The sequence below is a fragment of the Agrobacterium sp. LY4 genome, assembly GCF_001526585.1.
Lineage (GTDB): Bacteria > Pseudomonadota > Alphaproteobacteria > Rhizobiales > Rhizobiaceae > Agrobacterium > Agrobacterium leguminum.
Genome location: NZ_ASYA01000023.1, coordinates 169,256 through 226,506, shown reverse-complemented (window position 1 = coordinate 226,506; position 57,251 = coordinate 169,256). Strand labels below are relative to the sequence as shown.

50 protein-coding genes, 1 tRNA gene and 1 pseudogene (2 of these 52 running past the window's edge) are annotated in these 57,251 nt (G+C 59.4%); 23 read left to right on the top strand and 29 right to left on the bottom strand.

Going from position 1 to position 57,251, the window contains the following annotated elements; genetic code table 11:
• The 4 genes from L904_RS18745 to L904_RS18730 all read right to left on the bottom strand — a co-directional run.
• Window positions 1-844, bottom strand: the 5' portion of a protein-coding gene (locus tag L904_RS18745; protein ID WP_020811281.1) for an ATP-binding protein. It extends 536 nt beyond the left edge of the window; the window shows 844 of its 1,380 coding nt (coding positions 1-844); its start codon is at window positions 842-844; its stop codon lies off the left edge, out of view.
• A gap of 31 nt (window positions 845-875) precedes the next feature.
• Window positions 876-1,589, bottom strand: a complete 714-nt coding sequence (locus tag L904_RS18740; protein ID WP_003522866.1) for a response regulator — start codon at window positions 1,587-1,589, stop codon at window positions 876-878.
• Window positions 1,590-1,591: 2 nt separating this feature from the next.
• Window positions 1,592-2,098 (bottom strand): MarR family winged helix-turn-helix transcriptional regulator, encoded by a 507-nt coding sequence (locus L904_RS18735; RefSeq protein WP_031234081.1) that lies wholly within the window; start codon window positions 2,096-2,098, stop codon window positions 1,592-1,594.
• Between the two features lie 241 nt (window positions 2,099-2,339).
• Window positions 2,340-2,939 carry a DUF1236 domain-containing protein gene (locus tag L904_RS18730; protein WP_020811279.1) on the bottom strand — a complete coding sequence of 200 codons (600 nt, stop codon included), beginning with the start codon at window positions 2,937-2,939 and terminating at the stop codon, window positions 2,340-2,342.
• A 231-nt stretch (window positions 2,940-3,170) separates the two neighbouring features.
• Here L904_RS18730 and L904_RS18725 point away from each other — a divergent pair, with 231 nt between their 5' ends.
• Window positions 3,171-3,815, top strand: coding sequence for an MBL fold metallo-hydrolase (locus L904_RS18725; protein ID WP_020811278.1), 645 nt, complete (start codon window positions 3,171-3,173; stop codon window positions 3,813-3,815).
• A gap of 118 nt (window positions 3,816-3,933) precedes the next feature.
• Here L904_RS18725 and L904_RS18720 read toward each other — a convergent pair whose 3' ends face one another.
• The 4 genes from L904_RS18720 to L904_RS18705 form a co-directional block, all read right to left on the bottom strand.
• Window positions 3,934-4,149 (bottom strand): cold-shock protein, encoded by a 216-nt coding sequence (locus L904_RS18720; protein WP_003494703.1) that lies wholly within the window; start codon window positions 4,147-4,149, stop codon window positions 3,934-3,936.
• Between the two features lie 444 nt (window positions 4,150-4,593).
• The gene (locus L904_RS18715; protein WP_035263654.1) at window positions 4,594-5,496 is read right to left on the bottom strand and encodes a DMT family transporter; all 903 of its coding nucleotides are present in this window, start codon (window positions 5,494-5,496) and stop codon (window positions 4,594-4,596) included.
• A 150-nt stretch (window positions 5,497-5,646) separates the two neighbouring features.
• A complete protein-coding gene (locus L904_RS18710; protein WP_080629628.1) occupies window positions 5,647-5,958 on the bottom strand; it encodes a hypothetical protein in 312 nt (103 codons plus the stop codon).
• 146 nt (window positions 5,959-6,104) lie between these two features.
• Complete coding sequence (locus tag L904_RS18705; RefSeq protein WP_035263656.1) at window positions 6,105-7,031, bottom strand: EAL domain-containing protein; 927 nt, start codon at window positions 7,029-7,031, stop codon at window positions 6,105-6,107.
• 211 nt (window positions 7,032-7,242) lie between these two features.
• Between L904_RS18705 and L904_RS18700 the strand changes: the two genes are divergently transcribed.
• The gene (locus L904_RS18700; RefSeq protein WP_035263659.1) at window positions 7,243-8,445 is read left to right on the top strand and encodes a pyridoxal phosphate-dependent aminotransferase; all 1,203 of its coding nucleotides are present in this window, start codon (window positions 7,243-7,245) and stop codon (window positions 8,443-8,445) included.
• A 58-nt stretch (window positions 8,446-8,503) separates the two neighbouring features.
• Here the strand turns inward: L904_RS18700 and L904_RS18695 are convergent, their stop codons facing one another.
• Window positions 8,504-9,610 (bottom strand): calcium:proton antiporter, encoded by a 1,107-nt coding sequence (locus L904_RS18695; RefSeq protein ID WP_020811437.1) that lies wholly within the window; start codon window positions 9,608-9,610, stop codon window positions 8,504-8,506.
• A gap of 194 nt (window positions 9,611-9,804) precedes the next feature.
• Between L904_RS18695 and L904_RS18690 the strand changes: the two genes are divergently transcribed.
• Complete coding sequence (locus L904_RS18690; RefSeq protein WP_003522857.1) at window positions 9,805-10,071, top strand: DUF2188 domain-containing protein; 267 nt, start codon at window positions 9,805-9,807, stop codon at window positions 10,069-10,071.
• A gap of 109 nt (window positions 10,072-10,180) precedes the next feature.
• On the opposite strand, the gene L904_RS18685 is transcribed toward L904_RS18690, so the two are convergent.
• A complete protein-coding gene (locus L904_RS18685) occupies window positions 10,181-11,125 on the bottom strand; it encodes a LysR family transcriptional regulator (RefSeq protein ID WP_031234110.1) in 945 nt (314 codons plus the stop codon).
• An 89-nt stretch (window positions 11,126-11,214) separates the two neighbouring features.
• Here L904_RS18685 and L904_RS18680 point away from each other — a divergent pair, with 89 nt between their 5' ends.
• Both L904_RS18680 and L904_RS18675 read left to right on the top strand, forming a co-directional pair.
• Window positions 11,215-12,252, top strand: a complete 1,038-nt coding sequence (locus L904_RS18680; RefSeq protein WP_020811436.1) for an NAD-dependent epimerase/dehydratase family protein — start codon at window positions 11,215-11,217, stop codon at window positions 12,250-12,252.
• Complete coding sequence (locus tag L904_RS18675; RefSeq protein WP_020811435.1) at window positions 12,252-12,641, top strand: DUF6220 domain-containing protein; 390 nt, start codon at window positions 12,252-12,254, stop codon at window positions 12,639-12,641. Before L904_RS18680 ends, L904_RS18675 begins: the two co-directional genes overlap by 1 nt.
• A 53-nt stretch (window positions 12,642-12,694) precedes the next feature.
• Here L904_RS18675 and L904_RS18670 read toward each other — a convergent pair whose 3' ends face one another.
• From L904_RS18670 to trxB, 4 genes are all read right to left on the bottom strand, one after another.
• Complete coding sequence (locus L904_RS18670) at window positions 12,695-13,807, bottom strand: alkene reductase (protein WP_003522853.1); 1,113 nt, start codon at window positions 13,805-13,807, stop codon at window positions 12,695-12,697.
• Window positions 13,808-13,934: 127 nt separating this feature from the next.
• Window positions 13,935-14,225, bottom strand: a complete 291-nt coding sequence (locus L904_RS18665) for a helix-turn-helix transcriptional regulator (protein WP_003522852.1) — start codon at window positions 14,223-14,225, stop codon at window positions 13,935-13,937.
• Window positions 14,226-14,824: 599 nt separating this feature from the next.
• On the bottom strand, window positions 14,825-15,721 hold the full coding sequence (locus L904_RS18660) for a LysR family transcriptional regulator VtlR (protein ID WP_020011327.1): 897 nt from the start codon (window positions 15,719-15,721) through the stop codon (window positions 14,825-14,827).
• A gap of 24 nt (window positions 15,722-15,745) precedes the next feature.
• The gene (trxB, locus tag L904_RS18655) at window positions 15,746-16,720 is read right to left on the bottom strand and encodes a thioredoxin-disulfide reductase (protein ID WP_020811380.1); all 975 of its coding nucleotides are present in this window, start codon (window positions 16,718-16,720) and stop codon (window positions 15,746-15,748) included.
• A gap of 266 nt (window positions 16,721-16,986) precedes the next feature.
• On the opposite strand from trxB, the gene L904_RS18650 reads away from it, so the two are divergent.
• A complete protein-coding gene (locus tag L904_RS18650; protein ID WP_020811379.1) occupies window positions 16,987-17,454 on the top strand; it encodes an Lrp/AsnC family transcriptional regulator in 468 nt (155 codons plus the stop codon).
• A 186-nt stretch (window positions 17,455-17,640) separates the two neighbouring features.
• On the opposite strand, the gene L904_RS18645 is transcribed toward L904_RS18650, so the two are convergent.
• Together L904_RS18645 and greA are read right to left on the bottom strand one after the other, a co-directional pair.
• Window positions 17,641-18,696: a glycosyltransferase family 4 protein gene (locus L904_RS18645; RefSeq protein ID WP_020811378.1), complete on the bottom strand. Its 1,056-nt coding sequence runs from the start codon at window positions 18,694-18,696 to the stop codon at window positions 17,641-17,643.
• A gap of 90 nt (window positions 18,697-18,786) precedes the next feature.
• Window positions 18,787-19,263, bottom strand: a complete 477-nt coding sequence (gene greA / locus L904_RS18640; RefSeq protein ID WP_003522847.1) for a transcription elongation factor GreA — start codon at window positions 19,261-19,263, stop codon at window positions 18,787-18,789.
• A 221-nt stretch (window positions 19,264-19,484) separates the two neighbouring features.
• Between greA and L904_RS18635 the strand changes: the two genes are divergently transcribed.
• The 3 genes from L904_RS18635 to L904_RS18625 all read left to right on the top strand — a co-directional run bounded on the left by L904_RS18635 (window position 19,485) and on the right by L904_RS18625 (window position 23,459).
• On the top strand, window positions 19,485-20,717 hold the full coding sequence (locus L904_RS18635; protein WP_020809207.1) for a putative DNA modification/repair radical SAM protein: 1,233 nt from the start codon (window positions 19,485-19,487) through the stop codon (window positions 20,715-20,717).
• On the top strand, window positions 20,717-22,168 hold the full coding sequence (locus L904_RS18630; RefSeq protein WP_020809206.1) for a UdgX family uracil-DNA binding protein: 1,452 nt from the start codon (window positions 20,717-20,719) through the stop codon (window positions 22,166-22,168). The genes L904_RS18635 and L904_RS18630 overlap by 1 nt, the downstream gene beginning before the upstream one ends.
• Window positions 22,169-22,319: 151 nt before the next feature.
• Window positions 22,320-23,459: a GGDEF domain-containing protein gene (locus L904_RS18625; RefSeq protein WP_020809205.1), complete on the top strand. Its 1,140-nt coding sequence runs from the start codon at window positions 22,320-22,322 to the stop codon at window positions 23,457-23,459.
• 78 nt (window positions 23,460-23,537) lie between these two features.
• Here the strand turns inward: L904_RS18625 and L904_RS18620 are convergent, their stop codons facing one another.
• From L904_RS18620 to L904_RS18610, 3 genes are all read right to left on the bottom strand, one after another.
• The gene (locus L904_RS18620; RefSeq protein ID WP_031233516.1) at window positions 23,538-23,726 is read right to left on the bottom strand and encodes a hypothetical protein; all 189 of its coding nucleotides are present in this window, start codon (window positions 23,724-23,726) and stop codon (window positions 23,538-23,540) included.
• 300 nt (window positions 23,727-24,026) lie between these two features.
• On the bottom strand, window positions 24,027-27,515 hold the full coding sequence (carB, locus tag L904_RS18615; RefSeq protein WP_003522842.1) for a carbamoyl-phosphate synthase large subunit: 3,489 nt from the start codon (window positions 27,513-27,515) through the stop codon (window positions 24,027-24,029).
• Between the two features lie 157 nt (window positions 27,516-27,672).
• Window positions 27,673-28,494, bottom strand: a complete 822-nt coding sequence (locus tag L904_RS18610) for a LytTR family DNA-binding domain-containing protein (RefSeq protein ID WP_020809204.1) — start codon at window positions 28,492-28,494, stop codon at window positions 27,673-27,675.
• 92 nt (window positions 28,495-28,586) lie between these two features.
• On the opposite strand from L904_RS18610, the gene L904_RS18605 reads away from it, so the two are divergent.
• The gene (locus L904_RS18605; protein WP_020809203.1) at window positions 28,587-29,075 is read left to right on the top strand and encodes a DUF2306 domain-containing protein; all 489 of its coding nucleotides are present in this window, start codon (window positions 28,587-28,589) and stop codon (window positions 29,073-29,075) included.
• A 98-nt stretch (window positions 29,076-29,173) separates the two neighbouring features.
• Window positions 29,174-30,105, top strand: a pseudogene (locus L904_RS18600) (neutral zinc metallopeptidase).
• 40 nt (window positions 30,106-30,145) lie between these two features.
• Here the strand turns inward: L904_RS18600 and L904_RS18595 are convergent.
• Together L904_RS18595 and L904_RS18590 are read right to left on the bottom strand one after the other, a co-directional pair.
• A complete protein-coding gene (locus L904_RS18595; RefSeq protein WP_020809201.1) occupies window positions 30,146-30,625 on the bottom strand; it encodes a DUF2938 domain-containing protein in 480 nt (159 codons plus the stop codon).
• Window positions 30,626-30,748: 123 nt separating this feature from the next.
• Window positions 30,749-32,839 carry a methyl-accepting chemotaxis protein gene (locus L904_RS18590; RefSeq protein ID WP_020809199.1) on the bottom strand — a complete coding sequence of 697 codons (2,091 nt, stop codon included), beginning with the start codon at window positions 32,837-32,839 and terminating at the stop codon, window positions 30,749-30,751.
• A 329-nt stretch (window positions 32,840-33,168) separates the two neighbouring features.
• Here L904_RS18590 and L904_RS18585 point away from each other — a divergent pair, with 329 nt between their 5' ends.
• Complete coding sequence (locus L904_RS18585; RefSeq protein ID WP_020809198.1) at window positions 33,169-34,566, top strand: MATE family efflux transporter; 1,398 nt, start codon at window positions 33,169-33,171, stop codon at window positions 34,564-34,566.
• Between the two features lie 38 nt (window positions 34,567-34,604).
• Here the strand turns inward: L904_RS18585 and carA are convergent, their stop codons facing one another.
• Entirely contained in the window at window positions 34,605-35,810 is a 1,206-nt protein-coding gene (gene carA, locus L904_RS18580) for a glutamine-hydrolyzing carbamoyl-phosphate synthase small subunit (RefSeq protein WP_003522834.1), read from the bottom strand.
• 335 nt (window positions 35,811-36,145) lie between these two features.
• Between carA and L904_RS18575 the strand changes: the two genes are divergently transcribed.
• A complete protein-coding gene (locus L904_RS18575; protein WP_003522833.1) occupies window positions 36,146-36,598 on the top strand; it encodes a GatB/YqeY domain-containing protein in 453 nt (150 codons plus the stop codon).
• A 282-nt stretch (window positions 36,599-36,880) separates the two neighbouring features.
• Here L904_RS18575 and L904_RS18570 read toward each other — a convergent pair whose 3' ends face one another.
• Together L904_RS18570 and L904_RS27190 are read right to left on the bottom strand one after the other, a co-directional pair.
• A complete protein-coding gene (locus tag L904_RS18570) occupies window positions 36,881-37,210 on the bottom strand; it encodes a BrnA antitoxin family protein (protein ID WP_035260970.1) in 330 nt (109 codons plus the stop codon).
• On the bottom strand, window positions 37,173-37,466 hold the full coding sequence (locus tag L904_RS27190; protein ID WP_080707245.1) for a BrnT family toxin: 294 nt from the start codon (window positions 37,464-37,466) through the stop codon (window positions 37,173-37,175). Before L904_RS27190 ends, L904_RS18570 begins: the two co-directional genes overlap by 38 nt.
• 174 nt (window positions 37,467-37,640) lie before the next feature.
• Between L904_RS27190 and dnaG the strand changes: the two genes are divergently transcribed.
• The 3 genes from dnaG (at window position 37,641) to L904_RS18555 (ending at window position 43,188) form a co-directional block, all read left to right on the top strand.
• On the top strand, window positions 37,641-39,626 hold the full coding sequence (gene dnaG, locus L904_RS18565) for a DNA primase (protein WP_035260972.1): 1,986 nt from the start codon (window positions 37,641-37,643) through the stop codon (window positions 39,624-39,626).
• A gap of 393 nt (window positions 39,627-40,019) precedes the next feature.
• On the top strand, window positions 40,020-42,074 hold the full coding sequence (gene rpoD / locus L904_RS18560; RefSeq protein ID WP_035260974.1) for an RNA polymerase sigma factor RpoD: 2,055 nt from the start codon (window positions 40,020-40,022) through the stop codon (window positions 42,072-42,074).
• A gap of 196 nt (window positions 42,075-42,270) precedes the next feature.
• Entirely contained in the window at window positions 42,271-43,188 is a 918-nt protein-coding gene (locus L904_RS18555; protein WP_035260976.1) for a DUF930 domain-containing protein, read from the top strand.
• 43 nt (window positions 43,189-43,231) lie between these two features.
• Here the strand turns inward: L904_RS18555 and L904_RS18550 are convergent, their stop codons facing one another.
• The gene (locus L904_RS18550; protein ID WP_035260978.1) at window positions 43,232-45,784 is read right to left on the bottom strand and encodes an HWE histidine kinase domain-containing protein; all 2,553 of its coding nucleotides are present in this window, start codon (window positions 45,782-45,784) and stop codon (window positions 43,232-43,234) included.
• Window positions 45,785-46,037: 253 nt separating this feature from the next.
• Here L904_RS18550 and L904_RS18545 point away from each other — a divergent pair, with 253 nt between their 5' ends.
• Together L904_RS18545 and L904_RS18540 are read left to right on the top strand one after the other, a co-directional pair.
• Window positions 46,038-46,460: a secondary thiamine-phosphate synthase enzyme YjbQ gene (locus L904_RS18545; protein ID WP_035260980.1), complete on the top strand. Its 423-nt coding sequence runs from the start codon at window positions 46,038-46,040 to the stop codon at window positions 46,458-46,460.
• A 151-nt stretch (window positions 46,461-46,611) separates the two neighbouring features.
• Window positions 46,612-46,947, top strand: coding sequence for a hypothetical protein (locus tag L904_RS18540; protein ID WP_035260982.1), 336 nt, complete (start codon window positions 46,612-46,614; stop codon window positions 46,945-46,947).
• Between the two features lie 184 nt (window positions 46,948-47,131).
• Here the strand turns inward: L904_RS18540 and L904_RS18535 are convergent, their stop codons facing one another.
• Entirely contained in the window at window positions 47,132-47,875 is a 744-nt protein-coding gene (locus L904_RS18535; RefSeq protein ID WP_035261009.1) for an SIMPL domain-containing protein, read from the bottom strand.
• A gap of 180 nt (window positions 47,876-48,055) precedes the next feature.
• Here L904_RS18535 and L904_RS18530 point away from each other — a divergent pair.
• Together L904_RS18530 and L904_RS18525 are read left to right on the top strand one after the other, a co-directional pair.
• A tRNA-Ile gene (locus tag L904_RS18530) sits at window positions 48,056-48,131 on the top strand.
• Window positions 48,132-48,516: 385 nt separating this feature from the next.
• The gene (locus L904_RS18525) at window positions 48,517-49,302 is read left to right on the top strand and encodes a hypothetical protein (RefSeq protein ID WP_035261010.1); all 786 of its coding nucleotides are present in this window, start codon (window positions 48,517-48,519) and stop codon (window positions 49,300-49,302) included.
• Window positions 49,303-49,585: 283 nt separating this feature from the next.
• On the opposite strand, the gene L904_RS18520 is transcribed toward L904_RS18525, so the two are convergent.
• Complete coding sequence (locus L904_RS18520) at window positions 49,586-49,957, bottom strand: hypothetical protein (RefSeq protein WP_035261012.1); 372 nt, start codon at window positions 49,955-49,957, stop codon at window positions 49,586-49,588.
• Between the two features lie 212 nt (window positions 49,958-50,169).
• Entirely contained in the window at window positions 50,170-50,802 is a 633-nt protein-coding gene (locus L904_RS18515) for an outer membrane protein (RefSeq protein ID WP_035261014.1), read from the bottom strand.
• 441 nt (window positions 50,803-51,243) lie between these two features.
• Between L904_RS18515 and L904_RS18510 the strand changes: the two genes are divergently transcribed.
• Window positions 51,244-51,696, top strand: coding sequence for a hypothetical protein (locus L904_RS18510; RefSeq protein WP_035261016.1), 453 nt, complete (start codon window positions 51,244-51,246; stop codon window positions 51,694-51,696).
• 211 nt (window positions 51,697-51,907) lie between these two features.
• Window positions 51,908-52,468, top strand: a complete 561-nt coding sequence (locus tag L904_RS18505; RefSeq protein WP_035261022.1) for a dual specificity protein phosphatase family protein — start codon at window positions 51,908-51,910, stop codon at window positions 52,466-52,468.
• Between the two features lie 133 nt (window positions 52,469-52,601).
• Here L904_RS18505 and L904_RS18500 read toward each other — a convergent pair whose 3' ends face one another.
• Window positions 52,602-53,849 (bottom strand): AGE family epimerase/isomerase, encoded by a 1,248-nt coding sequence (locus L904_RS18500; RefSeq protein ID WP_035261018.1) that lies wholly within the window; start codon window positions 53,847-53,849, stop codon window positions 52,602-52,604.
• Window positions 53,850-54,041: 192 nt separating this feature from the next.
• Between L904_RS18500 and metH the strand changes: the two genes are divergently transcribed.
• Window positions 54,042-57,251 carry the 5' portion of a methionine synthase gene (gene metH, locus L904_RS18495; RefSeq protein ID WP_059762621.1) on the top strand. Its footprint extends 564 nt past the window's final position, so the window shows 3,210 of its 3,774 coding nt (coding positions 1-3,210); it begins with the start codon at window positions 54,042-54,044; its stop codon lies beyond the right edge, outside the window.

Below are 57,251 nucleotides of genomic sequence, written 5' to 3'. Positions count from 1 at the left end.
CGAGTGCCAGTTGCAGCTTGAAGCGGGTGAGGATGGTGCGCAGGTCGTGGCTGACGCCGTTCAGCATGGCGGTGCGCTGCTCCATCTGCCGCTCGATACGCTCGCGCATCAGGATGAAGGCGAGGCCGGCGCGCCGCACCTCGTCTGCGCCGCGGGGGGAATAGCCGCTGATCTTCTGGCCCTTGCCGAAGTTTTCCGCCGCCTTGGCGAGCGCTTCGATGGGTTTGATCTGCCCGCGCAGGAAGAGGATGGAGATGGCGATCAACACCAGCGATGCCCCGACCATCCAGACAAGGAAGATATGGGTGTTGGAGGCATAGGCCGAACTGCGGCGGGTGAAGACGCGCAGGGTCTTGTCTTCGAGCTGGATGCGGATTTCCACCAGCGAGCCGTTGCCATAGGTATCGATCCAGAACGGCCTGCCGATCTGCTGCGTCAGCTGATCCGCGAGGATCCTGTCGAGGATCGAAAACAGCGGCTCCGGTCTCGGGGCCGGCAGGTCGGTCTTCGGTTCGATATAGACGCTGAGATCCAGCTTGTCGCGGGCGATGCGGATGACGCGCTGATAGTCGTCTTCCTCCGGGTCCGTCTGCAGCAGCTCGATGATCGCGGCGATATCGCGCGTTACGGCGGCGGAGAGGCGTTCCGTCACGAGCTGCCAGTGGCGTTCCATGAAGACGGCCGCGACCACGCCCTGAAGCAGGATCATCGGCAGGATGATGATGAGCAGTGAACGGGTGTAGAGGCCGGTTGGCAGCCAGTGGCGCAGCCATCTGCCCGACGTGCGCCATGCTTTGGCCGCGCCGCTGTTTCTGACCGTGCTGAGAAAATCGAGGCTCGCCATGGCCGTGCGTTCGCCCTTCGTTGGGTGCTCGTCAGTCCACGCTCAGGCGGTAACCGATGCCGCGCACCGTTTGCAGATAGACAGGATTGGCAGGGTCGTCCTCGATCTTGCGGCGAAGACGGTTGATCTGCACGTCGATGGTTCTTTCGCCCACTTCCGATTCCGCTTCCACCAGCTCGTGGCGGGGAATGGTATCGCCGGCGCGCAGCGCAAAAAGCAGCATGATCTCCTGCTCGCGATCCGTCAGGCGGATCGTTTCGGGGCCGCGCCGCAATTCCTTTTTGGGGATGGAGAAGCTGTAGGGGCCGAACATGATCTGTTCGATCTTGGGCGTATCGGGCGAGGTATTGCGTCGCAGGATATTGTTGATGCGCAGGACGAGCTCGCGCGGGTCGAAGGGTTTGGCGAGATAATCGTCCGCACCGGCTTCCAGCCCGGCGATGCGCGAATCCGCTTCCGAGCGGGCGGTCAGAAGGATGACCGGCACGGATTTGTCCTCGTTCAGCGAGCGGGTCAGCGAAAGCCCGTTTTCGCCCGGCATCATCACGTCGAGGATGAGCAGGTCGAAACGGATGCCCACCATTTTACGCCGGGCTTCGGCGGCATCGGCCGCCACGGAGATGCGATAGCCCTTGTCGCCCAGAAAGCGCTGCAGGAGATCGCGGATGCGGGCATCGTCGTCGACGATCAGTAGGTGGGCTGCATCGTCATCCGCCGGTGGACGTTTTGTCGGTGCTGTCGCCATTGTCACTCGTCCTCCACGGTGGTGGTCGTCGTCGGGCTGCGCATCTGCGCCAGGAACTTGCGCACGCAGGCGCGGGCGTCCGGCCCGAGACCTTCCAGCGCGCGGTCGATGCGGCGCGATTGCGGCTCGCTCAGCGCCAGCGCCAGTTCACGGCCCGTCAGCGTGGGGTAAAGCCTGCGCTGGCGGCGATCTTCCGGGCCCGCCATCTGGCGGATGTAACCGTCGTCGATCAATTGCTTCAGCACACGGGCAAGGCTCTGCTTGGTAATCTGCAGCGTATCGAGCAGATCCGCTACCGTCATACCCGGCTGCCGGCTGACGAAATAGACCACTCGGTGATGCGCTCGTCCGTATTCCAGTTTCGACAGAATGACATCGGGATCGGAGACGAAATCGCGATAGGCGAAAAACAGCGCCTCGATCGTGTCGAAGTCGATCTTGCCGTCGTCAACCTTTGGGAGTGCCGGTGTCTGCCTGGCGGCTGCGGTTTTGAGCGATTGCGGTGGCACTGCGGTTCCTTCATATTCTGCGGCTGTCTGATCATAGGCTGACAGGCGTCGATGCGCCAATATTCTGTAAACATAGCCGAAAATGCGTCCGCTCGGGAGAATGCCGCGATCATTTTCTGTTGCGGTGGATAATATGGCGCGGGTGCGGGTGCAACTGGAATCCTGAGTGACCTTTACCGGAAATAGAAAAGAGCGCGGAAACTCCGCGCTCTTCATCCGTCTCTTGATGTCCGCCGTGCGTTTACTGATAGACGTAAACGATCCGTCGCGTCGAAGGTTCGACCAGAACCGGCACGTCGTTCACCTGGACATAACGATATTGATAGTCCGGAATTTTAACGAGACGCGTATCCGACGGCAGCACAGTACCGACGGCTATGTCGCCGTCATAGGTGACGGTGTCTGCGGGATGTTCGTCAATATAGGTCATCACCGATTGCGGCGGATCGACTTCGCCGACGCGGCCGAGGTTCGGATCGCCGGGATTGGGTTCTGCCTGCACGCTTGAGGTCGTTTCATAGGTCACGACCGGCACGCTGAGTTCCGAGCGGCGCTGTTCGAGAATGACCGGCGAGCCCTCATACATGACATTCAGATAATCGGCATGGGCCCAGCCGCGCAGGCCGTTGACTTCGATCCGGCACCAGCTGCTGCCTTCCATGCAGCCATCCAGAACCGCATTGCTGCCGCGGGTGGCCAGTCCCACTTCGGGATAGTCTTCACCGGGGCCTGAGCGAACGGAAATATCCGATGCGGTGGTGGCGACCATGGCGGCGTTCGCGAAACCGGCCATCAAGGCGAAGGCGCCGCCAGCCATGAGCATTTTAAGCGTCTTGTCCATGTGTCTCACTCCTTTCAAGACTGGAGCTAGAACGTCGCAACCATCGGGGCGTTCCACATTTTTTGCCGGCAATTCCCGCCATCCGCCGAAGATTTATTGCTATCTAACTGTTTCTAATTCGATTTTTAGACTGCTTCAGTCGCCGGAAGTCGGGGTCTTTTCCGCCGCCATTGTGCCGCCACCGGTCGCGGGCTATAGGAGGCAGGAGCTTTCAGACAGGAGACACAGGATATGGGAAAATTGCAGGCGGGCATTATTCCGGTCACGCCATTCGAGCAGAATTGCACCATCCTGTTCGATCAGGATACCAAGGAGGGCGTCGTCGTCGATCCCGGTGGGGATGTGGACGTCATTCTCCAGGTCGTGTCTGAAAACGGCATCGCGCTGAAGGAAATCTGGCTGACGCATGGGCATCTCGATCATGCCGGCGGTGCCGATGAACTGCGTGAAAAACTGTCGCTGCCGGTCATCGGGCCGCATGAGGACGACCGTCCTCTGCTCGAAAGAGTTGAGGCGCAGGCCGAAAAATACGGCATTAGCGGTCTTCGGAACGTCGCACCTGACAAATGGCTCAAGGACGGCGACAGGGTATCCTTCGGGGATCACGTCTTCGAAGTCTATCATTGCCCGGGCCATGCGCCCGGCCACGTCATATATTACAACCGCGACCAGAACTTCGCCCATGTCGGCGACGTGCTGTTCTCGGGATCGGTGGGGCGCACGGACCTGCCGGGCGGAAACCACGAGCAATTGATGGCGTCCATTCGCGACAAGCTTTTGCCGCTGGGTGACGATGTCGGTTTCATCTGCGGCCATGGCCCGGGTGGACGGCTGGGCGAGGAACGGCTCACCAACCCCTATCTCAAGGGGCTCTGAGTACCGGCCCATTAGAGTTTTTCCGCTTTTCCTGGAAATGCTCTAAGGCCTGCGGGACCGCACAAAAAAACCCGGCATTCCTGCCGGGCTTCAACTAGAAAAGAAAGCCGTTTTAGGGTCAGCCAGCAATCTGCAGATTGACTGCCTTCGGCCCCTTGCCGCGACGATCCGGTTCCGTGTCGAAGCTCACTTTCTGATTTTCTGAAAGTCCGGACAGGCCAGAAGCCTGTACGGCAGAGATGTGAACAAAGATATCAGCGCCACCATTGTCTGGCTTGATGAAGCCGAAGCCTTTGTCTGTATTGAAGAATTTTACGGTGCCAGTTTCGGCCATGCATCAGGTCCTTTTCGCTCTGCCCGCGTTCAGCTACAGGCAGCATTACAGTTTTGCCCCGCGTGGGCGTTGGCAGGCAGTTTTTGACTATTGAGAAAATGGACCTTCGCAGCGGGAAGTAATGGCGTTCTCATCCAACGTTTTTCGTCCCACCGCCCGAGGTTTATAGCGTCCCCAGTGCGCAAAATTATAGGCCTTCCCATGCTCGCAAATTGCCCGAACCGCGGTAGAGTGATGCGTTTATCGAAAATTGGCAAGCAAAAGTTTTCACGGGCTTTTTGTCAGATAAAAAACCTGCGGTAGAATAACATCGCGCAATCGCATATTTTTTCCGCAGAAACGACAATTGATGAAATAATTGCCGTTTGCCGCAGGATTTCACGGCAAAATTTGAATGCCCTATCTGAATTTATGGCGGAAAGAGAAAAATAAGTTCTTTTTGCGTCAGGCCGCTCCGGCCATGGATTTCTGCCGTTTGCGCGTCAATTCCGGCACCAGTTCCACGATCAGGATCGCGACGAATATGATCAGGCAGCCGATATAGCCGGCGCTTGAAATGGTTTCCTTCAGGAACACCGAAGCCAGCAAAGCGCCGAAAAGCGCTTCCGAGGACAGGAATATTGCGGCCTGCGGGGCGGTGGTGTAACGCTGGCCGATGACCTGCAGCACGAAGGCGAGGCCGGAGGAGACGAGGCCGACATAAAGGATTTCCGCCAGCGACGCCTCGATGGAGGCCATGCTGATCGGTTCGAACACGACACCGATCATGCAACTAAGAAGGGAGCAAACGGCGAACTGGGTGCAGGAAAGCGCCAGCGGCCTTCCGCTTTCGGAGACGAAGCGTCCGGCCAGCGTGATCTGGATCGCCCAGAAGAAGGCGCAGATGATGCTGAGAATATCGCCGGTGGTCAGCGCCTCGAAGGCGCCGCCGGAGAGCAGGAATATGCCGCCCAGCATCATCAGCGCGCATGGCCAGACGATCCAGTGGGGGTGACGGCGGTAAAGCACGACGGCGATCACGGGTACGAAGATGACGTAAAGCCCGGTCAGGAAGCTGGAATTGGTGACGGTCGTGGTCAGGAGCCCGACCTGCTGGGTGGTAGCGCCGCCGAACAGGGCCAGACCCACGAGGATGAAGCTGCCGATTTCGCGCCGGCGCGGCGGCGATTTCAGCGACCGTGTTTCCATGAGCGCGAAGGGCAGCACGGCGATGGCGGCGATGGCGAAACGCAGGCCGACGAACCAGAACGGGCCGATAGAGGCCATGGCGGAGGATTGCGCGACGAAGCCGCCTCCCCAGATTGCTGCGGCGAGCAGAAGCAGCATATTGGCCTGAATACGTGTCATTGTTGGCACCAGCACGGCAGGGCCGGAAGATCATTCAGTCGCGGCCGTGGCAAACAGGGGATTTTTGAAATATCGATCCGCGATGCGGATGACTGTTTCCGGGTGCTTTAGCAGCAAGCTGCCGATGCCGCAAGTCGAGGGGAGGGCCGCTTATTTGTAGCGGCGGGCCTCGTCCTTAAGGCTGCGCCGGGTGAGCGTCAGGCCGCCAATGCCGAGGCCGATGAAGGCCGCGGCCGAAAGGACGATGAGCAGGATGTGGGGACCCGCTTTCGTCGTCGCCGCCACCTGCGGAATGGCGGATGTATGCAGCGTATCGACCGCCTGGGCAGCCGCATTGGCTGAGGTTGCGATGCCGGCGGCCATGGTGACGATGACAAGAAAAGCCGCAACGGCCATCCAGAGGGAAAACAGCGTTCTCTGCGCCCTTAACCTTTCAACGGAAGTCCGATCGTTGGTAAACATGGCTGTCGCCTCTTGTCCCTGTTCTTAAAGGATAAAAGAGGCTTCGAAATGGACGGCTTGGAGACCGAATTCTGGCGTTCCGCGGCATTTATTGCGGCAATATTGTGGCAAAGCCGGTCAGGAGAGCCGTTTGGCCGGATTTGGCGTCAGAGGCCGCGTTTTCCGAAGGTCCGGGTCTGGCGCAGCGGGTGCGGATCGGCGGGGCGTTCTTCCCGGAAAAATGCCGGTGGCGCAGGGCCTCTCTCCGCCCTTGAGGGGGCGAAATATTCGCTGCCGAGTTCCGGGAAACGTGTGTCGAAACTGGTCAGGGCAAGTTCGGGCTTTGCCAGCACGTAACCCTGCATCAACAGGACGCCGAGTTCCTCGCACAGATCGACCTGCCATCCGGCTTCCAGCCCTTCGAAGACCGGCTCTATGCCATCGGCGCGAAACTGGCTGACGATGACGCGCAAAAGGGCAGCACCCGCCGAATTCTGCATGAAATCGCGCACCCAGCCGGCCTCGAATTTCACATAGTCCGGCTTGATGAGCTTCACCCGGTCGATGTCGGAATCGCCGGCGCCATAGTCATCGAGCGCCACGCGAAAGCCGATATCGTGCATGTGGTAGGCGAAGTCGGCGACCATCTGCGTGTCGGAGGCTTTTTTCTCGGAGATTTCGCAGACGATGCGATCCGCCGTCATGCCGGCTTCGTGGGCGGCAAGACGCATGCGCTCCACTTCCTGGCGCATCTTGGCCGGGGTCTGGAACAGGCCCGGATGGAAGTTGACGAAGATGCGGGCGCGGGACCGGTTGAGCCTGCCGGTGTTGAGAATGTGGATCGTGCGCAGGATGCTGTCGATATTTTCGATGTCTTCCGGCGCGACCAGCGAGAAGAATTCGCCCGGCGTTACCGGCTCGCCATTGCGATGGGGACGCACCAGACCCTCGAAGGAATCGATGTCGAGAATACCGCTCGCCGTGCGGCGGAAAATGGGCTGCAGGGCCGATTTCAGGTTGAAGGTGCTATAGGCCGTGGACCATGTGCCATCGACCTCGCGGACAAGACTGGAAAAGATGCTTTTGAGCGCCATTTTTCAACCAGCTATAGAGACACGACCTCTAGGCTCGCGAATGTAGCGTATCAAGCGTTACTTCCGGGTTAAGGAAGGTTTAAATTCTGCGATGCAGCACATAAGCCGGCTTTTGACCTTGAAAGAAGGCCTGTATTTCGACATAGAAAATGCCGCAGATGACAAGTTTTCCAACCTCTGCTGATGTCAACCCCAATAGGACCGATTAAAAATGGCCTTCCTTGCCGACATTCTCTCCCGCGTAAAGCCATCCGCCACCATCGCCGTTACCCAGAAAGCCCGTGAGCTGAAAGCGAAGGGCCGCGATGTGATCAGCCTTGGCGCCGGCGAGCCGGATTTCGATACGCCCGAAAATATCAAGGAAGCGGCCATCGACGCCATCAAGCGCGGCGAAACGAAATACACGCCGGTTTCGGGTATTCCGGAACTGCGCAAGGCGATTGCCGACAAGTTCAAGCGTGAAAACGGCCTGGACTACAAGCCGGAGCAGACGATTGTCGGCACGGGCGGCAAGCAGATCCTCTTCAACGCCTTCATGGCCACCCTGAACCCGGGCGATGAAGTCGTCATTCCGGCACCTTACTGGGTCAGCTATCCGGAAATGGTGGCGATCTGCGGCGGTACGCCGGTTTTCGTCGACGCGACGCTGGAAGACAATTTCAAGCTGAAGCCGGAAGCGCTGGAAAAGGCGATCACGCCGAAGACCAAGTGGTTCGTGTTCAACTCGCCGTCCAACCCGTCGGGCGCCGCCTATTCGCATGACGAGCTGAAGGCGCTGACCGACGTGCTCGTCAAGCATCCGCATGTCTGGGTGCTGACGGACGACATGTATGAGCACCTGACCTATGGCGATTTCAAATTCGTCACGCCGGTCGAAGTCGAGCCTTCGCTCTATGACCGCACGCTGACGATGAACGGCGTCTCCAAGGCCTATGCCATGACCGGCTGGCGTATCGGTTACGCTGCCGGCCCGCTGCCGCTGATCAAGGCCATGGACATGATCCAGGGCCAGCAGACCTCGGGCGCAAGCTCGATTGCGCAATGGGCCGCCGTCGAAGCCTTGAACGGCACGCAGGATTTCATTCCGGCGAACAAGAAAATCTTCGAAGGCCGTCGCGATCTCGTCGTTTCCATGCTCAACCAGGCGAAGGGCATCAGCTGCCCGGCTCCGGAAGGCGCATTCTACGTTTATCCTTCCTGCGCTGGCCTGATCGGCAAGACCGCGCCGTCGGGCAAGGTCATCGAGACGGATACGGATTTCGTTTCCGAGCTTCTGGAAGCCGAAGGCGTCGCCGTCGTGCAGGGATCGGCTTTCGGCCTCGGCCCGAACTTCCGCATTTCCTACGCCACGTCGGAAGCGCTGCTGGAAGAGGCCTGCAAGCGCATCCAGCGCTTCTGCGCCGATTGCCGCTGATCGGTTGCGATCTCAAATGAAGAAGCCCGGCAGCGATGCCGGGCTTTTTTCGTTTTGGTCAAAGCCCCAGAAACAGCAGCATGATGAAGGTGGCGAAGAGAATGAAATGCGTCATTCCTTCAATCGCGTTGGTCTCGCCGTCATTGAGATTGATGGCGGCGGCGATGAGGGTGATGAAGACCATGACGGTCTGAACCGGCGTCATCGCCATGATGAAAGGCTGGCCGGTATAAAGCGCGATACCCTCCATCACGGGCACGGTCAGGATAACCGTCGACAGCGATGCACCCATGGCGATATTGACCACGGCCTGCATGCGGTTTCGCAAGGCGGAGCGGAGCGCGGTGAGGATTTCAGGCGATGCCGAGATCGTCGCCACCACCACCGCCATCAGCGCCGGCGGCGCGCTGGTGCCCTCGAGGCTTTCGCTTAAGAAGGCCGACATGAATTCCGCCAGCACACCGATCAGCACCACGCCGGCGATGATGAGGCCGATGGAGAGCGATACGCTGCCTTCGTCCTCCTCTTCCGCATGGCCGTCCGATGCCTGCCCGGCCGGATGCGCCTTGCGGGGATAGGCGTAGCTGAAGAAATAGCTGTGCGGGCCGACCTGCATTTTGAGGAACAGGGCATAAAGCGCGATCATCGCGACGATGGTGAAGGCGGAGTAGACATGCCAGCTTTCATTGGGGATGAATTCCGGCACGATCATCGAAATACCCATGGCGGTGAGGATCATCACGCCATAGGTCTTGCCGGAATCGTCATTATAGGGCTGCTCGCCGTGGCGAAGACCGCCGAGCAGCGCCGCGAGACCGAGAATGCCGTTGATGTCGATCATCACGGCGGAATAGATCGTATCCCGCACCAGAGTGGGCGAACTGGATTCGCTCATGATGATGGCGAGGATCAGCACTTCCACCGCAACGGCCGACAGCGTCAGGATCATGGTGCCGTAAGGGTCGCCGACCTTGGTGGCAAGGATTTCGGCGTGATGGGCAACCCGCATCGAGACGAGGACGATGAGCCCGATCAGCGCGACTGCGGCGATGAGCGCCGCCGTTTTTCCGGCTTCGAATATTGCATGTTCGGCCAGATAGGCGGTGATTGCCGCCGGTATCGCCAGCAGCAGCATGCGCTCCTGTTTCAGAATAGAACCCGCCATCGATTTCCCTTCCCCCTGATCGGCTCAGGCTGTGACGTATCGTCCCCCAGATCAAGCAGGATTTGCGCTTGAATGCTTTTGGTAGGATAGTGGTGTTGCAGGACATGCTGCTCATGCCGCGGTGTCCCATCGGGTGCAATGCTTGAAACGCGGTTGTGGTTGCCATGTCGCCTACCGAGACAGGAGGACCATGCATGACCAAAGTGGTATATGAAATTGTCGAACATGACGGAGGCTTCGCCTACCGCATGAACGGCGCTTATTCCGAAACATTCCCTTCTTATGCGGATGCCGTCGAAGCTGCGCGCATCGTTGCCGCCGAACAGCAGGTGGGGGGCGATGACGAGGAAATCAGCTATCAGGATGAGAGCGGCCACTGGCATGAAGAATACAGCCAGGGCGGCGACCGGCCGGAAGCCGAGGTGGTCGACAAGACGACGCAGCAGGCCAGACCGTTTTGATCAGCGATCCGTGGATTTCCAGCAAAGCCGGGAATACGTTGCGTATTCCGCCGGTCTCTTTCAGGCAATTGCGGATGCCGACCTGCGTGGCATCGATGCGGGATCGGCATTAGCGCCGTTTCGGCGGGGCGCCCGGATCGGTTTCTTTAAGATGACCCTTGAGGCCTTCGACGAGGGCGCTGAAAACGGCACGACATCGCGGCGAGGTCTTGAGATTTTCATGCATCGCGACCCAGGTGTGGAGCGGGATGTCGATTTTCGGAAGAACCTGAACGAGCCGGGGGTCCTTGCGCGCCAGACCGATCTGACAGACGCCGATGCCTGCACTGGCGCGGATCATAGCAAGCTGGGCGAGATTGCTGTCGGCGCGGATTTCAAAGGAAATTTCCTCAATATCGGGTATCTCCGGATCGAGCGAGCGCATCCGCTGGATGGCCGCCCGGATGAAAGGCGTCTTGCGGTCGAAACCGACCATCCGGTGATGGTTCAGATCTTCCATGCTCTTCGGGGTGCCGGCTCTTGCCAGATAGTCGCGCGTCGCATGAAATCCCAGACGGAAATTGCCGATATAACGCATGACGATCGCATCCTGCTGCGGTTCGGTCATGCGAATGGCGATATCCGCCTCGCGCCTTAAAAGGTCTTCCAGCGTATCGGAGAGCGAAAGCTCGATTTCAAGCCGTGGGTGAACCTCCTGCATGGCCGTGATGATCGGCGGCAGCATTTCCACGCCGATGATATCGGATGCGCTGATGCGCACCGTGCCTTCGATCTTGCCGACTTCGCCGGAGGCCGCGCGCATCAGGGCGGCGGTGGTTGCCGCGAGATTTTCCGCATAGGGGCGGAGCGCAAGCGCTGCTTCCGTCGGCATCAACCCGTGCGGCGAGCGGATGAACAGCGGAAAGCCGACGGCCTCTTCCAGCGCGCCGATGTGACGTCCCGCCGTCGGCTGGGTGATGCCAAGCTCGCGGGCGGCGGCGGAAAGCGAGCCGTCGCTCAGCACGCTGAGGAAGGTGCGATAGAAATCCCAGCTGATGTCACGGTTTCTGGTCATAAGATTTTGTATAGCTGCTCCACTCATTTCGATAATTTCGTATATCGCGGAACGGGACGATACTCCAGCCCACAACAAGGAGTACGGCGATGATATATGAAAACAACGCAAATACAGCGCGGAATGAACGGCCTCTGGCCCTGATTTTGGGGGTGAATGGCGGTGTCGGCAGTCAGGTCTCCAGAATGCTGCAGCAACGGGGATGGCGGGTAAGGGCGATGACGCGCCAGCGGACGTCAACGGGCGCTACGGACGGCATCGAACGTGTGACCGGCGATGCCATGAACCGGCAGGATGTGATGGATGCGGCAAAAGGCGCAAGCCTCATCGTCCATGCGGTCAATCCTCCCGGATATCGCAACTGGGAAAGCCAGGTGCTGCCGATGCTCGACAATAGCATCGCCGCCGCCGAGGCCTGCGGGGCGAGGATCGTCTTTCCGGGCAGCGTCTATAATTTCGGCCCGGACGCCTTTCCGCTTCTGGCGGAAGACAGCCCGCAAAAGCCTTTTACCCGCAAGGGCGCATTGCGTGTGGAGATGGAGCGGCGGCTGAAAATGGCGTCGATGCGCGGCGTGCCGGTGCTGATCGTCCGCGCCGGGGATTTCTTTGGGCCGGACGCGAGAAACAACTGGTTTTCGCAAATGCTGGTGAAGCCCGGAAAGCCGGTCCGGAGTGTCCAGAATCCCGCCGCACCCTATGCCGGGCATCAATGGGCCTATCTGCCGGATGTCGCCGAGACCATTGGCCGGCTGCTGGACCGCGCAGGCGAGCTTCCGGCTTTCGCCGTCTATCACATGGAAGGTTTTTGGGATTTCGACGGGCTGCAACTGGTTGAAGCCATCGAGAGGGTTGTCGGGCGTCCGGTCAAGAGGCGGCAGCTATCCTGGTCGGGCATCAAATTGGCCGCTCCCTTCGTTCCCCTGTTCCGCGAAGTGCTGGAAATGCAATATCTCTGGCAGATGCCGATCCGGATGAGCAATCGCAGGCTGACGGATTTCCTCGGAACGGAACCCAGAACACCGATCGACATCGCGGTAGCGACGACGCTTGCGAGCCTCGGCTGCCTTGAACAGAGGCCGCAGCCGTCGAGCCTTCCGCATCCGGCCGATGCCGGGGGCAGGGTGTGATGGCCACGGTTGCGAATGGGATGTCGGCCCGCCGTCGCGTGTTTGCCGTGATTTCGGCAAGCGTGCCGGTGCTGATCTTTGCGCAGGTGCTGCTGGCCGGGCTGTCGATCTATTACGATGGATCGCTGCTTTCGCTGCACAAGGGGCTCGGCTTTTTGATCGCTGTTCCGATCCTGTCGCTGGCGGTTCTCGCTTCTCTATATGACGATCTACGGCCGAATCTTGCCCGCGCGTTGGTCCTGCTTGGTCTTTACTGTCTTCAGGTGGCCTTGATGAGCATCGGTCGGGAAACGGGCAATGGCTTTCTGCAGGCGCTGCATGTGCCCAACGCCTTCGTCATGGGTGCGTTTTCCGATTTTGCCGCGCGGCAGGCGCGAAGCCTGCGCTGAAAGAAAACGCCGCACCGCTTTCGGGCAGTGCGGCGTCTTTGCTTTATCCCTTATCAGGCAAGCGCCGGATAGTCGGTGTAACCTTCGGCTCCGCCGCCATAGAAGGTCGGCTGGTTCGGCTCATTGAGCGGCGCGTCGTTTTTCAGGCGGCGGACCAGATCCGGATTGGCGATGAAGGCCTTGCCGAAAGCCACGGCGTCGACTTTGCCGCTTTCAACCGCCTCGATGGCGCTCTCACGGTCGTAGCCATTATTGGCGATCCAAAGGCCCTTGCCGCCGGCATTGCGATAAGCGGCCTTGAAGGCTGCATAATCGAAAGGCTTGTCGCCCTGCTTGAAATCGCGCGGGCCGCCGGTTGCGCCTTCAACGACATGGATGAAGGCGAGATTGCGCTTGCCGAGCTGTTCCGCCACGTAATTATAAAGCGGCTGCGGATCGGCCTCGAAAATGTCGTTGGCGGGCGTGACGGGCGAGAGGCGAATGCCGGTACGGCCTGCGCCGATCTCTTCCGCCACCGCGTCGACAACTTCGAGCAGGAAGCGGGCGCGGTTTTCGATAGAGCCGCCATAATCATCCGTGCGCTGGTTGGTGCTGGATTTCAGGAACTGCTCGATCAGGTAGCCATTGGCGGCATGGATTTCGACGCCGTCGAAACCGGCCTCCAGCGCCGCGCGGGCGCCGCTGCGGTAATCCTCGAGGATGAGGCCGATATCGTCGATGGTGAGCGCGCGGGGCTCGGAGGTTTCGGCAAAGGCGCCGGTGCCGTCATCATTGATGATATAGGTCTTCGACTTGGCCGGAATGGCGGAAGGCGCGACCGGCTGGCCGCCATGCGGCTGCAGCGAGGTGTGGGAAATGCGGCCCACATGCCAGATCTGTGCGACGATCTTGCCGCCGGCCGAATGCACGCCATCGGTAACCTGTTTCCAGCCGGCTATCGCTTCCCGCTTGTAGAGGCCGGGAACGTCAGCGTAACCCTGACCCTGCTGGGAAATCGGCGTGCCTTCGGTGACGATCAGCCCGGCCGTGGCGCGCTGCTCGTAATATGTAGCGTTGAGATTGTTGGGAATGGCGCCCGGCGAACGGTTGCGGGTGAGGGGAGCCATGACGATACGGTTGGCGAGTGCGATATCGCCGGCCTGTGCCGGTTCGAAAAGACTGGTCATGCGACTTCACTTTCTGGTCGGTTGGCGAAATTGCGCGGGGGACGCGCTGTCTTTCTGTCTGGGTGCCGGAATGAAAACCGCCTTGCGGTTTCCGGTCCGACACCCCGAGGCTCAAAGCTTGGGAGGCTCAGAGATTGGCTTGCAGATAATTGCGGAAGGCGTCGATGGTTTCCTCGTTGCGTTCGAAAAACACCCATTGCCCGACCTTTTTCGACCTTATCAGGCCGGCTGCCTGCAACACCGCCAGATGCGACGAGACGGTGGATTGCGACAGGCCGCTGATCTGAAACTGGTTGGCGCATACACCCATGCTGAGGGGATGCTCCTGGCAGAAGTGACTTTCCGGAGACTTCAGCCATTCCAGGAATTTCAGCCTTGCGGGGTGCGAAAGGGCTTTGAGGATTTCCTCCGGGTTCATCGGTGCTTCTTCAATATCTGACATGTCCGATATTTATATCGATCATTGACGATATACAAGTCACGTCTCTGTGAGGATCGAGGGGGCGGGCAGGCATTTCCAAAAAAGAAGGCCGCTGGATATCTCCGCGGCCTGATAAGTTTGAAGGTCAAAACCTCCAGAGGGGAACAGCTGTCGCGTGCCTTGGGCGAGCGTGACAGCTGACTAAAATATGGGTGTGGGAATAATGCAAAACAAGGTTGCATCATGCGATATTTCGCCAATTCGGAGAAAATTCTTGCGGGTAAAAAAAGAGGGCCGCCGGATGGATCCAGGGCCCTTTAAGTGTGAAGGTCAAAAACCTCCAGAGGGGAACAGCTGATGCGGTGGAACTGGGAGGAAAAGCCACCGTGTGCATCAGCTGAGAGCGATATGGTGCTTTTTTGTGCACGAAACAACTCTTTTTTGTGCAGGTCAGGCATGCGCACCACGCAGCCCTCGATATTTCCGGTATATTTTATGTGCAATGCTCCCGGGCGGCGCAGGTGCGCCGCTCGGGTGTCGCGCCATATAAGTTATTGAAATTTAAAGACTATAACCGAACGCCGATTATTTTAACGTCAGAAGTTCCAGTTCCGCGCCTTTGCGACGATGAAGTCGCGGAAGGCTTTCAACTTTGCAGCGTTTTTCATCTCATCGGGATAGCAGAAATAGGTATCGAAGGACGGAATATCTGCGGCGAGCGATAGCTGGATAAGGCCCGGATCGCGGCCGACGATATAATCCGGCAAGCAGGCAATACCGATTCCCAGCAGGCAGGCGCGCTTGATCGAGGTCTGGCTGTTGATCTGCAGATGCGGCGTGCGCGTATTGTCGGAAGAGCGTCCCGCATTCTCCAGCCAGTTGACGTCCAGCAGATAGTTGGGCGCCGGTTCGCCGAAGGAGATGATGCGGTGATTGTCGAGATCCTCGATCGACTGCGGCTCACCATGGCGGTTGATATAGGACGGCGCGGCGTAGACGTGCATGTGCACCGTGAACAGCTTGCGCTGAATGAGGTCCGACTGCTGCGGCTGGCGCAGGCGGATGGCGCAATCGGCGTGACGCATGTTCACGTCCAGCTCCTCATTGTCGAGGATGAGCTGGATCGACATTTCCGGATAGAGCTGCAGGAATTCCTGCACCTTGTCCGTCAGCCAGCCCTGGCCAAGACCAACCGTCGTCGTCACGCGCAGCTTGCCGCTCGGCTTCTCCGTCGTTTCGGTGAGCTGCATCTTGACGGTTTCGAGCTTCAGCAGAACGTCATGGGCGGTGCGATACAGCAACTCGCCCTGTTCGGTGAGGATGAGACCGCGAGCGTGGCGATGGAACAGCTTGACGCCGACATCCTGCTCGAGCGCGCTGACCTGACGGCTGATGGCCGACTGGGACAAATGCAGCTTGTCGGCAGCGTGGGTGAAAGACCCCGCTTCGGCAGCCGCATGAAAAATGCGCAGTTTATCCCAGTCCAATGGCATTGCCATGCCTACCCTGCCTTTCGGTTATTCCGCTGCGACAGCAAGCGGTTGATGCGCGGTGAGATAACGTTCCGCTTCCAGCGCGGCCATGCAGCCCATGCCGGCGGCGGTGATCGCCTGACGGTAGATGTCGTCGGTGACGTCGCCGGCAGCGAAAATGCCTTCCACGTCGGTCGCCGTGGAATCGGGGGCGGTCCACATGTAGCCGTTGTCTTTCAGCTTCACCTTGCCCTTGAACAGCTCGACCGCCGGCGCATGGCCGATGGCGACGAAGACGCCGTCGATGGGGAATTCGCTGATCGCACCGGTCTTGGTATCACGCAGCTTTACGCCGGAAACGGAAGGCGGCATTGGCGGCTTTGCGGGCGCGCCGGTAATTTCAGCGATTTCGGTGTTCCAGAGAATCTTGACGTTTTCCTTGGCGAACAGCCGCTCCTGCAGGATTTTTTCCGAGCGGAAGCTATCACGGCGGTGAACGACGGTGACCGACTTGGCGATATGGGCGAGGTACAGCGCTTCTTCCACGGCGGAGTTGCCGCCGCCGACCACGATCACGTCCTTGTTGCGATAGAAGAAACCGTCGCAGGTGGCGCAGGCGGAAACGCCGAAGCCCTGGAAATGCTGCTCGCTCTCAATGCCGAGCCACTTGGCTTTGGCGCCGGTGGCGATGATCAGCGTGTCGGCGGTCCAGACCTGACCGGAATCGGTCTTGACCACGAAAGGCCGTACATTGGTTTCAACTTCGGTGACGAGGTCGCTGACGATTTCCGCGCCCACATGCGTTGCCTGCTTCAGCATCTGGTCCATCAGCCACGGACCCTGGATCGGATCGGCAAAGCCCGGATAGTTCTCGACATCGGTGGTGATCATCAGCTGGCCGCCCTGTTCCATGCCGGCGATCAGCACGGGTTTGAGCATTGCGCGGGCCGCGTAGATCGCTGCGGTATAACCGGCGGGACCGGAGCCGATGATCAATACCTTCGTGTGGCGGGCAGACATGGAAGCGTTCCTTTCAATAGCGGGGCCTTTCCCTGGCAGCGCCTTTCGGCACCGGGCCCTGGAGCCGCACGACGGCGGACAGGCCACAACCCCTTCGTTGCCCGGTATTTAAGGTTGTCTAGTGTCTTTATTCAAGGGCAGCCTTGCGTTACCAACAAGGCAGTTGTGGATGCGCGCGCAATTTTGTGACCGGGCGGTGGCATAATGTTGCGAATCCCGCGCCGAATAGTACAAGGAAGTTCCACAGCTTAACGAGGTACTCCTCCGTGACCAGCGTCGAACTCGATGCCATCGATCTGAAAATCCTGCGCGAATTGCAGCGCGACGGGCGTATGACCAATGTGGAACTGGCCGAAAGGGTCGGTATTTCCGCGCCGCCCTGCCTCCGGCGCGTCCGCAAGCTGGAAGAGGCGGGCGTGATCGAGGGTTATCACGCCATGTTGAACGCGCCGAAGCTCGGTTTCGATCTCGTCGCCTTCTGCATGGTTGGTCTCAAGCGCCAGTCGGACAGCAATTTGAAGGCTTTTGCCGCGGCAACCGCCGGCTGGTCGCTGGTGCGTCAGGCCTGGATGGTGTCGGGCGAAAGCGATTTCCTGCTGCACTGCGTGGCGAAGAACCTGACCGAGTTCCAGGATTTCGTCATCGAGGTTCTGACGGCGGACGAAAATGTCGATACGGTGCGCACCATGCTCACCATCCGGCAGGTCAAGCGCGTCGGTCTCGTGGAAATCTGACCCTTCCGTCATTCCGGCCTTGAGCCGGAATCCAGCCAGCCCAAGTCCTTGGGCTGAAAATACTCTCTCCGCCGCGCAGACGCGCGTCGGCTGGATTCCGGCTCAAGGCCGGATGACGGAAGGAGGGGGATGCCTGCATATGGAATTTTGTTGTGTATCGTGGCGCTCAAAAGCGCGCGCGGCGTTTTATCTGCGCCGCAAAGCCTCATAGACTTCGCCGAGACTCGTGGCCTCTTTCTCAAGCGGAAATGTGCTGCGTACATGCGAAAGCCCGGCCTTCGCATGGCTCTCGGCCAGAGCCGGATCGGCAAGATAGGTCCTTATCGCATCCCTGAGCGATGTATAGTCACCCGCCTCGACGACAGCGCCGGTCTCGCCCCTGACGATCATTTCCTCATAGGCGCCGGCAGTGCTGCTGACGACGGCCGTTTCCGATGCCATGGCCTCGAGCGGCGTCAAGCCGAAACCTTCGTTGCGCGATGGGGCGACATAGAGCGTCAGCCGCCGGTACCAGGGCTTGATGTCATCCACCTCACCCTGAAACACGATGCGGTCCGAAAGGCCGGCGGCCTTGACATCGGCCTCGAGTGCCTCGGCAAAAGCCTTGTGTTCCGCCGTTACCCGGCCGGAAACAATGGCTGTCCATTGCGGATGGGCGGGCAAAAGCTCGATCATGGCGCGCACGAAGAGATCGGTGCCCTTCTGGTGGCGCACCCGTCCAAAGCAGCCGATGAGATATTGTCCCGGCAGGCCGGTTGCCGCGATTGTGTCTTCCGGGCCGGTTGCCGGATGGAACAGGTCGATATCGACGCCATGCATGACGACGCGATGGGGTACTTCCAGAAATGAGCCGGAGCGGGTGCTGGTCGCGACCACGGCATCCATCTTCGAAATCAGAAAGCGTGTATAGGCGGAATGCCGCCTCTGTGCGGCCGAGGTGAACAGCAGCTTTACCTTCATGCGGAGCACGTCACGCATGAAAAGACCCGGCAACATTTCAAGATTGCGGCGGGCATGCCAGATGCGCGGGCCGCCCTGCGGGCCGTTTTGCCAGAGCCGCCACAGATCGCGGAAGCGCACATGCGGCAGATGCGGCGGCAGACCCGGTCCAATGACGGCCACCTTCTGTCCCAGCCGGTTCTGCACCGGAATGAGCTGAACGATGGTGGAGGTGACGCCGGAGAGCCTGCGTTTGAAATTCGGCGCAAGCACCTGCACATCTTTCAGACTGACGTGGGACAAGATGGGCTTCCGTCTTTGCGGCTAATTCGGGGGATTGAAGACGTCAAGAAAAGCAATGCGCCCGCATGGGGCGCATTGCATGTGAGGGCATCAGCCCCACTGAACCGCGAGAATCTCGTAGCCCTTGGCGCCGCCAGGCGCGTTGACTTCGATGCTGTCGCCGACTTCCTTGCCGATGAGGGCGCGGGCGATGGGCGAGGAGATGGAGATGCGGCCGGCCTTCACATCGGCTTCCTGGTCGCCAACGATCTGATAGGTCTTTTCCTCGTCGCTATCCTCGTCCACCAGCTTCACGGTGGCACCGAACTTGATCTTCGAGCCCGACATCTTGGAGAGATCGATGACTTCTGCGCGTGCGGTCAGGTCTTCGAGTTCGGTGATGCGGCCTTCATTGTGGCTCTGTGCTTCCTTGGCAGCATGGTACTCGGCGTTTTCCGAAAGGTCGCCATGGGCGCGCGCTTCCGCAATCGCCTCGATGATACGGGGGCGTTCCTCCTGCTGGCGCCAGCGCAGCTCCTCCTGCAGCTTGACGAATCCACCCTGAGTCATCGGTACTTTTTCTACCATTTTTTTATCCTTCGCATTCCGGTCGCTTTACTTGCAGACACAAAAAGAAACAGGTTCCGGAGGGGAACTCCGGAACCATGCCAAAATCATAACTGAGCCGACTATATCAGAAGACGACAGCGAAATGCCAGCAAATTTGAGGCGCGCATATTTCCTCACGTAATCAATGTCTTACCCTATGTCATTGACATTCGCCTATGGAACATATAGTGAACATACCTATGAAGAAGTCGATCAGGCAACGGCTGGCCATTCTCTCCGACGCGGCGAAATACGATGCCTCCTGCGCATCGAGCGGCACGACAAAACGCAACTCCGCAGCATCGGGCGGTCTGGGCTCCACGGAAGGGTCGGGCATCTGCCATGCCTATGCGCCGGACGGGCGCTGCATTTCGCTTTTGAAAATCCTGCTCACCAACTTCTGCATCTATGATTGCGCCTATTGCATCAACCGCTCCTCCAGCAATGTCGAGCGGGCGCGGTTCACGCCGGAAGAGGTGGTTTGGCTGACGCTGGAGTTTTACCGGCGCAACTATATCGAGGGGCTGTTCCTGTCCTCCGGCATCATCCGTTCCTCCGATCATACGATGGAGGAGATGGTGCGCGTGGCGCGGGAGTTGCGGGTTACCCATGGTTTTCGCGGGTATATCCACCTGAAATCCATTCCCGAAGCATCGCCCAGGCTCATCGAGGAGGCAGGGCTTTATGCGGATCGTCTCTCGATCAATATCGAATTGCCGACCGATAGCGGCATTGGCCGCTTTGCGCCGGAAAAGCAGCCCGTCAATATTCGCCGCTCCATGGCCGATATCCGCCTGAAGATCGAGGAGGCCGGGGAGCCGACCGTCTGGACACGCAAGACCAGGCGCTTTGCGCCGGCCGGGCAGAGCACGCAGATGATCGTGGGGGCGGATGGCGCTGACGATAGCACCATTCTCTCCACCAGCGCCCGGCTTTATGGCAGTTACGGTTTGCGGCGCGTCTATTATTCGGCCTTCAGCCCCATTCCCGATTCGTCGAAAAACCTACCGCTCATCAAGCCGCCGCTGATGCGGGAACACCGGCTTTATCAGGCCGACTGGCTGTATCGCTTTTATGGCTTCGATATCAGCGAGATAACGGCGATCGGGGGTGACGGCATGCTCGATCTCGATATCGACCCGAAACTCGCCTGGGCGCTGAAACATCGCGACCGTTTCCCGGTAGACGTCAATGCGGCGGATCGGGAAATGCTGCTGCGTGTGCCCGGTTTCGGCACCAAGACGGTGGCCTCCGTTCTATCGTCGCGGCGGTTCCGGCGGCTGCGGCTGGAGGACATCGCCCGTTTCGGTGTTTCCCTGAAAAAGGTGAAGGCTTTCATCGTCGCTGAGGGCTGGACGCCGGGCAAGCTGACCGAGCGGCCGGATTTGCGGGCGATGTTTGCACCGCAGCCCGAACAATTATCGCTGTTGTGATGTACGGTCCGGTTCTGGAAGGGCGGGGCGATTTCGGCGAGTGGCGCGATGCCGCGCGTGCGGCCCTTGCCGCCGATATTCGGCCGGAGACGATTGACTGGCGGTTGCGGGATGACGGGGCAGGGCTGCTGGATTTCGCCGGCGAGCCATTGCCGACGGTCGACGATGCCGGCAATGGGCAGGTTTCCGTTCCGGCCTCGTTCGTGGCGCTGGCGCAGGCCGTCATCTGCCATGGCGATCCCCGCCGGTTTGCGTTGCTTTACCGGTTGTTGTGGCGGCTGAAGCGGGACCGAGCCCTGTTGCGGTTCAAGTCCGATCCGGATGTTGCAGAGGCCCGCTTGCTCGAGAAATCGGTGCGCCGGGATTGTCACAAGATGACGGCCTTCGTCCGTTTCAAGGAATTGCCCTTGCCGCAGGGGCAGGGCGGGCGACGGCGGTTCGTGGCCTGGTTCGAGCCGGATCATTTCATCGTCGAGCGAACGGCAGCGTTTTTCCAGCGACGGTTTACCGATATGGACTGGCTGATCGCGACGCCGAAAGGGTCCGCCCAATGGGATGGAAGCATACTGCAAACCTCACGGGAGGCGGCGGCGAAGCCTGATTTGACGGACGAGACGGATGAACTCTGGCGGACCTATTATGCTAATATATTCAATCCGGCGCGCCTCAAGATCAAAGCCATGACGGCGGAGATGCCGAAGAGATACTGGAAGAACCTGCCGGAAGCCGATCTCATTCCCGGTCTCGTTCTCGGCGCGGAGGCGCGGGTGCTGGAGATGGCCGCCAGGGCGGCAAGCCAGCCGCAGCCTTTTCACCATCGTCTGCAGGCTGCGGCCGCTGCACGGGAGATGCCGCAACCCGTGCCGGACGGCACGCTCGCGTCGCTGGCGCGCGAGGCTGGCCACTGCACCCGCTGTCCCCTGCATTGCAGCGCCACGCAAACGGTTTTCGGTTCGGGGCCGGAGGATGCGGAAATCATGATCGTCGGCGAACAGCCGGGCGATCATGAAGATCTCGCCGGAAAGCCTTTTGTCGGCCCGGCCGGCCAGCTTTTCGACCGGACTCTTGCCGATGTCGGTATCGAGCGCAAAGAGCTTTACGTCACTAATGCCGTCAAACACTTCAAATATGAAATGCGCGGCAAACGGCGCATCCATCAGCGGCCGAATGCGGGGGAAGTGGAGCAATGCCGCTGGTGGCTCAATCAGGAAATCGCGCTTATTCGGCCGAAACTGATCGTTGCCATGGGCGCAACGGCGCTTTATGCGCTGACCGGCGGCAAGGAAAAGCTCTCGGAGATTCGGAGCCGTCCCCTGCCGATGGAGGAAGGCCGAACGCTTTTTGTTACCGTGCACCCGTCCTATCTCCTACGCCTTGCCGATGGGCAGGTGAAAGAGGCGGAAATGATGCGGTTCAAGAAGGATATTAGTTTTATTAGAATATTCGAATAAATTTCCATTTGCGCGCTGGAGATTTATTCAATATTCGAGCCGTAACTTGCAGTAGTATTATTTACTGATTATTTATCTGTTATTTTTATTGAAATTTTATACTTAATATTATAATTAATTTCTCCGAATTTATTTACCATATGGACAAATCATGTTGGGTGAACTCGACCTTGCGACAGTCATACTGATGCAAAAGTGTTCTTACATCGTTGGGCTTTTGAGTTTTATCTATCTGAAAATGACCAATCGCGGCTTGCGCGGTCCCGTCCCCCTTGCGGCGGGTTTCGCCTCGATGGCGATTGGCTCCACGCTTGCCGGTTACGGAGAATGGGGAATATTGTCGCCGGCCCTGTGGCGGCTCGGCAGTGTCGTTTTCGGTATTGTGGGTTACGCGCTGATCTGGCTCGGCTTGAAGGCGTTGAGCGATGGGCGTCCCGTCGACCGACGGACCGTATCCATTGTCTGCCTCATCTCCGTGCTGGCGATGGTGGTCGCGCAGCAGGTGTCGGACAATAATGCGTATCGCGCGGCACTCTTCAATGGCTGCGCATCGCTTGCCTATCTCGCCGGGGCATCGGTGCTTTTCGCCAGATGGCGCAGAGAGCCGCTGCTCTCGCGCCTGGCGCTGGGGGGCATCACCGGCGTCTCCGGTCTCATTTCGCTATTTGTGGTGAAAAGCGTGCTTTTCCCCGATTATGCCACCATCGATCTGGTCAATGCGTTTTTCTTCATCATCATGCTGAACTTTGCCATTGCCCTGTTCGTGATGATGCTCGTGGCCGAGCGGTCAGAACGAAAACTGCTGGTTCTTGCGAATACCGACCCGCTGACGGGCGTGAAGAATCGGCGTTTCTTCTTCCAGACCATGCCTGCGACGCCCGATCCCGCCGATGCGGCCATGTTGCTGGATATCGATCACTTCAAGTCGATCAACGATCGTTTTGGCCACGCCGTCGGCGATAGCGTGCTGCAGGAAGTGGCGAAGCGCATCGGCGGCAGCATCCGCAGTGGGGACGTGCTGGCGCGTTACGGCGGAGAGGAATTCATCATCTACCTGCCGGGCGCCGGCGTTCGCAAGGCCTGCATGATCGGCGAGCGCATTCGCGATGCGATTGCGGTAACCGAGGTCGATTGCGGCGGTTTGCGCGTCGGCGTCACCATCAGCATCGGCGTTGCCGCCACTGGCGAGATGCGCTGCGATCTCCAGACGCTCGCGGAAATGGCGGATCGCGCACTTTACCGCGCGAAGATGGAAGGGCGCAATTGCGTTCGGGAGGCGCAGGCGGCATAGGCGGTGCTGCGGGCCGTCGATCTTCCGCAGGGCCGCACCGCATCTTTGTGTCGTGTAGCGTCGTTGTTGCCCTTCGGTCTAGAAGGGCGGCTTGTCTGCTTCATCCGCCGTGGCGCGGCGGGACAGGGCCTCTTTCAGAAGAACCTCGATCTGAGCATTGACGCTGCGCAACTCGCCGCTCGCGGTGTGCCGGATCATGTTCAATATTGCGGGTTCGATCCGCAGCGGAAAAGCCACCCGCTCCGGTCCCGGTGGACGTCCAGCCATGGTCAGTCCCTCAAGGCGGTGCTTTGGCGTATCGGGGCCAGGTGTTCCCATCGCCGGGACCCTATGGCGGGGCGCTTCAGCATCTTCATGGAGCGTTTGACAGGAGCTTTGGCAACGGCGCGGCGAATGGCTGCGGGCGATCCGTCATTGAGCAATAGGGACATCATGGGCCTCGTTCGAACCTGATGTTTTGATACCGGCAATGAATTGCAGCAGGATTACGCAATGCAAAACGCCGCGGGCATGGTGACCCGCGGCGTCTTGTTTTCATTCAGCGTTGGAACCTGCGGTTCCCGCAGCTTACTGGAAGTAGCTCTGCAGCGGCTTCACTTCCAGATTGCCGGCCTTCAGCGCCTTGATGGCAAGCGCTGCCGCTTCCGCGCCGGCCATCGTCGTGTAGTAAGGCACCTTCTGCATCAGCGTCGCGCGGCGCAGCGACTTCGAGTCAGAAATCGCCTTGTTGCTGTCGGTGGTGTTGATGACGAGCTGGACCTGACGGTTGCGGATGGCGTCTTCGATATGCGGACGGCCTTCCTGCACCTTGTTGATCTTTTCGGCGTTGATGCCCTTTTCGGCGAGGAAACGCTGGGTGCCGCCGGTGGCCAGCACCTTGAAACCGCTTTCCACGAGAATGCGGATGGCGGGCAGAACGCCTTCCTTGTCCTCATCACGCACCGAGACGAAGACCGCACCGGAGCGGGGCAGGTCGACGCCGGCGCCGAGCTGGCTCTTGGCGAAGGCCAGCGCGAAATCGGTATCGAGGCCGATGACTTCGCCGGTTGAGCGCATTTCCGGTCCGAGCAGGATGTCGACGCCGGGGAAGCGGGCGAAGGGGAAGACGGCTTCCTTGACGGCAATGTGCTTCAGGTTCCGCGGATCTGGCTTTTCGCCGTAAGCGGCAATCGCCGGATCGAGCTTCTCGCCGGCCATGACGCGGGCGGCGATCTTGGCGATCGGCGCACCGATGGTCTTCGCCACGAAAGGTACGGTGCGCGAGGCGCGCGGATTGACTTCGAGAACGTAGATCGTGCCGTCCTTGATGGCATATTGCACGTTCATCAGGCCGCCGACATTGAGCGCCTTGGCAAGCGCGGTGGTCTGGCGTTCCAGCTCGTCGACGATCTCCTTCGACAGCGAACGGACCGGCAGCGAGCAGGCCGAGTCGCCCGAATGGATGCCGGCTTCTTCGATGTGCTCCATGATGCCCGAGACGAAGACGCTTTCGCCGTCGCACAGCGCATCGACGTCCACTTCCACGGCGTTGGTCAGGTAGCTGTCGAACAGCAGCGGGTTCTTGCCGAGCAGGGTGTTGATCTGGCCGGTCTTGTCGTTCGGGTAACGCTGCTTGATGTCCTCGGGTACGAGGCCCGGAACCGTGTCGAGCAGATAGGTCTGGAGCTGGCCTTCCGAATGGATGATCTGCATGGCGCGGCCACCCAGAACGTAGGACGGGCGAACGACCAGCGGGAAGCCGATTTCCGAAGCCACGAGGCGGGCCTGCTCGACCGAATAGGCGATGCCATTGTTCGGCTGGGCAAGATCGAGCTTCATCAGCAGCTTCTGGAAGCGGTCGCGGTCTTCGGCGAGGTCGATCATGTCGGGCGCGGTACCGAGGATCGGAATGCCGTTCTTTTCCAGCGCTTCGGCGAGCTTCAGCGGGGTCTGGCCGCCGAACTGCACGATGACGCCGACCAGCTCGCCCTTTTCCTGTTCGGCACGCATGATCTCGATCACGTCTTCAGCCGTCAGCGGCTCGAAATAGAGGCGATCGGAGGTGTCATAGTCGGTGGAAACCGTTTCCGGGTTGCAGTTGATCATGATCGCTTCGAAGCCGGCATCCTTCAGCGCGAAGGCGGCGTGGCAGCAGCAATAATCGAACTCGATGCCCTGGCCGATACGGTTCGGACCGCCGCCGAGGATGACGACCTTCTTGCGATCCGAAACCTGCGCTTCGGAGCGGGCTGCGCCGACGAAGGGAATTTCATAGGTCGAATACATGTAAGCGGTCGGCGAGGCGAATTCGGCAGCACAAGTGTCGATGCGCTTGAAGACCGGGCGAACATTCAGGCTGTTGCGCAGCTCGGCCACTTCCTTCGGGCGCTTGGACGTGAGGCTGGCAAGGCGGGCGTCGGAGAAGCCCATGGCTTTCAGCATGCGCAGGTTTTCAGCATCCTGCGGCAGGCCGTGCTCGCGGATGCGGGCTTCCATGTCGACGATGGCCTTGAACTGGGCGATGAACCACGGATCGATCTTTGAGTTCTCGTGGACTTCCTCTTCGCTCATGCCCATGCGCAGCGCCTGGGCGACCATGCGCAGGCGGTCCGGCGTCGGCGTGCCGATGGCGGCGCGGATGGCGTTCTTGGAGCCTTCGCCTTCCTCGTAGCCGGGGATTTCGATTTCATCGAGACCGGTAAGGCCGGTTTCCATGCCGCGCAGCGCCTTCTGCAGCGATTCCGCGAAGGTGCGGCCGATGGCCATGACTTCGCCGACCGACTTCATGGCGGTGGTGAGGATCGGCGAAGCGCCGGGGAATTTCTCGAAGGCGAAACGCGGGATCTTGGTGACGACGTAGTCGATGGACGGTTCGAACGAAGCGGGCGTCGCACCGCCGGTGATGTCGTTCTCAAGCTCATCCAGCGTGTAGCCGATGGCGAGCTTGGCGGCTATCTTGGCGATGGGGAAGCCGGTTGCCTTGGAGGCAAGAGCGGAGGAGCGCGAGACGCGCGGGTTCATTTCGATGACGACGAGGCGGCCGTCCTTCGGGTTGACGGCGAACTGCACGTTCGAGCCGCCGGTTTCGACGCCGATCTCGCGCAGCACCGCAATCGAGGCGTTGCGCATGATCTGGTATTCCTTGTCCGTCAGCGTCAACGCCGGCGCGACGGTGATGGAATCGCCGGTGTGAACACCCATCGGATCGATGTTTTCGATGGAGCAGATGATGATGCAATTGTCCGCCTTGTCGCGGACGACCTCCATCTCATATTCCTTCCAGCCGAGAACCGATTCTTCGACCAGAACTTCCGTCGTCGGCGAGGCGTCGAGACCGCCGGAGACGATGTCAAAGAATTCCGAGCGGTTATAGGCAATGCCGCCGCCGGTGCCGCCAAGCGTGAAGGACGGGCGGATGATGGCCGGCAGGCCGACATGATCGATTGCCTGCGCGGCAATCGCCATGGCATGGGCCATGTAACGCTGCTTGCGGTCGGTTTCGCCGAGGTTCCACTGGTTTTCGAGATCGTCCAGCGCCTTGTCGAGATCGGGACCGGAGAGCTTGCCCTTCAGCTCGGTGCGCGCTGCCTCGTGCTTCTTGCGGTCGGCATCCTTGATTTCGGTGGCGTTGGCCAGCATGGAGCGCGGAGTTTCAAGGCCGATGCGGGCCATGGCTTCGCGGAAGAGGGCTCGGTCTTCGGCCATGTCGATGGCTTCGGGTTTCGCGCCGATCATTTCCACATTGTAACGGTCGAGAACGCCCATGCGCTTGAGAGAGAGCGCGGTGTTGAGCGCGGTCTGGCCGCCCATGGTCGGCAGAAGCGCATCCGGACGCTCCTTGGCGATAATCTTCGCCACGACTTCCGGCGTGATCGGCTCGACATAAGTGGCGTCGGCAAGGCCCGGATCGGTCATGATCGTCGCCGGGTTGGAGTTGACCAGGATGACCCGGTAACCCTCTTCCTTCAGCGCCTTGCAGGCCTGGGTGCCGGAATAGTCGAATTCACATGCCTGACCGATGACGATCGGTCCCGCGCCGATAATGAGGATGGACTTGATATCTTGGCGCTTCGGCATGGCTCTCTCGTTCCGCTTTTCGGTTGCGCAAAACACCGGCCAGGGTGAAGGATCACCGGCCGGGGGGCGCAATTCAAATGTTTTCAGGCTAGAAGCGGCTTATAGGCAAATGTTTTTGAGAACGGAACCCCATAAATTCCGGAATCGACAGAAACTCTTAACGGGCAGGGACAAGGGCGGCGAAACGGGCTTGTACCGCTGCATTATAGGAGCGGCTGACGGGGATTTCCGTACCGTCTCCCGTAATGACATGCAGACGGCCGGCCTGTTTACGCAGGGAGACGACGTCGGCATCGGCAATCCAGTGGGACCGGTGTACCTGCAAGCCTTCCGTCTGGCCTATTTCTTTCAGCGCATCGGAAAAACGCAGCAGAACGAGCTGATGCCCGCGCGTGGTGACGATTTCAGTATAGTGGTCCTGCACCGACAGTCGCAGCAATTCTCCGCGCTTTTGCGGCGGTAGCCGCTCCAGCAGCGGTACGATGCCCTTTACCTCGCGTCTGGTATCTTCGCCCGTGTCCGTAGCGGCATTGGCCGCTGTTTCGAGCGACTGGCAGGCGGTGAGATAACTTAGCAGGCAGAAGATGGCGCAGAGAGGCAGAGACGACAGGCTGCTTTGTAAAAAGGGGCCGAAACCCATTTCCTTGCCTGAAAAGACCCGGTTCGTGATGGTGAGCAGCAGCCCGATCGGCAGGGCGGCCGTCAGCGAGCCGATCATCATGCGCGTCAGCATATTTTCGATGCTGCCGGCAAGGATGCTGTTGGCGATGATGGAAAAGGATATGGCGAATGTCCAGGCGCTGGCCTGTATGATTGTCCAGTAAAGCAGCCGGTCGGCGAAGCTCATGGTTTCGCTCGTTCCGAAAGGTCCGGTCACGATGAAGATCGCCAACACCGCGAGAAATGTCAGCCACAGCCTGCGCGATTGCAGGATGGCGTGCATTTCACGAAGCGTGGATTGCAGATACGGGTGATCCACGAAGTTTTCCTGCGGTTGGCGTCAATCCGTTTTTCCTGAGCGCATGGTTTGCCGAAATTGCCGGTGATTTCAACCGGGCCGAAACAGCACCCATGTCATTCCAGCCTTTGTTAGACGCACCGCTTGCCGTGCAGTTCCATGTCGCCACTGTCGTGCCTGCGGCCATTCTCGGCGCCTTCATCTTCCTGCGCCCCAAGGGAACTGCCATCCACCGGCTGTTCGGCAAGATATGGGTGATGCTGATGGTCACGACGTCCGTTTCGACGTTCTTCATCCATGAATTGAGGATGTTTTACGGTTTCAGCCCGATCCACCTGCTTTCCGCCTTCACGATATATGGCTGTCTTCAATCGATCTATTTCGCCCGCCGCGGCGATATCAGACGCCATATGCGGATCATGCAGAGCGTTTATCTCGGCGGCATCGTGATTGCCGGAGGTTTCACCTTCGTTCCCGGCCGCATCATGCATGAGGTTGCTTTTGGTGATGGCAGAGCCGGATTTGTGGCCTTTTCCGCCGGCGCTCTCCTGTTTGTCTTCCTGTTTCTGACCGTGTTGAAACAAAGACGCAGAGCCGCATGAAAGACTCCGTTTACCGCCTCTGCTTCCTTCCGGAACAAGATGTATTATAGTGCCGTTATAAGGCAGCTTGTTAAGGCGATATCCGCCGGGAGAATAGCATGGAATGGAGAGGGCGCCGCCAGTCGGACAATATCGAGGACCGGCGCGGCATGTCGGCGGGATCGGGGCCGTCGGGCAACGATCCTTTTTCCCGTGGCGGAATGCGTGTGCCTATCGGACGGCGCGGCGGCGGTATCGGTATTGGCGGCATTCTGGTCATCCTGCTGATAAGCTGGGTGCTCGGCATCAATCCGCTGACGCTGCTTTCGGGCGGCGATATTTCGCTGGATGGCGGCGGTACGACGCAGCAATCCGGCGGCCAGCAGGCGGGCACGCGTCCGCAAGGCCAGTCATCGGACGAGACGACGGCTTTCGTGCGCACGGTGCTGGCCGAGACGGAAGATACGTGGAGCGGCATTTTCCAGTCCGCCGGCGAGACCTATCAGAAGCCGACGCTGGTTCTGTTCTCCGGCCAGGTGTCTTCCGCCTGCGGTTATGCTTCCGCCGCCAGCGGCCCGTTCTATTGCCCGGGCGACCGCAAGGTCTATCTCGACACCAGCTTCTTCAAGGAACTGGACCAGCGTTTCGGCGCGGCCGGCGATTTCGCGCAGGCTTATGTGATTGCGCATGAGGTGGGCCACCACATCCAGAACCTGACCGGCGTTCTGCCGGAGTTCAACCGCCGCCGCCAGTCGATGAGCCAGGTGGATGCCAACAAGATGTCGGTGCGTGTCGAGCTTCAGGCGGATTGTTATGCCGGCATCTGGGGCAAGTTCACCGAGCAGAAGGGTATTCTCGAAACCGGCGACCTCGAGGAAGCGCTGAACGCCGCCCACCAATCGGCGACGATACGCTGCAGAAGCAGACCCAGGGCTATGTGGTGCCTGACAGTTTCAACCACGGCACCTCGGCACAGCGCGCGGAATGGTTCAAGCGCGGTTTCCAGAGCGGCCGCGTCGAAGATTGCGATACGTTCTCGGCGAATATCTGAGAACCGGACAGGAGAGGGGGCTTTTCAGCCCCCTTTTCATTTAGCGCATCAAAAGCGCCACGGCATACATGCCGAGGGCGAAAACCGTATGGGCCACAAGGTTGAGAAAGCGGACCTTGTTCGGGTTGGGGGTCTTCGACGCTGCCCAGCCAATGCCGAGGCCTGGCTGCAACAGAAACCAGCCCGCGCCCACCGTTATGATGCCGACGATCCACGGCTCAATGAACGAAGGATTGGCAAACCACGCGGCCGGAACCACCAGCGCGAGAACGATGCCATAAAGAATGCCGACGGCGTAATGCGAAATCCAGCCGAGCGCCAGTTCGTGTTCATAGGGTTCAGCCGTGGCGATGCTGTCGTGAAATATCGTACCTTTCGGCACGTGCCAGAACCAGCGGCCGACCGGCGCCCAGTTTGGCGCGGACTGGCCGAAGAACCGGTGCAGCACGATTGCCCATATATCCATAAACACGGTGCCGCCAATGCCCATGGCAATGCCGCGCCAAATCAGTTCCAGCATAGATCCCTCCGCATGATCATGATCGATCAAGCTCTAGCGGATCACGCCGGTGGCGGAAACCGGCTATTGCCGGGGCGGACAAGAAAAATGGCCGGATCGCTCCGGCCATTTCTGTTTTTGCCATCATGCAGCGCGCCCATACTCCGCCTGCCGCCGCGTAGCCGTGGCGAGCTGGAATTGTGCGAGCAGCTCGTTGAGCGCCGCCGCTTCCGAGGCGAGCCCGTGGCTTGCGGCCGTCTGTTCCTCGACCATGGCGGCATTCTGTTGCGTGCCCTGATCGATGGTGTTGATGGCGGTGTTGATTTCCTGAAGGCCGGTCGACTGTTCGCGCGACGACGTCACGATGGCGTCGATGTGGCGATTGATTTCCTGCACTTCGCGGACGATGGTTTCCAGCGCCTTGCCGGCATTGCCGACGAGATCGACGCCGGACTGCACCTGCGACGTTGAGGCGTTGATCAGCGTCTTGATCTCCTTCGCCGCATTGGCGGAGCGCTGGGCAAGCTCGCGCACTTCCTGTGCGACGACGGCAAAACCCTTGCCGGCCTCACCGGCGCGGGCGGCTTCCACACCGGCATTCAGCGCCAGAAGGTTGGTCTGGAAGGCGATCTCGTCAATCACGCCGATGATGTTGCTGATCTCGGACGACGATTTTTCGATGCCTTCCATGGCGCGAACCGCATCTTCGACGATGACGCCGGACTGTTCGGCATTGTTGCGGGCGCGGTCGACCAGACGGCCCACTTCTTCGGCACGGCGGGCGGAATCCTTGACGGTGGTGGTGATTTCCTCAAGCGCCGCTGCGGTCTCTTCCACGGAAGCCGCCTGCTGCTCGGTGCGTCGCGCCAGATCGTCGGCGGACTGACGGATTTCGCCGGCGCCGGCGTCGATGGCGCGGGCGTTCTGGCCGACGGTGCTGAGCGCTGCGTTCAGCTTGGCGACGGAATTGTTGAAATCATCGCGCAGGCGGTCGATGCGGGTTACGAAAGGTGTGTCGATGCGGTAGTTGAGGTCGCCATCGGAAAGATGCGCCAATCCACGGGCAAGCGAATCGACCGCGAACTGGATGTCGGCGGCGTCCTTTGCCGCCAGTCTTTCGCGCTCGCTGCGCTCCCGTTCGGAAAGCGTGCGGTTTTCTTCGGCATCGCCTTCGAGGCGCAGGCGTTCCATGGCGTTCGACCGGAACACGGCGACGGCTGCGGCCATGGAGCCGATCTGGTCGGTGCGCTCCTGACCGGGAATGGCGACCTCGAGATTGCCGGATGCGAGGCCTTCCATGGCCGAGGTCATCTGCGTCACCGGGCGAACGATGAAGCGGGACAGCACGGTGGCCAAGAGACCGATCATGATCGCGGCGGCGAGAATTGTGGCGATGGTCGCCGCCAGGCGGAACTGGCCAATGGCGCCATAGGCAACATCGGAATCAACGACAAAGCCGAGATACCAGTCGACCGAGGGCAAGCCGGCGACCGGAATGAAGCTGGTGATCTTGCCCTTACCGTCGATTTCGGTCTGCGAAATCGCCGAGGAAATCGCCGGCGTATTGACCTTGAAGAGATCGGTCAGCGGCTTGTCGACGAATTTCGGATCGGGGTGAATAAGGATCTTGCCGTCCTTGCTGACGAGGAACGCATATCCGTCCGTGCCGGCATCCACCGACTTGATCATGTTGACCAGCGAATTGAGCGAGAAGTCGCTGCCCGTCACGCCGGCCAGCTTGCCATCGATGGAAACGGGAATGGCGGCGGTGATGATGAGCCCGCCGGTCGAGGCGTCGTTATAGGGTTCGGTCAGAACCGTTTTGCCGGCCTTGACCGCGTCCAGATACCACGGACGCTTGCGCGGGTCATATCCTTCCGGCAGCGGCGTTTTGGGGAAGGTGGTGAAGCTTCCCGTTTCGGCATTGCCGAAATAGGTCGACATGAACTGCGCGGTCAGAACGTCGTTTTCCAGAAGCCGCAGCTTCGCCTCTTCATCCGGAAGCTTGGCAAGCGTCTTTGCTACTGTTTCCGTCAGCATGATGCGGCCGTTCAGCCAGTTGGCGATGCTTTGCGCGGCCTGCTTGCCGGAAGAATCGATGTTTTCCGCCACCGCTTCCGTCGTGACACGGTGCTGAAGGCTGTCGATGTAGAAAGAAAAACCGGCAAAGGCGGCGACGACAAGCGAAGACGCCGCAAAGAGGATGCGTGTCATGAGGTTGGTTTTTTTGGGCAAGCTACACGTCCTTGGAACAGGATGTACCGTTCGGCTCATCTTGTGAAATGGTGGGAAAGACATGCCAGAAAGGCGGGAATATTCTGCATCATGCAGCTTGTGATTTAAAAGAACTACGCGATGTTCTAATGAATAAAGCGGAATGGTAAAATTCAGCTAAATTTGTCTTATGTCATGTCGTTTGCGCCGAGGCCGGAGTGGCGCCGTTCGTTTGCGTAAATTTTGATCACTCATCCGCAAAGGTTGCGTGCAGGAAGGGAATATTTTATTCATCACCATGCTGCCGTTGCGCAATTCGCGGGCAACGGCCAAAGTTCAGGTGAATTACAATGTCTTCGTCGGTTGTTGCAGAAACCGTTCCGTCCGGATCGGGGTCGTGGTTTTCGCATTTTCAGGCTACGCTTGCGCTGGGAATTCCGCTCATCGGTGCGCAGCTCGCACAGCTTGGCATCCATACAACGGATATGGTCATCGTCGGACAGCTTGGTGCTGAAAAGCTGGCGGCCATGGTGCTGGCCGGGCAGTTCTTCTTCGTCGTCTTCATTTTCGGCTCCGGCTTTTCCGTGGCCGTGGTGCCGATGGTGGCGCAGGCCTACGGGCAGGGGGATGCGACGGCGGCTCGTCGCTCGCTGCGTATGGGCATGTGGGTGGCGATCGCCTATTGGCTGCTCGCCCTTCCGATCTTCTTCAACGCCGAGCGCATTCTCATTTCTCTCGGGCAGAACCCCAATGTGGCGGCGTTGACCGGCCATTATCTCGCCATTGCCAAATTCGGTCTTTTGCCGGCGCTGCTGTTTTATGTCCTGCGCGGGCTCGTCAGCGCCATCGGGCGCGCCGGCATCATTCTTTATGTCACCATCATCATGCTGGTGATGAACGGTGTGCTTGCCTATGCGCTGGTGTTCGGCCATTTCGGATTGCCGGCCATGGGCATGAACGGTGCTGCCGTCGTTGCCGTCATCGTCAATGCCTTCAGCTTCATCTTCATCGTCGCCTATGTGCAGACGCGGGAGGAAACCAGGAAATACGAGCTGTTCGTGCGTTTCTGGCGGCCGGACTGGCATGCGCTCTTCGAAGTGCTGCGCCTCGGCCTGCCGATCAGCATCACCATCCTTGCCGAAGTGACGCTGTTCGCCGCCGCTTCGATCCTGATGGGGCAGATCGGCACCGTGCAGCTTGCGGCGCACGGCATTGCCCTGCAGCTCGCCTCCATCGCCTTCATGATTCCGCTCGGGCTGTCGCAGGCGGCGACCGTGCGGGTGGGCATCGCACGCGGTCAGGGGGACTTCAAGAACCTCATCCGCGCTTCCATCATGGTCTATGCGATTGCCTGCGGCATTGCCATTTGCGGCGGCATTCTGTTTGCGGCCGTGCCGGAATTTCTGGCGAAATGGTTCCTGGATGCGAAGTTGCCCGAGGCGGCGGAAGTGCTTGCCTATGCCAGCAGCCTGGTGGTGATCGCCGGCATCTTCCAGCTTGTCGACGGCATTCAGGCCGTGACGGCGGGCCTGCTGCGCGGATTGAAGGATGCGCGCATTCCGGCGATGCTGGCGCTGATTTCCTATTGGCCGATCGGGCTGGCGCTTGCCTGGACCATGGCCTTTCCGCTCGGCTTTGGCGGGCGAGGCGTCTGGTTCGGTTTCGTGATCGGCCTTTCGACGGCGGCGGTTCTGCTCACCGTCCGCTTCGTCCTTCTGGTGAAGCGTGAAATGCAAACGGCCCGCTGAAAAGCGGGCCGCATACTCTTTCCTGATTTTACGAGGTATCAGCGCTCGGCGAGCGCTGCCTCGCCTTGTCTTTCGCGCAGCAGGTTGACGAAGCGGCGGAAGAGATAGTGGCTGTCCTGCGGGCCGGGCGATGCTTCCGGGTGGTGCTGGACGGAGAAGACCGGCTTGCCGACGATGCGCAGGCCGCAATTGGTGCCATCGAACAGCGAGATATGGGTCTCTTCGACGCCTTCGGGCAGCGACTTGGTGTCGACCGCAAAGCCGTGGTTCATGGAGACGATTTCAACCTTGCCGGTGGTGAAGTCCTTGACCGGGTGGTTGGCGCCGTGGTGGCCCTGATGCATCTTTTCGGTCTTTGCACCGACGGCGAGACCGAGCATCTGGTGACCGAGGCAGATGCCGAAGATCGGCAGCTCGCTCTTGATGAGGTTCTGGATAACCGGCACGGCATATTCGCCCGTCGCGGCCGGGTCTCCCGGGCCGTTGGACAGGAACACGCCATCCGGCTTCAGCGCCAGAATGTCTTCGGCCGATGTCTGGGCCGGAACGACCGTGACCTTGCAATCGAGACCGGCGAAGAGGCGCAGGATGTTGCGCTTGACGCCGAAATCGACGCAGACGACGTGATACTTGGCATCGGCTTCGCCGAGCGTGCCGTAGCCCTTGTTCCAGACCCACGGCGTTTCCGTCCAGGTGGAGGACTGGCCGGAGGTGGCTTCGATGGCGAGATCGAGGCCGACGAGGCCGCTCCAGGCCTTGGCTTCCGCCTTCAGCGCTTCGATGTCGAAGACGCCGTTCGGGTCATGGGCGATGACCGCGTTCGGCGCGCCATTTTCGCGGATCCATGCGGTGAGCGCGCGGGTGTCGATGCCGCAAAGGCCAATGACGCCACGGGCCTTCAGCCAGGCATCGAGATGCTTGGCGGCGCGGAAGTTCGACGGATCGGTGATGTCGGCCTTGAAGATGACGCCGACGGCGCCGCGACGGGCGGCGGGCGTCAGGTCTTCGATGTCTTCCTCATTGGTGCCGACATTGCCGATATGCGGGAAGGTGAAGGTGACGATCTGGCCGAGATAGGAAGGATCGGTCAGGATTTCCTCGTAACCCGTAAGCGCCGTGTTGAAGCAGACTTCGGCCTGAACCTTGCCGGTTGCGCCAATGCCCGTTCCTTCAATCACCGTGCCATCGGCAAGAACAAGCATTGCGGTCGGTTTGCGGGTAGTCCAGGGCGCTGTCTCGGTCATCTCGTTCCGTTTCTGCCGCTTCGCACCCCGCCTCTTGAAAGGCAGGGGGTAAGGGGCCATTTTTGTCGCAGGCTTCGTGACATAAAGGGGCGCGCGATAAAGCTCGCGTTCCGACCCTTCGTTAAAATCTCGTGCAGGTGCCGGAAAATAACGAAAGCAGCCCAAGCGGTCAACCGCAGGGCCAAGATTTACGTGGAATTAAACCACCGTATTTTCAAGGTCTTATGCATTTGATTTGCTTGAGCGTGTCTGCTCGTTTATGTCGTTTCGCAAAATGAGGTGGAAAGTTTCCGTATCGAGAAGCTGCGGAAAGCGCTTTCCCAAGGAGAAGAAAAATGATGCGCGACACGTTCGCAAACGCTTTGAAGGACGCATTGAAGGCTCGTGATGCACGCCGCACCTCGACCGTGCGCCTTATCCAGACCGCCATCAAGGATCGCGATATCGCCAATCGCGGCGTGGGCAAAGACCCCGTCAGCGATGAGGACATCATGCAGATCCTGACCAAGATGGTGAAGCAGCGGGAAGAATCCGCCAATATCTATGAAGGCGCCGGCCGCCCCGAGCTTGCCGCTCAGGAGCGCGAGGAAATCGTCATCATCAAGGAATTTATGCCGGAAGAAATCCCGGCCGAGAAGGTGCGCGAACTCTGCCAGGCCGTCATCACTGAGACCGGCGCCTCCGGCCTGCGCGACATGGGCAAGTGCATGAACGCGCTGAAGGAGCGTTATCCCGGCCAGATCGACTTCGCCAAGGCTTCCGGCGTCGTCAAGGATTTGCTGAAGTAAGTTCGGGCATCCTTAAAAAGTAAAGGCAGGGCAGATGTGGGCTGCCCTGCCTTTTTTCTGTCGACGAAAACGCATTCCGGCGGATCAAAATGCGGTCCTTCACAGGCTTTTTTCGGGGGGCGTGCCTGCGGGCGTCGGCAGATTATACGGAGGTCAATTGCTGCCTTCGCTGATGTTTTTACATCGCCGCTGCGGCCGGCTCAAATTACAAAAACATAATTTTTGGTGATGTTGCGGTGCCATAAATTTGCCCGAAGCGGGCGCAATGGCGATTTGCAGTCTTCAACCCTGCCGCTTTTTCTGTTCATGCACATAATGGCGCAGAACGGCGTTCATACGTGTCTGATATCCTTTGCCGGTGGACTTGAAAAAGTCCACGACGTCCTGATCGACACGGATGGAAATGGATTGTTTGGCTGTGGGGAAAACCACATCGGCCTTCGACCAGTCGATATCCTCAAAGCCCGCCCAGTCCGGGTCGTCACGTGTGGCGCGTTCGATGTCCTCGTCGGTCATGGCGTCGACGCGCGCCCAGTCGGTTCGATCTTCGCCCTTGGCAATCTTTTTGCGGATTTCATCCGGAGAATATCTGACGATACGTTCTTCGCTCATTTTTCCTCGTCGCCCTTGCTGATATGATCCGGCAAACCTCGCCCCGCATCGTATAAATGATGGCGATGAGATCGCCTGTATCCGGGCATATCGCCAGAATACGACTTTCCCCGTTTTGATCGGAGCGACTTTCCAGATGGGGTTGCGAAAGCGCCCGCGCCGCCCGTGGAAAGTCGATGCCGTGCTTCTGAATATTAATCTGCCGCTTGTTTTCATCCCATTCAAAGGAAATGAAATCTTTCGTCACAATGTCCATGAGCAGCCTGAAACCGGTTCCAGTTCAAAAGCACTCATGCGCCGTTTGTGTATATTCATCTGTATATACATTAATGTCAACGCCGCCTGTGAATAGTGGGTATTATTTACCTGCCAGTTTTGTATTGCGGCTTTTCTGCGCTTATATGAAAGACTGGCCTCGAATAGGTAACCCATGCGCTTTTCCAACTCTTTCCTCGATGAGATACGCGACCGCGTGAACATCTCCGATGTGATCGGTCGACGTGTGTCCTGGGACAAGAAGAAGACCAACACGTCGCGCGGGGATTATTGGGCCTGCTGCCCGTTCCATGGGGAAAAAAGCCCGAGCTTCCATTGCGAGGACCGCAAGGGGCGGTATCATTGTTTCGGTTGCGGCGTTTCCGGCGATCACTTCCGCTTTCTGACCGAGCTTGAGGGCCTGAGTTTTCCGGAGGCCGTGCAGCAGATTGCCGATATGGCCGGCATTTCCATGCCGCAGCCCGATCCGCAGGCGGAAAAGCGCGAGCGCGAGCGCACCTCGCTTCAGGACGTCATGGAAATGGCGACGCTGTTCTTTCAGGACCAGTTGCAGACCGCGCTCGGTGCGCGGGCGCGGGCTTACCTGCGCGATCGCGGGTTGACCGGGCGCACCATCGAGACGTTCCGGCTCGGTTTTGCGCCGGATAGCCGCAATGCGCTGAAAGAGCATCTGGCGAGCAAGGGCGTGACGAAGGAGCAGATGGAGGCCTGCGGGCTGGTGGTGCATGAGAATGTGCCGGTCTCCTACGACCGGTTCCGCGACCGCATCATGTTCCCGATCCTGTCGTCGCGGGAAAAGGTGATCGCTTTCGGCGGCCGCGCCATGGCGGCGGATGCGGTGGCCAAATATCTGAACTCCAACGAAACAGAGCTTTTTCACAAGGGCAACGTTCTCTACAATTTCGCCCGGGCGCGGCGCGCCTCGCAGGCGGCGGGTGGCACGGTCATCGCCGTCGAAGGTTATATGGATGTCATCGCGCTTTATCAGGCGGGCGTTGAGAATGCTGTCGCACCGCTCGGCACCGCGCTGACGGAAAGCCAGCTCGATCTCCTCTGGAAAATGTCGCCGCAGCCGATCCTCTGCTTCGATGGCGATGGCGCCGGTATTCGCGCCGCCAACCGTGCGGCGGATCTGGCCCTGCCGCATATCAAGCCGGACCGTTCCGTCAGCTTCGCGCTTCTGCCCGATGGCAAGGATCCGGACGATCTCGTGCGGCTGGAGGGGCGCGCGCCTTTCGACCGGGTGCTGTCTGAAGCCAAGCCGCTGGCCGCGATGATCTGGAGCCGCGAGACCTCCGGCGTCACTTTCGATACGCCGGAAAAACGCGCGCAGCTTGAAAGCCGGTTGCGGCAGATCGTGGCCGTTATCGGCGACGAGACGGTGCGCCGGTTTTACCAGCAGGATATGCGCGACAGGCTGAACGGTTTTTTCCAGCCGCGTTTTCAGCAAAGCGGGGCTCAGAACGGCAATTTCCGCCGCAACGGCGCGCAGCCCGCGGGACGCGGCTTCCAGCGCAATGCGCCGGGGCGGGGCGGGGCGATGGCCGCGCCGGCCAGCAGCATTTCAGACCGGCTGGCGCAGTCTGGCCTTGTCAGGGGCTATCAGACAAAGCCTTCGCTCCGGGAAAGCGTTCTCGCCATCACCATCGTCAACCATCCCGAATTGCTGCTCGAGGAATATGACGAAATCGCCGCCATCGATTACGAGAGCCGTGATTTGCAGCGCCTGTGGTCGACGGTGCTGACCTATGCGGCGGAAAATGCGGCGGAGATATCGCGGGCCGGGCTGGTCGAGCGCCTGTCGCAACAGGGTTTTGAAGCGCTTTTGAAGACCATGGACCAGCAGGTGCGCAATGCCCGCCTGTGGACGGCGACCGGTGAGGCCGCGATGGAGGATGCGCGCGAAGGCTATGTGCAGGCGCTTTCCCTGCATAAGAGGACGAAATCCCTGCTCTGGCAGAAAAAGGAACTGGAGCGGGAAATCGCCGAGGCGACGGATGACGAACGCGGTACATTGCTGGTGCGGGCGCTGGCCGAAGTGCAGCTTGAAATCGGCCGTATGGAAAATCAGGAGGCGATCATCGATGGTTTCGGGGTCATGTCCGGCCGGGTGAAGGGGCCGGCCGTCGGCCATGGCTGAGGGCGGTCGGCAGAATTGAAAGGTGTTTGGGGTTGCCTTTTGCGGCAGGCGTCCTAAATAGGGGATAGTCTGGTGATAACCCGCAAAATGCGGCTCTTTTTAAGAATTTCCTTGGCTGTCTCGCCCTCAAAGGCTTGACGGGGCGGGAAATAGCGGGAATCACCATTTCAGGAAAAGTAAGGTGGAATGAGCCTTGGCGGATAGAAATTGCATGAGCAAGCATTTCCGGGTGCACTGTCTTTGCATTCTGCCTGAGGCTGCCGTGGTTAATCGGCAATTAAAGATCACTCCGTTAGGTGTCTGACAGTGATTCGCGGCAATGCGCCGGATGCTCAAGGGGCGGACGGCGATGCGGCGGAACAGGTGTTAGCGTCAGGGAAAGCGACGAGATAGATGGCAACCAAAGTCAAAGAAAACGAAGAAGCAGAAAACGAACGCGACGGTGCGACGGACGGCCCGCTTCTCGACCTTTCGGATGACGCGGTCAAGAAAATGATCAAGGCCGCCAAGAAGCGCGGCTATGTGACGATGGACGAGCTGAATTCCGTCCTGCCGTCTGAAGAGGTGACCTCCGAGCAGATCGAGGACACGATGGCGATGCTGTCCGACATGGGCATCAACGTGATCGAGGACGAGGACGCCGAGGAAGCCGCCAGCAGCGACGACGACAGCGATTCCGATAGCGACGATTCCGAGGGTGGGGAACTTGCCCCTTCCAGCGGCACCGCGCTTGCGACCGCCAAGAAGAAAGAACCGACCGACCGTACCGACGACCCGGTGCGCATGTATCTGCGCGAAATGGGTTCCGTGGAGCTTCTGTCGCGCGAAGGCGAAATCGCCATCGCCAAGCGCATCGAGGCCGGCCGCGAAACGATGATTTCCGGCCTGTGCGAAAGCCCGCTGACGTTCCAGGCGCTGATCATCTGGCGCGACGAGCTCAACGAAGGCACGACGCTGCTGCGCGAGATCATCGATCTCGAAACCACCTATTCCGGTCCGGAAGCCAAGGCGGCTCCGCAGTTCCAGAGCCCGGAAAAGATCGAAGCGGACCGCAAGGCTGCCGAAGAGAAGGAAAAGACCCGCAAGCTGCGTGCGCCGACAGGCGACGAGGATGTGACGGATGTTGGCGGCGATGGCCTTCCGCCGGAAGAGGAAGAAGAGGACGACGACGAGTCCAATCTTTCGCTTGCCGCGATGGAAGCCGAACTGCGCCCGCAGGTCATGGAAACGCTCGACACCATCGCCGACACCTACAAGAAGCTGCGCAAGCTTCAGGATCAGCAGGTTGAGGCGCGTCTTGCCTGCACCGGCACCCTGTCTTCCGGTCAGGAGCGTCGGTACAAGGAATTGAAGGATCAGCTGATCACGGCCGTCAAGTCGCTGTCGCTGAACCAGAACCGTATCGACAGCCTTGTCGAGCAGCTCTACGATATTTCCAAGCGTCTGATGCAGAATGAAGGCCGTCTGCTGCGCCTTGCCGAATCCTATGGCGTCAAGCGTGACAGCTTCCTTGAGCAGTATCACGGTGCGGAACTCGATCCGAACTGGATGAAGTCGATTGCCAATCTGGCCGCCCGCGGCTGGAAGGAATTCGCCCGCGAGGAAAGCAATACGATCCGCGAAATCCGTCAGGAAATCCAGAACCTCTCCACGGAAACCGGCATTTCCATCGCCGAATTCCGCCGCATCGTTTCGATGGTGCAGAAGGGCGAGCGCGAAGCGCGTATCGCCAAGAAGGAGATGGTCGAGGCCAACCTGCGTCTCGTGATCTCGATTGCGAAAAAATACACCAACCGTGGCCTGCAGTTCCTCGACCTCATTCAGGAAGGCAATATCGGCCTGATGAAGGCGGTTGATAAGTTCGAATATCGCCGTGGTTACAAGTTCTCGACCTATGCGACTTGGTGGATCAGGCAGGCGATCACCCGTTCGATTGCCGACCAGGCCCGCACGATCCGTATTCCGGTTCACATGATCGAGACGATCAACAAGATCGTTCGCACCTCGCGCCAGATGCTGCACGAGATCGGCCGCGAGCCGACCCCGGAAGAACTGGCCGAAAAGCTCGCCATGCCGCTTGAAAAGGTGCGCAAGGTTCTGAAGATCGCCAAAGAGCCGATTTCGCTCGAAACCCCCGTGGGCGATGAAGAGGATTCGCATCTCGGCGACTTCATCGAGGACAAGAATGCGCTGCTGCCTATCGACGCCGCCATTCAGGCGAACCTGCGCGAGACGACAACCCGCGTTCTGGCTTCGCTGACGCCGCGTGAAGAACGCGTTCTGCGCATGCGCTTCGGCATCGGCATGAACACCGACCATACGCTGGAAGAAGTCGGCCAGCAGTTCTCGGTCACGCGCGAACGTATCCGCCAGATCGAGGCGAAGGCGCTGCGCAAGCTGAAGCATCCGAGCCGGTCGCGAAAGCTCCGGAGCTTCCTCGACAGCTAAGCTGTTTGTTTCCTTTAAAATTGAACCCGGTCAGTCCGCGCTGGCCGGGTTTTTTGTTTCCCGCACTGGCGAACTCTGCGACAAGCCTTATGTGTGAAAACAGGCATTCCGCTTTTGCTGGATAAGCCCGGGTTCGATTTGGTTCGATGAGATGCAACAGATTTCGGCAGGCAAATGGCGGAGGGGAGGATGGGCTGTGCCCGTCTCCGTGCTGCTGCATCTTGCCGTCGTCGCGCTTTTCTTTTTCGAGCTGCCGGAGCGGATAGCCGAGCCGCAGGAGCCGGAAAGCATCAGCGTCGATCTGGTGCCTCCGCCCGAGGAGAAAAAGGCGGAAGAGGCCCCGCCGCCGGGTGAAGAGAAGGCGAAAGAGGAAAAGCCGCAACCCCCGCCGCCGCCCGCTCCTCCGGCGGAAGAGGCAAAACCTTTGCCGCCGCCGCAGGCGACGTTGCCGGCCATTGCCATGAGGCCCGAGGAAACGCAGGCGGACCCTGAGGACAAGCCGGGCAAGACGGAGGAAGCGGAAAAGACCGAGCCTTCCGAGGAGCCTGCAAGCCAGCCTGAGAAAACGGCTGAGGAAAAGCCCGCAGCTCCTGCCGCCAACAGCGATCTTCAGGCTTCCGCCGCACAGGGGGAGATCGCGGTTTCACCCGTGACGGAAGAAGCGCAGCCCGATCAGCCACCGGTGCCGCAGGCCAAGCCGACTGAGGAAAAGCCGGCGGAAGTGACGGAAAAGAAGCCCGCGAAACTTCCGGCGGCTAAAAACCTCCTGTCTTCGGCCATGCTGTCACCGGCCCAGAGACGCCAGATGTTTGGCGATCTGCCACCGCGTCGCCGCGTCGTTCAGCTTTGCAGCACCGAAGCTCTGGCCCAGATTCAGGGCGCGGGATTTGCCGCCAGAGGCATGATCCCCTATTCGGACACGGGCGGCAGGATTTCCGGTAATTCGATCGATGCTTCCGGCGGCGCGTTCAACACGGGCAATGGCTGGCATGACGTCTCGTTCCAGTGCGAAGTCGATCTGGAAAATTACACGGTGACGGAATTCCGGTTTAAAATCGGAGATGAGGTCAGCCCGGAAGACGCGAAAAAGCGGGGCTTTACGAGGTTTCAGTGAGGGCGGGTTTTCTCAATCAGGAAGCCTCGTTCACATAAGTCTCTTACACCCGCTCCGTGTCCCCCACCAGCAACCCAATGCCCGCCATTAGCGCATCTTCATCATAGGGCTTCCTGATCACCGGCACGGTGCCGAATTCATCCGGCACCATGCTGCCATCCGCATAACCGGTGGCGAAGAGGAAGGGGACGCCACGGCGGTGGAGTTCCCGGGCGACAGGGATCGATGTATCGGAGCCGAGATTGATGTCGAGAATGGCCACATCCGGCACATAGGTCTTCAGCTTTTCAATGGCCATTGCCGACGAGGTTGCCGTTTCGATTGCCTTGATGCCGTTGTCTTCCAGCATATTCTCGACATCCATGGCGATCAGCATCTGGTCTTCAACGAGTAATACTTTCAACGGCTCCTCCCGGTTATAGCGTCTGGGCTGCGGCGCGGTTTCATCTTCGGTTTGCGTGTCGGCGATTGCCGTGGCCGAGGAAACGTGACGGGAGGGCAGGAGAATTTCCGCCTCCAGCCCGTCAGGCAAATAGCGTATCGTGCTGCGTCCGCCGAGATCGTATGGGATGCTGCGGCTGATGAGCGCCGTGCCGAAGCCCGCGCGCGATGGCGGGGGCAGTTTGGTGGGCAGGATTTCGCGCCACTCAATCTCGCAATCGCGGTTCTCGTTGATAGTCCAGCGCACATGCAATTGCCCGCCATTTTGCGAAAGCGCGCCGTATTTGGCGGCGTTCGTCGCCAGCTCATGCAGAACAAGAGCCATGACGGAAAAAGCGCGCGAATCGAGCGTCACCTGCGGGCCGGTCAGTTTCACAACGGTTTCCGGCGAGCGATGCGGCGACAGTTCGGCATCCAGAAGATCGCGAAGCGCGCCGCCGCCTTCACCGCGAATGATCTGGTCATGGGCAAAGGACAATGCCTGAATGCGGCCCTTCAGGGCGGTCACATATTCCTGCAGGGTCTTGCCCTCTTGCGAGGGATTACCGACCAGCGATTTGATGATGGCGAGAACATTCTTGACGCGGTGGTTGAGTTCCTCGTTCAGCATGCGCTGGCGCACTTCCGCGCGCTCTCTTTCGCCCGCCATCAGTTCGCTGTGATGGAATGCGACCTCGACCAGCGCAATTCTCGCCGCTTCCGCGATTTCCCGGTCGGCTTCCGACCAGGGCTGCGCCTGCAGGCGGACCGTCTCTTTCCAGATCGCAAAACTCTTGCGCGGGGTGAGGCGGTCGCCCATCGGGCCGGTCTCGTAGGATTTTTCCGGATTGCCGGCCCAGTTCAGGTTTTGCACGATCTCCTTGCGGAAAAACAGCAGGTAGTCGTTTTTCACCTGCGACAGCGGAATGGCGAGCATTCCGGCTGCCGTGCCGGCATAGATTTCCGCCTCCGGTATGGCCTGCGACAGCGCGTGCGTCGCCCAGACCTTGCCTTCCGACGCCGAGGCGACGAATCGCGCCAGCCTTGGAATGGCGTCATGTGGCGGCGTTGCGCCATGGCCGTGCCAGTTGTTTCCTACCCACAGGCCGACGCCATCGCAGGGCATCAGATCGGCAAAATCCTGAAAGCTGTCGATCAGCAGTTCTTCGATGTTGGCGTGATGGGCGGCAAGCCGAAGAAAGCGGTCAAGCGCGGCATGGGCATGGTTGACGGTATCGAGCCTGCGCTTTTGTTTCAGAACCTGCAAATGCATGGAGAAAAACTCTCCGAACATTTCAGCGGCGATCCGGACGGGCATCGTCAGCACGCGCGGGGAATAATGATGGCAGGCGATCAGGCCCCACAGCGCACCGTCGACAATCACCGAAATCGACATGGAAGCCGCAACACCCATGTTGCGAAGATATTCGCAATGGATGGGCGAGACGCTGCGCAGATGCGCAAAGGACATATCGAGAGGTTCGCCCGATGCGTCGAGCGCCGGCAGGACGAAAACCCGGGCGCCGCTCGCATCGGAGATGATGCGCAACGTGTTCTTGAGATAGAGCGCGCGGGCCTGCTGGGGTATGTCGCTGGCGGGGAAATATTGACCGAGAAAGCTTTCCAGCTCCGGCTGCTTGGCTTCCGACACGACCTTGCCGGCGCCGTCTTCCTCGAAACGATAGATCATCACCCGGTCGTAACCGAGCGTCGCCTTTATCAGCCGCGTCGTTCTGGAGATCAGGCTTTCGACGCTGTCCGCCTCGCGGATGCGGTCCACCATCTTGCGCGCGGTGCCCAGCGGCTGCGTTTCGCTGCGGGAGGGTTCGAATTCGATGATCGTGGTGGATTTGTAGCGGTGCAGGGAAATATCGAAGCTGCGGCCGTCGCTCATTTCCATGGCGGGCAGCATGGCGGGACGTGTGGTTCTGCCGGTGACGGTGAGCGCATTGCGAAGATCGTGGACGAGCTTTTTGCCGAGCACTTCCTCGGCGGTCCTGCCATTGATATCGCCTTGGACGCCCAGCAGTTCGCGGCAGTTTTCAGAATGCCGCAGCACCATGCGCATGGCGTTATCGCAGGCGATGAGGCAGCCATGCGGTTGAATATAGCCTGGGATGTGGATGGGTTCGCGGTCGCAATTGGTCAGGTCGACATGATAGTCACTGGGGGCCATGAATAAGTCTTTCGCACCCTGTGCCTGTCTTGTACGGGGAGTATTGTGTTCGTCGAGGAACGGGTAAGCTTGAATAATTCATTCTAATAGTGCCAACCCTTCCCCGTTTTTTGCAACTGTGACGCCGGTTTTCCGTTCTGCTCTTATAGGCCGTCGTCACGCAATTATCGTATCCATTACGTCATTGGATACAATTTGACATGCTGAAACGTTGGCAGCGCCGATTTTGTTCCAACCCGTTGAAGGAAAAAATGTGCCGCAGAGAAAAATGATCGTCGCCACCCGGGGGCAGGGTCTTTACGAATTCACATCCGAGGCCAAGGCATTCGTCAGCCACGCCGGCTTGGAAGAAGGCCTGCTGACGATCTTCGTCCGGCACACATCCTGCTCGCTGCTTATCCAGGAAAATGCCGATCCCGACGTGCGGCGCGATCTCACGGTGTTTTTCTCCCGTCTCGTGCCGCCCTCCGACGATCCTTCCATGCGCTGGATCATCCACACGCTCGAAGGCCCCGACGATATGCCCGCCCATATCAAATCGGCGCTCACCACGGTTTCCATCGGCGTGCCGATCAGCGACGGCAGGCTCGTGCTCGGCACCTGGCAGGGCCTTTATCTTTTCGAACACCGCGATGAGCCGCATCGGCGCGAAATCGTGCTGCATATCTCGCCGTGATATCCGGATCCGGATCGAGGCGTTCCGCGTTAACCTCCCTGAACGCCTGCTGAACATTCGGTTCTGCTGATATTCAGGCGGGCGAGTCTAGGGTCTCGTCAATCGCCGGGGGATGTTCCCCTGTCGGCAAAGCAACAAACGGAGTGAGTTCATGTTCAGCACCTTCGCAAAAGCCGGCCTGGCTGCCCTCATCGCCCTCGGTGGAATTTCCTTTACTGCGCCGGCGGCTTCCGCGGGCTCGGATGTTCAGTTCAGAGTTCAGGTTCAGGATGGCTATGGCCATCGTCCCGGCTGGGGTCGCCCGGATCGCCCGCGCCGTGGCTGCTCGCCCTGGCTGGCGGAAGAAAAGGCAGGCCGCATGGGTCTTCGCCGCGCCCGCGTGGTTGATGTATCGCCGCGCCGTGTCGTGGTGGCTGGCTTCAACCGTTACGGCCGTGACCGCGTCGTCTTCGCCAATGAGCGCGGCTGCCCCGTCATCCGCCGCTAATATGTAATCCGCCGCTAACAGCGGCGACCTTATCGATCTGCCGATATCCCCGTACGGCAGATGGATCAAAAATGCCCCTCGCTTGTCCGGAAAGGCAGGCGAGGGGCATTTTATTTTGGGTTATGTGAATAGCTGAGCGCAAGACGGAGCAGGAGCGGCGCCGAAGCGCCGCCCGCCGTCGATCTTATTGCTCGAGAGCGAAGGTGACGTTAACCACCACGCTATAGCTGTTCTCGCCAGAAGCGATCGGAACGCTGTCGGCTTCCTTCGCCATCGAAGCGCGCATCATGCCCGCCGGTATCGGCATCGGGCGCTGCGAGTTTTCGCTGATCTGAATGACCCGGCCAAGCTTCACGCCCGCCGCTTCCGTCAGCGTCTTCGCCTTGGCCAGCGCATCGGCAACGGCCAGCTTGCGGGCCTCGGTCACCGTCGCTTCGGGCTTGTCATTGGTGAAAGTGATGTCGCCGCCCTGGTTGATGCCGAGCTTGACGGATGTATCGAGGATCGCGCCGAGCTTTTTCAGGTCGCGCACCCGTACGGTCAGGCCGTTGGACACCTGATAACCGGTGATCTCGGGCGCGACATAGACGCCATCCTTGGGTTCATAGTGCTTGTAGAGCGGCTGCACCGAGAAGTTGCTGGTCTGCAGGTCGCGGTCCTCGATGGCGGCCTCTTTCAGCGCCTTCAGAACATCGGCAAGCGCCTTGGAGTTTTCGGTCAGCGCCGCAGCCGCGGTCTCCGCCTGCTTGACGACGCTGAAGGACAGGATCGCCATGTCGGGGGCAATGGCCGACTGGCCTTCACCGGAAACACTGATGGTGGCTTCGCGCGGAGTAGCCTCCTGCGCAGACACCTGTGCGGCGAGCGGCATCATGGCTGCTGCGGTCATTGCGGTGAGTGCGAAAAGGCGGGCCGTTTTTGTCTTCATGGTGTTTCCTCGTTGATTGAGTCCCTTTGAAGGGTATTGCCTTAGATTGTGTAGCTAATACGGCGGCACTGCTTTGCGAAAGCACCATTGGCTTGTCGGCCTGTAAAAATTACGTTAGAGCGTGACCCACCGGATTCGAGCCATTGCGAGACCGGTGTTTCGGACTGGTTTTTCCGAAAAGGGCCTGTAGCTCAATGGTTAGAGCCGGCGGCTCATAACCGCTTGGTTGGGGGTTCGAGTCCCTCCGGGCCCACCATTTAAAAATTATCAAATAAAATCAATGGCTTAACTTTGTCAAGATCACTTGAGAAGAGTGATTTTGGGCGGTTTTGCGGGTACTTTTGCGGCCATATACCCAGCCAAAAATGTCCCAAATGCCCGCACCACAACTTTGGCTTAATATAAAATGGCGCTTTGGTTCGGCTATTGCTGTGAGAACAAATATGTATTTCAGTTAGTTAGCTCATCGACGTACATCCGATTCGCACGTCGAGTATCGCTTCAATAAGTGCTGCAAGCGGTTGGGGATTCGAGTCCCAAACGTTGCGGGTTCGAGTCCCGCGATACCCTCAATTTTCTATTTACACCCAAGATACCGGCTTGCTGCCTGACTTGGGTGTTGCTGGCCATGATGGTGTTACATGAGATACATTCCTGAAAACCTCACCCTGCTTCACAGCGGCGAAGAAGACCTTCGAGCAAAGTCTATCGCGCTTATTGAGGCCAGCGAGGACATGTCGCTGCACGTCTCGATGATCGAAACCTGCATGGACATGATGCAATACGTTCGCACGAATACGCCCGAAATGAGTGAGGACCAGGTGATCGTGGCGCTCATCGGTGCCAGCGTGTTCAATTCAATGGCGTCGGCATTCAAGTTGCTGCTCGGAGGCTACTACCAGTCGTCCGGACTGCAGATTCGCTTCATCATGGAGAGCGGTTGGCTGCTCGATTATCTGAGGACCGATCCGAGTTTGGTCCAAGAGTGGAAGGCAACCCCAGAGGACAGGCGGCAGAGCGTGTTCCGGCCCGGCAAAATCCGCGACCAACTGGATAAGCGCGATGGCTTCACGGAGAAGAAGCGGGAAGCACACTATAAGCGGCTCTGTGTTTTATGCGGCCACCCAACCTTTGCTGGCTTTGCTATGCTGCGTCCTGAGCCAAATGCTGACGCCTACATGGGGCCGTTTCTCGTACCGGACCTGCTAGAAGGATGCATTCAGGAACTGGTGCAGGTTTCGATTACAGCATGGCAGTCGTTTATGCGCTTCTTCCCGCCGAAAACTCTCTCCGATTATCGAGCCCGAATTCATTATATCGAGAAGCAAAATGACTGGTTCAAACACGTCTTTGGCAAGCCCCATGATATGACCGCCGTGGACGAACTCAAAAAGCTGATCGTGCAACTGGAGCAGCAGTCGATCTAACCCTTGATATGGTTGGTATGTGAAATAGGGGCACATATGCGGGTATCAGGGTTTTTAAGCACCCTAAGTACCTGAATACATGCATCTTTCATGTTCCTCCAGGCCCACCATTTTCTTTCGAGATCAATTGCTTGGGATGTTTCGCGACTCTTCGCGAGCGCTCTTCTGTCACGTCTGAGGCGTGATCTCTGCTATGCCGATGGCAAAGTCCGGCTGCGGAATGAGTGCGCCGGAGCCGATCCGGCGTGCCGATGGGGCAAGCCGGATCGAGAAAGCTTTAATGTCAGTTACAGACCCGCATACTTTCCGTATGCCAGCCGCCGTCATAGGAATTGGGCACGCGGCGGTCTTCGAACCAGCAGCGGGGGCGAGGCGGCGGTGGCGGCTCGTAGTAGCGCGGGCCGTTGTTGCTGTTGGCGATGGCGCCGCCGATCAGGCCGCCGATGACGCCTGCGGCGAGGCCGCCGGCAATCGCTGCGCCGTCATTGTGGCGGCGGTGTTCGCGGTAGGGCGGCGGGGGTGGGCCGCCGCGGTCGTAGCCACGGTCATAGCGGGGGCGATAGGGATAGTCCTGCGCGGCAGCGGTGCCATAGGATGCAAAAATGCTGCCGGTGGCGACCAGCGCGGCAATAGTGGAAAGAATTATCTTTTTCATCGGGGCTACTCCATAAGCCTGCTTCGGGAGATAGAGGCTCATTATGCCCGGATCATGGCACGGGACGGGTGAACGGCCTGTGAATATTCCATTTCTGCACAGTTCATATTTTTCTGATGTCAGAATGTAAGAATTTGAGCCGGTTCAGCCTTTCAGTAACGGAAAAGCCCGGCGGTTGGCCGGGCTTTTTTGTCGAAATCGATTGGTCGCGATCAGAACTTCACGCCGAGACCGACCTTCACAGTGTGCTGGTCGACATCGGTGTTGATGCCGAAGATGTCCTTGTCGCTATAGTCGTTGTAGCGATATTCCAGCCTGCCGAACACATTGTCGGTGAAGGCATAGTCCAGACCCGCGCCAACGGTATAGCCGTTGAAGGTGGTGCTGTCCTTGCCGGCGCCGGGCGTTTCGATGAAGCCGCGTGTCGCGGTCCAGCCGGCGGTGGCATAGAGCAGGGCACGGTCGAAGGCATAACCCACACGGCCGCGAACGGAGCCCTGCCAGTCGGTGCCGATTTCGGTGCCCGCATAGTCGTTGTCGTTCCAGTTATAATCGACATCGCCTTCGATGCCGAGGACCAGATTATTGTCGAACTGGTAATTGTAACCCACGAAGGCGCCCAGAATGCCGCCGTCGAAATTATCCGAGGCGACCGGGCCGCCCGCCGAAAAATCGCCATTCGCCCAGCCCGCGCCGCCTTGAATACCAAGATAGGGGCCAGACCAGGTGAAGACGGGCAGGGTTTCCTGCGCGACCGGAGGTGCGGGCGTTTCGTAGACGGCATCCGCGGCCATTGCGGTGCTGGCCGACAGGGCCAGGAGTGACGTTACGATCAGCGTTTTCATCGTTTTTCTCCCTGAGCTGACTGACATCCATAGCATAGATTAGCTGCTTTTAATATGGGTCGGGGTTCGGCGGTTCCAAGAGGCGCTCGTGTCCTCCCGGCTTTGCTGGCCGACTTGCCCCGGATCGCGGCTTTTTATCGCCCCGCCATGCTGTTCTGATGCGGCGAACGTCTTTGGCCGTGTTTGGTTCCCTTCGCCGTTTCGTCGAAAGTCCGGCAGGGCGGCTGGCCGACGTCACGCTTGGTTGTCTTGACAGCGCAGGGCGCGACCATAGAGTTGTGGTAGACTATGGCGGTGCCGGTGTTTTTCGCTGCATTGCCGGCAGCATAAGCTGCGGTTGAGACTACACCTGCGACTTCCCGGTGAGGGGATCGTTGCGGGCGGAAAGGGCATGGGAGGAAGAGATCGCATGAGGCTTTATTTTAGCGGAGGAGGGGCGACGTGATTGTCGGAGCCGTTCTCAGCGCCATTCTTCTTCTCACCCTCATTGCATTTCCGCGGCATCTCAAATCCGTCGTTATCTGCCTGTTGCTGATCTGGACGGCCACCGCCGCCTTTGTGATTTATGACTGGTGGCGCGGCAACCAGCGGCTCGACCATATCGTCGCCCGCGCCGTATTCGATGCGGCCTGCCCGGATGCGGCATTGCCGATCCGCGTCAGCTTCCGCAACGACAATAATGTCGCCGTACAGCGGCTGACCTATACGCTCGAAGGGTTCGAACCGGCCTTCCGTGCCTCCGTTTCCTTCGATCCCTATCAGGTGAGCGAAAGACGGATCGAGGCCGGGGAGACTTTCTCGGCCTGCCGGGCGTTCCGGATGCGCAACAATGAAAGGGTGGAGCCGCAACGGCTGGAATGGCGCGTCACCGTCATTTCAGCGGAATTCGACTGAGCGGTTCGTGCGACGGCCGGTTATCACGACATTTTGAAAATTTTCGTGCCGGTGAGCGGCGGTCGGAAAATCCCTGCATCACAGCGGTTTCAGGCGGATCGGTGAACTCCTATCGTCCGCACGGGAACCGGCTGGGGCAGTCGCTGACTTGTTTTCGTCCATTTGCGATGCCATCTCCCCCTCCATTCGATGAATGTCGCGGGTTGATGTTTTGCGTATTGTTCTGAAGTTTCTGAAAATAACCGCCATCGGCCTTGTCGCCCTGCCGGTTCTGGCGGGTGCGCATATGGGCATAGGCCAGCTCACCGGAAATTTTCACGAAGTCATTCCCGGAGAGCTTTATCGTTCGGCCCAGCCGAGCGGCAAGGACATCGCGGCCTATGCCAAGGCTTACGGCATCAAGACGATCATCAACCTGCGCGATGAAAAGCGTGAAGGCTGGTATGATGCCGAAAGCCTTGCGGCCAAGAAAAACGGCATCCGGCTGGTCGATTATCCGCTGAGCTCAAGCGAAAAGGTCTCGGTGGAAGATTCGGAAACGCTGGCGGCCGTGCTGCGCAATGCGGAAAAACCTGTTCTCATCCATTGCGAACATGGCGCCAACCGCACGGGGCTCGCCTCCGCCATCTATGTGGCCGCCGTGGCCGGCAAGAGCGAGGCGGCCGCAGAATTTCAGCTTTCGCCCTATTACGGGCATGTGCCGATCCCGGGTATCGGGCGTTATGAAATGTACCAGTCCTGGGACGATTTCGAAGAAACCATCGGGTTTTGAGGATTGCTATATACGCGGCGTCATCCTCGGCCCTGTGCCGAGGATCCAACCACGTTGCGTTCAGCGGATAGGTTGCAGATGCTCGGGACAAGCCCGAGCATGACGGCAGAGGGGCTATTGGCCGCAGCGCGCCTCAATAATCCCCGCCGCTTTCCCTGATCACCTTCGTCAGGCTTCCCGTCGCCGGGAAAAGCGGGATGAGGCAGGCCTGCAGCGCGTGGTAGATATCGCCCTTGCCGGGGAACAGCGTGTGGGCGGGAACCAGATCTTCCGTCAATTCCTCGTGCCAGCCGCCATTCTCATGGTCGATGAAGTTGTTGGCGATGGTGCTCCAGATGCGGCGATAGCTGTCTTCATAGAAGTTGTCCGCCGGCAGGTTCTCGTTGAGGAAGTGGGCAGCGCCCGCCGCCTCGGACATGGGCCACCAGAGCTTGGCCCGCTTGTCGGGATTGTCGTTCCAGTCGAGCGTATAAAAGAAGCCGCCCTTTTCCCGGTCCCAGCCGAGCGCCATGGATTGCACGAAGAGCGATTTTGCGGCCACCGGCATCCAGTCATGGCGGCGTTCTCCCAGCACCCATAATTGCAGGATGAGGCGCGCCCATTCCAGCCAGTGGCCGGGGGTGGAGCCGGAGGGGCGGAACATTTCGTTGCCGCGATACTCCTTGTCGAGCGTCCAGTTCTCGTCGAAATGCTCCGGCACGCGGAAATCCAGCTCGCCGGCGCGGCGGCGGATGACGAGATCGGCGATGCGCTCCGCCTTGCTGAGGTAGCTATTGTCGCCGGTGACCTCATAGGCGGCCATCAGCGCTTCCGTCAGGTGCATGTTGGAGTTCTGGCCGCGGTAATTCTCGATGGGCGACCAGTCGCGATGGAATTCCTCGGCGATGGCGCCGTGTTTTTCTTCCCAGAAGCGGGTTTCCAGAACCTCGGTAATATCGGCCAGCATCCGGTCGGCCAGCGGGTGGCCGACGGTCTTGGCGGAAGAGGCGGCGAGAAGCACAAAGGCATGGCCATAACCCTGCTTGTTGGCGTCCACAGGGCCGGCATCGTTCACCTGCCAGAAATAACCGCCATGCTCGCCATCGCGGTGCCTGTTCCAGAGATAGGTCATGCCGTGGTCGACAATATCGCCGCAGCCCGGGCGGCCAAGCAGGTGGCCGATGGAGAAGCAATGTACCATGCGGGCGGAAGCGTGAATGCCGCGCACGGGGTCGTTTGGCTGCAGCGGCGCGCCTTTGGCATCGAGATCGAAGAAGCCGCCGGCAGGGTTTAGGGCACGATACTGGAAGAAATCGAAAAGTCCCTCGGCCTGTTTTACCAGCCATTGGCGATGCCAGGGCAGGGTGTTCCAGTTGCGGCTGTTGTGATCGTCCTCGGGCATTCTCGTCCTCCATGCGGTTTGCTGCTTCGGCTTATATCCTTGCCGTATAAACCTGTCATCTGTCAGCGATATTTCGTAACGTGCTGCAACTGCGCAAAGCCATGCCTGTCCCTTGAAGATATATTGACATAAACATATCTTTATGTGACTTGACGGCTTGCGATCTTGCAAATCGAAATGAGGAGTGTGCCCGTGTTTGACGATCTGTTCGGCCCTGAAGGGGCAAAGCGTGACGGCGCGGAAATTTTCAAGGCGTTGCGCGATGCCGCCAGCGAACGCATCCTCATTCTCGACGGCGCCATGGGCACGCAGATCCAGGGGCTGGGTTTTGACGAAGACCATTTTCGTGGCGATCGTTTTATCGGCTGTGCCTGTCACCAGAAGGGCAATAACGACCTTCTGATCCTGACCCAGCCTGATGCCATCGAAGACATCCATTACCGCTACGCCATGGCGGGTGCGGATATTCTCGAAACCAACACGTTTTCGTCGACGCGCATCGCACAGGCCGATTACGAGATGGAAAACGCCGTCTACGACCTCAACCGCGAGGGTGCCGCGATTGTCCGCCGCGCCGCCCAGCGCGCCGAGCGCGAAGATGGTCGCCGCCGTTTCGTGGCGGGCGCGATTGGCCCGACCAACCGCACGGCCTCGATTTCGCCTGACGTCAACAATCCCGGTTTTCGCGCCGTCAGCTTCGACGATCTGCGCATCGCCTATGGCGAGCAGATCGATGGCCTGATCGACGGCGGGGCCGATATCATCCTGATCGAGACGATTTTCGATACGCTGAACGCCAAGGCGGCGATCTTCGCCTGCGAGGAGCGTTTCGAAGCCAAGGGCATTCGCCTGCCGGTGATGATCTCCGGCACGATTACCGACCTTTCCGGCCGTACGCTTTCCGGCCAGACGCCATCGGCCTTCTGGAACTCGGTGCGACACGCCAATCCCTTCACCATCGGCCTGAACTGCGCGCTGGGTGCCGACGCCATGCGTCCGCATCTGCAGGAATTGTCTGACGTGGCCGATACCTTCGTCTGCGCCTATCCGAATGCCGGCCTGCCAAACGAATTCGGCCAATATGACGAAACGCCGGAGATGATGGCGCGCCAGGTTCAGGGCTTTGTTCGTGACGGTCTCGTCAACATCGTCGGCGGCTGCTGCGGTTCCACACCGGAGCACATCCGCGCGATTGCGGAGGCTGTCAAAGGCTACAAGCCGCGCGAAATTCCCGAGCACAAGCCGTTCATGTCGCTTTCGGGCCTCGAGCCTTTCGTGCTGACCAAGGATATTCCCTTCGTCAATGTCGGCGAACGCACCAACGTCACCGGCTCGGCCCGTTTCCGCAAGCTCATCACCGCTGGTGATTATACGGCGGCTCTGGCTGTCGCCCGCGATCAGGTGGAAAACGGTGCGCAGATCATCGACATCAATATGGATGAGGGCCTGATCGATTCCGAAAAGGCGATGGTGGAGTTTTTGAACCTCATCGCCGCTGAGCCGGATATTGCCCGCGTGCCTGTGATGATCGACTCATCCAAGTTCGAGATCATCGAGGCCGGCCTGAAATGCGTTCAGGGCAAGTCGATCGTCAATTCCATTTCGCTGAAGGAAGGCGAGGAGAAGTTTCTCCAGCAGGCGCGGCTCGTCCATAATTACGGTGCGGCGGTCGTGGTCATGGCCTTCGATGAGGTCGGGCAGGCCGATACTTACGAGCGCAAGGTCGAGATCTGCTCACGCGCCTACAAGCTCTTGACCGAGAAGGCGGGCCTGTCGCCGGAAGACATCATTTTCGACCCCAACGTCTTTGCCGTTGCGACCGGTATCGAGGAACACAATAATTACGGCGTGGATTTCATTCAGGCCACCAGAACCATCCGCGAAACCATGCCGCTGACGCATATTTCCGGCGGCGTTTCCAACCTGTCCTTCTCCTTCCGCGGCAATGAGCCAGTGCGTGAGGCGATGCATGCCGTGTTCCTCTACCACGCCATTCAGGTCGGCATGGATATGGGCATCGTCAATGCCGGGCAGCTTGCGGTTTACGACAATATCGATCCGGAACTCCGCGAGGCCTGCGAGGACGTGGTGCTGAACCGCCGCGACGACGCGACGGAACGGTTGCTGGAGGTCGCGGAGCGTTTCCGTGGCACGGGCGCCAAGGATACGAAGGTTCAGGACCTTTCCTGGCGCGAACTGCCCGTCGAGAAGCGGCTGGAACATGCGCTGGTCAACGGCATCACCGAATATATCGAGGCCGATACGGAAGAGGCGCGCCAGCAGGCTGCCCGTCCGCTGCACGTCATCGAAGGGCCGCTGATGGCCGGCATGAATGTGGTCGGCGATCTCTTCGGCTCGGGTAAGATGTTCCTGCCGCAGGTGGTGAAATCCGCCCGCGTGATGAAGCAGGCGGTTGCCGTGCTGCTTCCTTACATGGAAGAGGAAAAGCGCCTGAATGGCGGGGCGGAGCGCAGTGCCGCCGGCAAGGTGCTGATGGCCACCGTGAAGGGCGATGTGCACGATATCGGCAAGAACATCGTCGGTGTCGTTCTCGCCTGCAACAATTACGAGATCATCGATCTCGGCGTCATGGTGCCGACGACGAAAATCCTTGAAACGGCGATTGCCGAAAAGGTGGATGTGATCGGTCTTTCCGGCCTTATTACGCCTTCGCTGGATGAGATGGTGCATGTGGCGGCCGAAATGGAGCGGCAGGGTTTCGATATTCCGCTGCTGATCGGCGGCGCGACGACGAGCCGTGTGCATACAGCGGTGAAAATTCATCCGCGTTACGAGGCGGGGCAGGCAATCTATGTCACCGACGCCTCGCGCGCGGTTGGCGTCGTGTCGGCGCTTCTCTCTGCTGAACAGAAGCCTGCTTATATCGACGGCATCCGCAGCGAATATGCCAAGGTGGCGGAGGCGCACGCCCGCAATGAGCGGGAAAAGCAGCGTCTGCCGCTGTCCCGCGCCCGTGAGAATGCGCACAAGATCGACTGGTCGGCCTATAGCGCCGTCAAGCCGCAATTCTTTGGCACGAGGGTGTTCGAAACCTATGATCTGGAAGAGCTTTCCCGTTACATCGACTGGACGCCGTTCTTCCAGACCTGGGAATTGAAGGGTCGTTTCCCGGCCATTCTCGATGACGAAAAGCAGGGCGAGGCGGCGCGGCAGCTTTACAGCGATGCGCAGGCGATGCTGAAGAAGATCATCGAGGAAAACTGGTTCCGGCCGCGGGCGGTGATCGGCTTCTGGCCGGCCAACGCCGTGGGTGACGATATCCGGCTGTTCACGGATGAAAGCCGCGGCGAAGAGCTTGCGACCTTCTTCACACTGCGCCAGCAGCTTTCCAAGCGCGACGGTCGCCCGAATGTGGCGCTGTCGGATTTCGTCGCGCCTGTC

Bases quoted from the DNA above. Each gene is read 5' to 3' on its own strand.
- L904_RS18665 (WP_003522852.1), bottom strand. From the start codon at position 14,225: ATGAACCCGGAGGAAATCCTCAAAGCCCTTTCGCACCCCGCAAGGCTG.
- L904_RS18515 (WP_035261014.1), bottom strand. From the start codon at position 50,802: ATGAAAACGCTGATCGTAACGTCACTCCTGGCCCTGTCGGCCAGCACC.
- L904_RS18535 (WP_035261009.1), bottom strand. From the start codon at position 47,875: ATGAAGACAAAAACGGCCCGCCTTTTCGCACTCACCGCAATGACCGCA.
- L904_RS18625 (WP_020809205.1), top strand. From the start codon at position 22,320: ATGTTGGGTGAACTCGACCTTGCGACAGTCATACTGATGCAAAAGTGT.
- L904_RS18595 (WP_020809201.1), bottom strand. From the start codon at position 30,625: ATGCTGGAACTGATTTGGCGCGGCATTGCCATGGGCATTGGCGGCACC.
- L904_RS18700 (WP_035263659.1), top strand. From the start codon at position 7,243: ATGGCCTTCCTTGCCGACATTCTCTCCCGCGTAAAGCCATCCGCCACC.
- L904_RS18720 (WP_003494703.1), bottom strand. From the start codon at position 4,149: ATGGCCGAAACTGGCACCGTAAAATTCTTCAATACAGACAAAGGCTTC.
- L904_RS18730 (WP_020811279.1), bottom strand. From the start codon at position 2,939: ATGGACAAGACGCTTAAAATGCTCATGGCTGGCGGCGCCTTCGCCTTG.
- L904_RS18540 (WP_035260982.1), top strand. From the start codon at position 46,612: ATGTTCAGCACCTTCGCAAAAGCCGGCCTGGCTGCCCTCATCGCCCTC.
- L904_RS18710 (WP_080629628.1), bottom strand. From the start codon at position 5,958: ATGTTTACCAACGATCGGACTTCCGTTGAAAGGTTAAGGGCGCAGAGA.
- L904_RS18500 (WP_035261018.1), bottom strand. From the start codon at position 53,849: ATGCCCGAGGACGATCACAACAGCCGCAACTGGAACACCCTGCCCTGG.
- L904_RS18740 (WP_003522866.1), bottom strand. From the start codon at position 1,589: ATGGCGACAGCACCGACAAAACGTCCACCGGCGGATGACGATGCAGCC.
- L904_RS18570 (WP_035260970.1), bottom strand. From the start codon at position 37,210: ATGAGCGAAGAACGTATCGTCAGATATTCTCCGGATGAAATCCGCAAA.
- L904_RS18630 (WP_020809206.1), top strand. From the start codon at position 20,717: ATGTACGGTCCGGTTCTGGAAGGGCGGGGCGATTTCGGCGAGTGGCGC.
- dnaG (WP_035260972.1), top strand. From the start codon at position 37,641: ATGCGCTTTTCCAACTCTTTCCTCGATGAGATACGCGACCGCGTGAAC.
- L904_RS18680 (WP_020811436.1), top strand. From the start codon at position 11,215: ATGATATATGAAAACAACGCAAATACAGCGCGGAATGAACGGCCTCTG.
- L904_RS18550 (WP_035260978.1), bottom strand. From the start codon at position 45,784: ATGGCCCCCAGTGACTATCATGTCGACCTGACCAATTGCGACCGCGAA.
- carA (WP_003522834.1), bottom strand. From the start codon at position 35,810: ATGACCGAGACAGCGCCCTGGACTACCCGCAAACCGACCGCAATGCTT.
- L904_RS18520 (WP_035261012.1), bottom strand. From the start codon at position 49,957: ATGAAAAAGATAATTCTTTCCACTATTGCCGCGCTGGTCGCCACCGGC.
- greA (WP_003522847.1), bottom strand. From the start codon at position 19,263: ATGGTAGAAAAAGTACCGATGACTCAGGGTGGATTCGTCAAGCTGCAG.
- L904_RS18725 (WP_020811278.1), top strand. From the start codon at position 3,171: ATGGGAAAATTGCAGGCGGGCATTATTCCGGTCACGCCATTCGAGCAG.
- L904_RS18575 (WP_003522833.1), top strand. From the start codon at position 36,146: ATGATGCGCGACACGTTCGCAAACGCTTTGAAGGACGCATTGAAGGCT.
- L904_RS18685 (WP_031234110.1), bottom strand. From the start codon at position 11,125: ATGACCAGAAACCGTGACATCAGCTGGGATTTCTATCGCACCTTCCTC.
- L904_RS18660 (WP_020011327.1), bottom strand. From the start codon at position 15,721: ATGCCATTGGACTGGGATAAACTGCGCATTTTTCATGCGGCTGCCGAA.
- L904_RS27190 (WP_080707245.1), bottom strand. From the start codon at position 37,466: ATGGACATTGTGACGAAAGATTTCATTTCCTTTGAATGGGATGAAAAC.
- L904_RS18670 (WP_003522853.1), bottom strand. From the start codon at position 13,807: ATGACCAGTCTTTTCGAACCGGCACAGGCCGGCGATATCGCACTCGCC.
- L904_RS18525 (WP_035261010.1), top strand. From the start codon at position 48,517: ATGAGATACATTCCTGAAAACCTCACCCTGCTTCACAGCGGCGAAGAA.
- carB (WP_003522842.1), bottom strand. From the start codon at position 27,515: ATGCCGAAGCGCCAAGATATCAAGTCCATCCTCATTATCGGCGCGGGA.
- L904_RS18635 (WP_020809207.1), top strand. From the start codon at position 19,485: ATGAAGAAGTCGATCAGGCAACGGCTGGCCATTCTCTCCGACGCGGCG.
- L904_RS18690 (WP_003522857.1), top strand. From the start codon at position 9,805: ATGACCAAAGTGGTATATGAAATTGTCGAACATGACGGAGGCTTCGCC.
- L904_RS18705 (WP_035263656.1), bottom strand. From the start codon at position 7,031: ATGGCGCTCAAAAGCATCTTTTCCAGTCTTGTCCGCGAGGTCGATGGC.
- L904_RS18605 (WP_020809203.1), top strand. From the start codon at position 28,587: ATGTCATTCCAGCCTTTGTTAGACGCACCGCTTGCCGTGCAGTTCCAT.
- trxB (WP_020811380.1), bottom strand. From the start codon at position 16,720: ATGTCTGCCCGCCACACGAAGGTATTGATCATCGGCTCCGGTCCCGCC.
- L904_RS18715 (WP_035263654.1), bottom strand. From the start codon at position 5,496: ATGACACGTATTCAGGCCAATATGCTGCTTCTGCTCGCCGCAGCAATC.
- L904_RS18675 (WP_020811435.1), top strand. From the start codon at position 12,252: ATGGCCACGGTTGCGAATGGGATGTCGGCCCGCCGTCGCGTGTTTGCC.
- L904_RS18585 (WP_020809198.1), top strand. From the start codon at position 33,169: ATGTCTTCGTCGGTTGTTGCAGAAACCGTTCCGTCCGGATCGGGGTCG.
- L904_RS18695 (WP_020811437.1), bottom strand. From the start codon at position 9,610: ATGGCGGGTTCTATTCTGAAACAGGAGCGCATGCTGCTGCTGGCGATA.
- L904_RS18620 (WP_031233516.1), bottom strand. From the start codon at position 23,726: ATGGCTGGACGTCCACCGGGACCGGAGCGGGTGGCTTTTCCGCTGCGG.
- rpoD (WP_035260974.1), top strand. From the start codon at position 40,020: ATGGCAACCAAAGTCAAAGAAAACGAAGAAGCAGAAAACGAACGCGAC.